The organism is Rhizobium sp. P2_G9, assembly GCF_056403475.1.
The window spans coordinates 55,926-112,007 of sequence record NZ_JBFUFK010000026.1; the positions used below are offsets into that span (position 1 = coordinate 55,926).

Annotated in this window: 56 protein-coding genes (1 of these 56 cut by a window edge); 30 read left to right on the forward strand and 26 right to left on the reverse strand. The window is 61.6% G+C overall.

The features are described from left to right. The 4 genes in view from AC1DYF_RS21345 to AC1DYF_RS21360 are tightly spaced (at most 10 nt apart) and all read left to right on the forward strand, a layout consistent with a single transcriptional unit that may run on beyond the window. On the forward strand, window positions 1–310 hold the final stretch of the coding sequence (locus tag AC1DYF_RS21345; protein WP_477878770.1) for an ABC transporter permease. Its footprint begins 728 nt before the window's first position; 310 of the gene's 1,038 nt are visible here — the last part of the coding sequence; its start codon lies beyond the left edge, outside the window; the stop codon is at window positions 308–310. A 10-nt stretch (window positions 311–320) separates the two neighbouring features. Next, a complete protein-coding gene (locus AC1DYF_RS21350; RefSeq protein ID WP_477878771.1) occupies window positions 321–1,292 on the forward strand; it encodes an ABC transporter permease in 972 nt (323 codons plus the stop codon). A gap of 1 nt (window position 1,293) precedes the next feature. Then, entirely contained in the window at window positions 1,294–2,319 is a 1,026-nt protein-coding gene (locus AC1DYF_RS21355; protein WP_477878772.1) for an ABC transporter ATP-binding protein, read from the forward strand. Continuing rightward, window positions 2,316–3,302 carry an ABC transporter ATP-binding protein gene (locus tag AC1DYF_RS21360; protein WP_477878773.1) on the forward strand — a complete coding sequence of 329 codons (987 nt, stop codon included), beginning with the start codon at window positions 2,316–2,318 and terminating at the stop codon, window positions 3,300–3,302. The genes AC1DYF_RS21355 and AC1DYF_RS21360 overlap by 4 nt, the downstream gene beginning before the upstream one ends. A gap of 6 nt (window positions 3,303–3,308) precedes the next feature. Here AC1DYF_RS21360 and AC1DYF_RS21365 read toward each other — a convergent pair whose 3' ends face one another. Both AC1DYF_RS21365 and AC1DYF_RS21370 read right to left on the reverse strand, forming a co-directional pair. Beyond that, complete coding sequence (locus tag AC1DYF_RS21365) at window positions 3,309–4,865, reverse strand: D-aminopeptidase (protein ID WP_477878774.1); 1,557 nt, start codon at window positions 4,863–4,865, stop codon at window positions 3,309–3,311. Window positions 4,866–5,070: 205 nt separating this feature from the next. Beyond that, window positions 5,071–5,781 carry a GntR family transcriptional regulator gene (locus AC1DYF_RS21370; RefSeq protein ID WP_477878775.1) on the reverse strand — a complete coding sequence of 237 codons (711 nt, stop codon included), beginning with the start codon at window positions 5,779–5,781 and terminating at the stop codon, window positions 5,071–5,073. Between the two features lie 248 nt (window positions 5,782–6,029). Between AC1DYF_RS21370 and AC1DYF_RS21375 the strand changes: the two genes are divergently transcribed. The 11 genes from AC1DYF_RS21375 to AC1DYF_RS21425 all read left to right on the forward strand — a co-directional run bounded on the left by AC1DYF_RS21375 (window position 6,030) and on the right by AC1DYF_RS21425 (window position 18,720). Beyond that, entirely contained in the window at window positions 6,030–7,118 is a 1,089-nt protein-coding gene (locus tag AC1DYF_RS21375; protein WP_477878776.1) for an ABC transporter ATP-binding protein, read from the forward strand. 32 nt (window positions 7,119–7,150) lie between these two features. Next, window positions 7,151–8,452 carry an ABC transporter substrate-binding protein gene (locus AC1DYF_RS21380; RefSeq protein WP_477878777.1) on the forward strand — a complete coding sequence of 434 codons (1,302 nt, stop codon included), beginning with the start codon at window positions 7,151–7,153 and terminating at the stop codon, window positions 8,450–8,452. Window positions 8,453–8,549: 97 nt separating this feature from the next. Next, window positions 8,550–9,461, forward strand: coding sequence for an ABC transporter permease (locus AC1DYF_RS21385; protein ID WP_477878778.1), 912 nt, complete (start codon window positions 8,550–8,552; stop codon window positions 9,459–9,461). Window position 9,462: 1 nt separating this feature from the next. After that, window positions 9,463–10,281 carry an ABC transporter permease gene (locus AC1DYF_RS21390; RefSeq protein WP_477878779.1) on the forward strand — a complete coding sequence of 273 codons (819 nt, stop codon included), beginning with the start codon at window positions 9,463–9,465 and terminating at the stop codon, window positions 10,279–10,281. Continuing rightward, window positions 10,278–11,054, forward strand: a complete 777-nt coding sequence (locus AC1DYF_RS21395) for an aspartate/glutamate racemase family protein (RefSeq protein WP_477878780.1) — start codon at window positions 10,278–10,280, stop codon at window positions 11,052–11,054. The genes AC1DYF_RS21390 and AC1DYF_RS21395 overlap by 4 nt, the downstream gene beginning before the upstream one ends. Before the next feature lie 244 nt (window positions 11,055–11,298). Continuing rightward, a complete protein-coding gene (locus AC1DYF_RS21400) occupies window positions 11,299–12,324 on the forward strand; it encodes a LacI family DNA-binding transcriptional regulator (RefSeq protein WP_477878830.1) in 1,026 nt (341 codons plus the stop codon). A gap of 41 nt (window positions 12,325–12,365) precedes the next feature. Then, entirely contained in the window at window positions 12,366–13,604 is a 1,239-nt protein-coding gene (locus tag AC1DYF_RS21405; protein WP_477878781.1) for an ABC transporter substrate-binding protein, read from the forward strand. Between the two features lie 307 nt (window positions 13,605–13,911). Next, window positions 13,912–14,844, forward strand: a complete 933-nt coding sequence (locus AC1DYF_RS21410) for a carbohydrate ABC transporter permease (RefSeq protein WP_477878782.1) — start codon at window positions 13,912–13,914, stop codon at window positions 14,842–14,844. Next, on the forward strand, window positions 14,841–15,707 hold the full coding sequence (locus AC1DYF_RS21415) for a carbohydrate ABC transporter permease (RefSeq protein ID WP_477878783.1): 867 nt from the start codon (window positions 14,841–14,843) through the stop codon (window positions 15,705–15,707). The genes AC1DYF_RS21410 and AC1DYF_RS21415 overlap by 4 nt, the downstream gene beginning before the upstream one ends. 24 nt (window positions 15,708–15,731) lie before the next feature. Beyond that, window positions 15,732–17,642: a glycoside hydrolase family 127 protein gene (locus AC1DYF_RS21420; RefSeq protein ID WP_477878784.1), complete on the forward strand. Its 1,911-nt coding sequence runs from the start codon at window positions 15,732–15,734 to the stop codon at window positions 17,640–17,642. Window position 17,643: 1 nt separating this feature from the next. Further along, window positions 17,644–18,720, forward strand: coding sequence for an ABC transporter ATP-binding protein (locus tag AC1DYF_RS21425; RefSeq protein ID WP_477878785.1), 1,077 nt, complete (start codon window positions 17,644–17,646; stop codon window positions 18,718–18,720). A gap of 131 nt (window positions 18,721–18,851) precedes the next feature. Here AC1DYF_RS21425 and AC1DYF_RS21430 read toward each other — a convergent pair whose 3' ends face one another. From AC1DYF_RS21430 to AC1DYF_RS21480, 11 genes are all read right to left on the reverse strand, one after another. Further along, window positions 18,852–19,265, reverse strand: coding sequence for a DUF1801 domain-containing protein (locus AC1DYF_RS21430; protein WP_477878786.1), 414 nt, complete (start codon window positions 19,263–19,265; stop codon window positions 18,852–18,854). 15 nt (window positions 19,266–19,280) lie between these two features. Beyond that, on the reverse strand, window positions 19,281–20,144 hold the full coding sequence (locus AC1DYF_RS21435; RefSeq protein ID WP_477878787.1) for an AraC family transcriptional regulator: 864 nt from the start codon (window positions 20,142–20,144) through the stop codon (window positions 19,281–19,283). Window positions 20,145–20,246: 102 nt separating this feature from the next. Then, complete coding sequence (locus tag AC1DYF_RS21440) at window positions 20,247–20,810, reverse strand: nucleotidyltransferase family protein (protein WP_477878788.1); 564 nt, start codon at window positions 20,808–20,810, stop codon at window positions 20,247–20,249. Window positions 20,811–20,996: 186 nt separating this feature from the next. After that, window positions 20,997–22,328: an extracellular solute-binding protein gene (locus AC1DYF_RS21445; RefSeq protein WP_477878789.1), complete on the reverse strand. Its 1,332-nt coding sequence runs from the start codon at window positions 22,326–22,328 to the stop codon at window positions 20,997–20,999. Between the two features lie 95 nt (window positions 22,329–22,423). Then, entirely contained in the window at window positions 22,424–23,269 is an 846-nt protein-coding gene (locus tag AC1DYF_RS21450) for a carbohydrate ABC transporter permease (RefSeq protein WP_477878790.1), read from the reverse strand. Continuing rightward, entirely contained in the window at window positions 23,269–24,198 is a 930-nt protein-coding gene (locus tag AC1DYF_RS21455; RefSeq protein WP_477878791.1) for a carbohydrate ABC transporter permease, read from the reverse strand. The genes AC1DYF_RS21450 and AC1DYF_RS21455 overlap by 1 nt, the downstream gene beginning before the upstream one ends. Then, entirely contained in the window at window positions 24,191–25,294 is a 1,104-nt protein-coding gene (locus AC1DYF_RS21460; RefSeq protein ID WP_477878792.1) for an ABC transporter ATP-binding protein, read from the reverse strand. The genes AC1DYF_RS21455 and AC1DYF_RS21460 overlap by 8 nt, the downstream gene beginning before the upstream one ends. A gap of 41 nt (window positions 25,295–25,335) precedes the next feature. Beyond that, window positions 25,336–26,847, reverse strand: coding sequence for an arabinosylfuranosidase ArfA (gene arfA / locus AC1DYF_RS21465; protein ID WP_477878793.1), 1,512 nt, complete (start codon window positions 26,845–26,847; stop codon window positions 25,336–25,338). A 200-nt stretch (window positions 26,848–27,047) separates the two neighbouring features. Then, complete coding sequence (locus AC1DYF_RS21470) at window positions 27,048–27,380, reverse strand: ArsR/SmtB family transcription factor (RefSeq protein WP_477878794.1); 333 nt, start codon at window positions 27,378–27,380, stop codon at window positions 27,048–27,050. A 207-nt stretch (window positions 27,381–27,587) separates the two neighbouring features. Continuing rightward, the gene (locus AC1DYF_RS21475; RefSeq protein ID WP_477878795.1) at window positions 27,588–28,880 is read right to left on the reverse strand and encodes an NAD(P)/FAD-dependent oxidoreductase; all 1,293 of its coding nucleotides are present in this window, start codon (window positions 28,878–28,880) and stop codon (window positions 27,588–27,590) included. 3 nt (window positions 28,881–28,883) lie between these two features. Further along, on the reverse strand, window positions 28,884–30,281 hold the full coding sequence (locus tag AC1DYF_RS21480; protein ID WP_477878796.1) for an aminotransferase-like domain-containing protein: 1,398 nt from the start codon (window positions 30,279–30,281) through the stop codon (window positions 28,884–28,886). A gap of 223 nt (window positions 30,282–30,504) precedes the next feature. On the opposite strand from AC1DYF_RS21480, the gene AC1DYF_RS21485 reads away from it, so the two are divergent. The 5 genes from AC1DYF_RS21485 to AC1DYF_RS21505 all read left to right on the forward strand — a co-directional run bounded on the left by AC1DYF_RS21485 (window position 30,505) and on the right by AC1DYF_RS21505 (window position 35,188). Continuing rightward, window positions 30,505–31,584 (forward strand): ABC transporter ATP-binding protein, encoded by a 1,080-nt coding sequence (locus tag AC1DYF_RS21485; protein ID WP_477878797.1) that lies wholly within the window; start codon window positions 30,505–30,507, stop codon window positions 31,582–31,584. 43 nt (window positions 31,585–31,627) lie between these two features. Continuing rightward, a complete protein-coding gene (locus tag AC1DYF_RS21490) occupies window positions 31,628–32,677 on the forward strand; it encodes an ABC transporter substrate-binding protein (RefSeq protein ID WP_477878798.1) in 1,050 nt (349 codons plus the stop codon). Between the two features lie 68 nt (window positions 32,678–32,745). After that, complete coding sequence (locus tag AC1DYF_RS21495) at window positions 32,746–34,002, forward strand: ABC transporter permease (RefSeq protein ID WP_477878799.1); 1,257 nt, start codon at window positions 32,746–32,748, stop codon at window positions 34,000–34,002. After that, window positions 34,002–34,823, forward strand: coding sequence for an ABC transporter permease (locus tag AC1DYF_RS21500; protein WP_477878800.1), 822 nt, complete (start codon window positions 34,002–34,004; stop codon window positions 34,821–34,823). Before AC1DYF_RS21495 ends, AC1DYF_RS21500 begins: the two co-directional genes overlap by 1 nt. A gap of 11 nt (window positions 34,824–34,834) precedes the next feature. After that, entirely contained in the window at window positions 34,835–35,188 is a 354-nt protein-coding gene (locus AC1DYF_RS21505) for a RidA family protein (RefSeq protein WP_477878801.1), read from the forward strand. 76 nt (window positions 35,189–35,264) lie between these two features. Here the strand turns inward: AC1DYF_RS21505 and AC1DYF_RS21510 are convergent, their stop codons facing one another. Genes AC1DYF_RS21510 through AC1DYF_RS21530 form a run of 5 tightly spaced genes read right to left on the reverse strand, consistent with a single transcriptional unit; the run spans window position 35,265 to window position 42,625 of the window. Beyond that, on the reverse strand, window positions 35,265–36,425 hold the full coding sequence (locus AC1DYF_RS21510; protein ID WP_477878802.1) for a VWA domain-containing protein: 1,161 nt from the start codon (window positions 36,423–36,425) through the stop codon (window positions 35,265–35,267). After that, complete coding sequence (locus AC1DYF_RS21515) at window positions 36,422–38,758, reverse strand: DUF5682 family protein (protein ID WP_477878803.1); 2,337 nt, start codon at window positions 38,756–38,758, stop codon at window positions 36,422–36,424. The genes AC1DYF_RS21510 and AC1DYF_RS21515 overlap by 4 nt, the downstream gene beginning before the upstream one ends. Window positions 38,759–38,761: 3 nt before the next feature. Beyond that, window positions 38,762–39,844 (reverse strand): ATP-binding protein, encoded by a 1,083-nt coding sequence (locus tag AC1DYF_RS21520; protein ID WP_477878804.1) that lies wholly within the window; start codon window positions 39,842–39,844, stop codon window positions 38,762–38,764. Next, window positions 39,837–41,249: a DUF5691 domain-containing protein gene (locus AC1DYF_RS21525; RefSeq protein ID WP_477878805.1), complete on the reverse strand. Its 1,413-nt coding sequence runs from the start codon at window positions 41,247–41,249 to the stop codon at window positions 39,837–39,839. The genes AC1DYF_RS21520 and AC1DYF_RS21525 overlap by 8 nt, the downstream gene beginning before the upstream one ends. Continuing rightward, on the reverse strand, window positions 41,246–42,625 hold the full coding sequence (locus AC1DYF_RS21530) for an SWIM zinc finger family protein (protein WP_477878806.1): 1,380 nt from the start codon (window positions 42,623–42,625) through the stop codon (window positions 41,246–41,248). The genes AC1DYF_RS21525 and AC1DYF_RS21530 overlap by 4 nt, the downstream gene beginning before the upstream one ends. 162 nt (window positions 42,626–42,787) lie before the next feature. On the opposite strand from AC1DYF_RS21530, the gene AC1DYF_RS21535 reads away from it, so the two are divergent. From AC1DYF_RS21535 to AC1DYF_RS21545, 3 genes are all read left to right on the forward strand, one after another. Further along, window positions 42,788–43,132, forward strand: coding sequence for a RidA family protein (locus AC1DYF_RS21535; RefSeq protein WP_477878807.1), 345 nt, complete (start codon window positions 42,788–42,790; stop codon window positions 43,130–43,132). A gap of 110 nt (window positions 43,133–43,242) precedes the next feature. After that, window positions 43,243–44,406 carry an MFS transporter gene (locus AC1DYF_RS21540; protein ID WP_477878808.1) on the forward strand — a complete coding sequence of 388 codons (1,164 nt, stop codon included), beginning with the start codon at window positions 43,243–43,245 and terminating at the stop codon, window positions 44,404–44,406. Between the two features lie 161 nt (window positions 44,407–44,567). Further along, entirely contained in the window at window positions 44,568–45,584 is a 1,017-nt protein-coding gene (locus AC1DYF_RS21545) for a hypothetical protein (protein ID WP_477878809.1), read from the forward strand. A 61-nt stretch (window positions 45,585–45,645) separates the two neighbouring features. On the opposite strand, the gene AC1DYF_RS21550 is transcribed toward AC1DYF_RS21545, so the two are convergent. The 3 genes from AC1DYF_RS21550 to AC1DYF_RS21560 all read right to left on the reverse strand — a co-directional run bounded on the left by AC1DYF_RS21550 (window position 45,646) and on the right by AC1DYF_RS21560 (window position 47,994). Beyond that, a complete protein-coding gene (locus tag AC1DYF_RS21550; RefSeq protein ID WP_477878810.1) occupies window positions 45,646–45,927 on the reverse strand; it encodes a hypothetical protein in 282 nt (93 codons plus the stop codon). A gap of 549 nt (window positions 45,928–46,476) precedes the next feature. Next, window positions 46,477–47,502 carry a DNA topoisomerase IB gene (locus AC1DYF_RS21555; RefSeq protein ID WP_477878811.1) on the reverse strand — a complete coding sequence of 342 codons (1,026 nt, stop codon included), beginning with the start codon at window positions 47,500–47,502 and terminating at the stop codon, window positions 46,477–46,479. Between the two features lie 9 nt (window positions 47,503–47,511). Next, the gene (locus AC1DYF_RS21560) at window positions 47,512–47,994 is read right to left on the reverse strand and encodes a pyridoxamine 5'-phosphate oxidase family protein (protein ID WP_477878812.1); all 483 of its coding nucleotides are present in this window, start codon (window positions 47,992–47,994) and stop codon (window positions 47,512–47,514) included. A gap of 308 nt (window positions 47,995–48,302) precedes the next feature. Here AC1DYF_RS21560 and AC1DYF_RS21565 point away from each other — a divergent pair, with 308 nt between their 5' ends. Next, entirely contained in the window at window positions 48,303–48,725 is a 423-nt protein-coding gene (locus AC1DYF_RS21565) for a DUF2934 domain-containing protein (protein ID WP_477878813.1), read from the forward strand. 136 nt (window positions 48,726–48,861) lie between these two features. Here the strand turns inward: AC1DYF_RS21565 and AC1DYF_RS21570 are convergent, their stop codons facing one another. Then, on the reverse strand, window positions 48,862–49,608 hold the full coding sequence (locus AC1DYF_RS21570) for a response regulator (protein WP_477878814.1): 747 nt from the start codon (window positions 49,606–49,608) through the stop codon (window positions 48,862–48,864). A gap of 198 nt (window positions 49,609–49,806) precedes the next feature. Between AC1DYF_RS21570 and AC1DYF_RS21575 the strand changes: the two genes are divergently transcribed. The 3 genes from AC1DYF_RS21575 (at window position 49,807) to AC1DYF_RS21585 (ending at window position 52,086) form a co-directional block, all read left to right on the forward strand. Beyond that, a complete protein-coding gene (locus AC1DYF_RS21575; RefSeq protein ID WP_477878815.1) occupies window positions 49,807–50,052 on the forward strand; it encodes a hypothetical protein in 246 nt (81 codons plus the stop codon). A 196-nt stretch (window positions 50,053–50,248) separates the two neighbouring features. Beyond that, the gene (locus AC1DYF_RS21580; protein ID WP_477878831.1) at window positions 50,249–51,820 is read left to right on the forward strand and encodes a sensor histidine kinase; all 1,572 of its coding nucleotides are present in this window, start codon (window positions 50,249–50,251) and stop codon (window positions 51,818–51,820) included. A gap of 14 nt (window positions 51,821–51,834) precedes the next feature. Next, window positions 51,835–52,086, forward strand: coding sequence for a hypothetical protein (locus tag AC1DYF_RS21585; protein ID WP_477878816.1), 252 nt, complete (start codon window positions 51,835–51,837; stop codon window positions 52,084–52,086). 8 nt (window positions 52,087–52,094) lie between these two features. On the opposite strand, the gene AC1DYF_RS21590 is transcribed toward AC1DYF_RS21585, so the two are convergent. Then, window positions 52,095–52,553, reverse strand: a complete 459-nt coding sequence (locus AC1DYF_RS21590) for an NUDIX hydrolase (protein WP_477878817.1) — start codon at window positions 52,551–52,553, stop codon at window positions 52,095–52,097. A 185-nt stretch (window positions 52,554–52,738) separates the two neighbouring features. Between AC1DYF_RS21590 and AC1DYF_RS21595 the strand changes: the two genes are divergently transcribed. Beyond that, the gene (locus tag AC1DYF_RS21595; RefSeq protein ID WP_477878818.1) at window positions 52,739–52,906 is read left to right on the forward strand and encodes a hypothetical protein; all 168 of its coding nucleotides are present in this window, start codon (window positions 52,739–52,741) and stop codon (window positions 52,904–52,906) included. 60 nt (window positions 52,907–52,966) lie between these two features. Continuing rightward, entirely contained in the window at window positions 52,967–53,263 is a 297-nt protein-coding gene (locus AC1DYF_RS21600) for a BON domain-containing protein (RefSeq protein ID WP_477878819.1), read from the forward strand. A 49-nt stretch (window positions 53,264–53,312) separates the two neighbouring features. Here AC1DYF_RS21600 and AC1DYF_RS21605 read toward each other — a convergent pair whose 3' ends face one another. Next, entirely contained in the window at window positions 53,313–54,239 is a 927-nt protein-coding gene (locus tag AC1DYF_RS21605; RefSeq protein ID WP_477878820.1) for a transglutaminase family protein, read from the reverse strand. 146 nt (window positions 54,240–54,385) lie between these two features. On the opposite strand from AC1DYF_RS21605, the gene AC1DYF_RS21610 reads away from it, so the two are divergent. Continuing rightward, window positions 54,386–54,589 carry a hypothetical protein gene (locus AC1DYF_RS21610; RefSeq protein ID WP_477878821.1) on the forward strand — a complete coding sequence of 68 codons (204 nt, stop codon included), beginning with the start codon at window positions 54,386–54,388 and terminating at the stop codon, window positions 54,587–54,589. Between the two features lie 42 nt (window positions 54,590–54,631). On the opposite strand, the gene AC1DYF_RS21615 is transcribed toward AC1DYF_RS21610, so the two are convergent. Next, window positions 54,632–55,042, reverse strand: coding sequence for a low affinity iron permease family protein (locus tag AC1DYF_RS21615; RefSeq protein ID WP_477878822.1), 411 nt, complete (start codon window positions 55,040–55,042; stop codon window positions 54,632–54,634). A 54-nt stretch (window positions 55,043–55,096) separates the two neighbouring features. Further along, entirely contained in the window at window positions 55,097–55,984 is an 888-nt protein-coding gene (locus AC1DYF_RS21620; protein ID WP_477878823.1) for a hypothetical protein, read from the reverse strand. Window positions 55,985–56,082 lie beyond the last annotated feature (98 nt).

Consider the following 56,082-nt stretch of genomic DNA (forward strand, 5'->3'; position numbering starts at 1 on the left):
CGGCATTCCCGAATGGCGCATCCTGTGGAACGACATCCTACCGAATGTCTCGACCATGCTGATCGTCTTCATTCCGCTGATGATGGCGCTCAATATCGTCACGGAATCGTCGCTCTCCTTCCTGTCGATCGGTGTGCAGGCGCCGGATGCCAGCTGGGGCACCATCATCCAGGATGGCCAGACGCTGCTCTACACCCGTCCGATCGTCGCTCTGGCGCCCGGCATTGCCATCGCGCTCACCGTGCTGACGCTCAATGTCGTGGGCGACAGCATCCGCGACGCGCTCGATCCGCGCACAAAGATCGTCTGAGGAGGCGGAGATGACCTACGCGATCCTCCAGCGTCTCGGGCAGATGCTGTTCGTAATGTTCGGCATTTCGGTGCTGGTATTCCTGATCTTCTTCGCCACGCCCGGCTCCGACCCGGCCGCCCGCATTGCCGGCCGCAATGCCTCGCAGGAGACGATCGCGCAGATCCGCACCGAATTCGGCTTCGACCGGCCGCTGCCGGTGCAATATGTGCTGATGATGAAACGGCTGTTCGTGACGCAGGATCTCGCATCCTACGTCAATCGCGGCATGCGCGTCGTGCCGCAGGTCGTTGAAGCGGCGCCGGTGACGCTGTCGCTGGTGTTCGGCGCCGCCGTGCTCTGGGTGGTTGGCGGCATTGTCTTCGGCGTCATCGCCGCGATGGCCCGCGACACCGTGCTCGACCGGGGCCTGATGGCGCTGGCGCTGATCGGCGTCTCGATGCCGGTCTACTGGCTGGGCGAGGTGATGAACCTGATCTCGCAGAGCCGCTTTCATGACAGCTGGGCATTTTCCTGGGTGCCGGCGCTCGGCTACAAGCCGCTGTTTTCCGATCCGGTCGGCTGGTTCCTGACCCTGATCATCCCGTGGTCGACGCTGGCCGCGCTCTATATCGGCATCTATGGCCGGGTGCTGCGCGCCAATCTGGTCGAGGCCTATCAGGAGGACTATATCCGCACCGCCCGCGCCAAGGGGCTGAGCCCGATGCGGGTGATGCTGCGGCATGCGCTCCGGACATCCTTGATCCCGTTCGTGACCATGTTCGGGCTGGATTTCGGCGCCCTGGTCGGCGGCTCGGCGCTGCTGACCGAAGTGGTGTTCGGGCTCAACGGCGTCGGCCGGCTGACCTACCAGGCGCTGCTCAATCTCGACCTGCCGATGATCATGGGCACGGTCATGTATGCCTCCTTCTTCGTCGTGCTCGCCAATGGCCTGGTCGACATCGTCTATGTGCTGATCGACCCGCGTATCAGGGAGAATTGAGATGACGCCCCCTGAAAAACCGCTGCTGCTCGATGTCAACGGCCTGAGCGTGTCTTTCGCCACCGACCACGGCGTGGTCAAGGCGGTCGATGATGTGTCCTTCAGTGTCCGCGAAGGCGAGATCCTGTCGATCGTCGGCGAATCCGGCTCGGGAAAATCCGTGACGCTGCTGTCGCTGCTGGGACTGCATGACCGCAAGACCACACGCGTCGAAGGTGCCGTCTCGTTTCGCGGCCAGCATATCATCGAAATGTCGGCCAGCCAGATGCGGCGTATCCGCGGCAAGGAAATCGGGCTGATCTCGCAGGACCCGATGACGGCGCTCACGCCCGTCTATACGATCGGCTGGCAGATCGCCGAGCAGATCCGCGCCCATGAGCCGATCTCGCAGCGCGCCGCCCGGCTCAGGGCAATCGAACTGCTGGCCGAAGTCGGTTTCTCCAATCCCGCCGAGGCAGTCGAGCGCTATCCGCACCAGCTGTCCGGCGGCATGCGTCAGCGGGCTGTCATCGCCATGGCGCTCTCCTGCCAGCCGGCGCTGCTGGTCGCCGACGAACCGACGACGGCGCTCGATGTGACGGTGCAGGCGCAGGTGCTCGACCTGTTGCTGAGGCTGCGCAAGGACCTGGGCTCGGCGATCATCCTCATCACCCACGACATGGGCGTGGTCTCGGAAGTCGCCGACAAGGTGGCGGTGATGTATGCCGGCCGCATCGTCGAGCGCGGCACCACACGGGAAATCTTCTCCAATCCCATCCATCCCTATACCTGGGGCTTGATGGCCTCGATCCCGCCGCTGACCGGCGAGCGTCCGAAGCGGCTGATTTCCATCGCCGGCATGCCGCCGACGCCGGGCAGCATTCCGGAGGGTTGCGGCTTTCAGCCTCGTTGCCGGTTCGCCCGCCCCGAATGCGCGGGCCGGCCGCCGCTGCGTCGCATCGACGATCAGGCAGCCCTTTGCATCCTCGACGGCGAGCAGCGTGATGCCCTGCGCAGCACTGTTTTGACATTGGAAGAGCCCGCATGAGCGCGACCGACAAGACCAAGCCGCTGCTTTCCGCCGAGGCGCTGACCAAGAATTTTGTCGTCGGCAAGACCATCCGGCCCGGTTCGGGACGCATTCTGCATGCCGTCGACGACATCAGCCTCGATGTCTATCCCGGCGAGACGCTGGGCCTGGTGGGCGAATCCGGCAGCGGCAAATCCACGCTCGGCCGCTGCCTGACCCGGCTTTATGACATCACTGCCGGTCAGCTGACCTTCGACGGGCAGGATATTTCCAAAGCGGAAAAGCGAGCGCTCAAGCCGGTGCGGCGCAAGATGCAGATGATCTTCCAGGATCCTTCCGCCTCGCTCAATCCGCGCCGCAAGGTGCGCGACATGCTGGGCGAGGTGCTGAAGGTGCATGATATCCGCCGGGGATCGGAGATCGACGATCGCTTGGCCGAACTGATGGAACTGGTCGGCCTGCGCCGCGAATATCTCGACCGCTATCCGCACGAATTCTCCGGCGGCCAGCGCCAGCGCATCGGCATCGCGCGGGCACTGGCAGTCGAGCCGGCGCTGATCGTCGCCGACGAGCCGGTGTCAGCTTTGGATGTGTCGGTCCAGGCGCAGATCGTCAACCTGTTCGCCGACCTGCGCCAGCGGCTCAACCTCACCTATGTGTTCATCGCCCATGATCTCGCGGTGGTGCGGCAAGTGTCGAGCCGGGTGGCCGTCATGTATCTTGGGTCGATCGTCGAAGTCGGCGAGACCGATGCGCTCTACGGCGCGCCGCGCCACCCCTATACGCAGGCGCTGCTTTCGGCCATCCCCCAGCCGCACAATCGCGGCAAGCAGGAGCGCATCCTGCTCACGGGAGAAATCCCAAGCCCGCTCAATCCGCCCAAGGGCTGCAAATTCTCGACCCGCTGCCCCTATGCCCAAGCGCTCTGCCATGAGACGCGGCCGGTGCTGACCGGCGATGCAAGTGGCCGCAACGTTGCTTGTCATTTTCCGCTGGAGTGATCGAACTCACGCCTTCACATAGCGGACACCGCGGGCCAGCCAGCAGCCAATCGTCAGTCCAGTGACCTTACCATCGCCATCGCGGTCGAAGACCATGCTCCAGTCTCCCGGCGCAGGCGCATCGAGGCCGCGCGGGCAGGGCATCAGCCAGACGTCCGGCCCGATTGCATAGAGGGACTGCATGCGCGATGTGCCAAGGAAACCCTTGCAGACAACGAACATTGCACCGCCGCTGGACGTGACCTGGAGGTCGGCATCCAGTTCTTCGCAATGAAAGCGGCCCTCGATATCCTTACGCGCCTCACCGCTGACAGGCTTCAGCCGTAGCGATAGATTCTCGTCCGCACGCTTCAGGAGGATGTCGCTGCCGTCTCGCGACAGCACCATTTCGTCGGAGCGCGCCGTTCCATCCGGCATCAGGGTCACGATTTCCCGCGAGGTCTCGAACCGCGCGGTCAAACGACCGGTGTCGAGCGGCGTCAGGCTCAATGTGAGCTTCGTTTCCGGGTCGAGATAGTGACCGGCCCAGTCTGCTTCGCCGGCAAGGCGCGCCGGAGCAGCCTTCGTTTGGCCGAGGGCGGCGAGCATGACCTGCTCCGCGGCGGCATGGGCATCGCTCTCATGGTTGAACATGACGACAACCGAAAGCCGCTCGGATGGCGCATGGAGCCGCTGCAATCGCCAACCGCGCAGCGCCCCGCCGTGACCGGTCATTTTGATGCCGCCGATGATCATATGCGCCAGGCCGAAACCATAGCTGGCGGCAGCGCCGTCCGAAAAGGTCTGCGTCTTCGAGATGCGCGCATAAGGGCTTGCCATGTCGTCACGGCCGGCGTCGATGAAAGTCTCCCAGGCGATCATGTCGTCCAGCGAGGCCCAGATGCCCGCATCGCCGGACCAGTAGAGATTGTTTATGGCCGGGCGGAAGCCAACCTGGACATTGCCCTCATAGCCGATGGCCGCTCCCTTGAACTTGCCGGTGTCAGGAAACAGCTCCGCCGTCAGCATGCCTGCCGGTCCGAACAGATGCCTGGCGAAGAGATCGCCAAGCTTTTCGCCGGTATGGGCCTCGATCAGGTCGGACAGGATACGGAAATTACCGTTCGAATAGGAATAATGCGAGCCGGGCGCAAAATGCGTCGTCCTGGTCCGCCCAAGCAGGCTCGGCCCATCTTCCGGCCGGAACGCGCCCTCCGGATCGGCGCCGCAGAGAACCGTCAGCGCCCAATAATCACGCAGGCCGGATTGGTTGTTGCAGAGATCGACGACGCGGGGCAGATCGCTCTCGAAGTTGGGCAGGTAAGCCGCGAGCGCCGCGTCCAGCAGGGAAGGATCGCCGACGCTTTCCAGGAGGGTCGCGCAGGTGAATTCCTTGCTGATCGAGCAGATCGGCATGATCGTCGAGGGTGCCATCGGCACATGACGTTCAAGATCCGCATAGCCCCAGGCATGTCTGACCTCGATCTGGCCGTCGCGGATCACGGCAACCGCGCCTCCCGGCCCTTTGTAGAGATCCGGCAGGGAGCGAATGGTGGCGTCGAGGAGCGGATGCTTGGATGACATGTGAACTCGCATTAGATGAACGTGGGGGCAATTCTAGGGGGCGTTAAGAACAGGAAGTGCGACTCAGCGAGGTCGGCCTTGCCCACATCATCCAGGATAAGCACAGACTTGTGGCATCGGAATAGTCGGAAATGCCTACGGCATTGAGTGCGCTCGATGATTGTGAGCGTCCTCGCCGAAAGGTCGCGGTCTCTGGCGAGAGGTCCTACAGGGCCAGCGCGTCGCGGAGCGTCAGGCCTTCCTGAACCCTGAGATCGAGGTCCGCCTCGATATGATGGATGTGATGCAGCATCAGGTCGCAGGCGCGATCAGCGTCATGTTTTTCAAGCGCATCCAGAACGGCGCCGTGTTCGTTGTGGCCACAACTCGAAATGCCGGAGCGGCCATAGAGGGCGATCACCAGGGATGAGCGGGCGACGAGCTCGTCCATGAACTTCTGCAGGATGGCATTGCCCGCATGGCTTGCCAGCATCAAATGGAAATCGCCGGAGGCCTTGATCTCGGCCCGCCGTGCCGTCGGGCCGCGCTCGTTCATGAAGCGCGATTCCTGCTCCAGGTGTTGGCGAAGTGCCGCAATGTCGGCCGGCGTCAGCCGCTCGGCGGCGGCGCGCACGATGCCCGGCTCGATCAGACGGCGGGAATCGAACACCTGCCTGGCCTCTTCCGGCGTCGGATTGGAGACGAAGGCGCCGCGATTGCGCTCAATCTTTACCAGGCCTTCATAAGCCAGCATCTGCAATACCGAGCGCACCACGGTGCGGCTGACATCGAACAGCGTGCCGACCTCGGCTTCCGAGAGTTTTGCCCCCGGGGCAAGCCTGCGGTCGACGATTGCGTCACGCAGTGCGTCGCGGATCGCCTGGGCGCGGTCTTCCTGGTTCTGGTCGATGTCAGCTGTTTTTTCGATGATATTCATGCGTGGATTCCCATCATCTTGTTCTATCGCGAATGCGGCCGCGTGGGAATGCCGATGATCCTAAAAATTATTGCATACGATTTGACCATAGGATCGCAGACAATCGCTTGTTTTTTACGCAAGCAGGGGAGGGCGGTTTTGCCGACATATTACTAACAGGAAAATAAGAATGTAAATCAGCGCTTTATTGCAATGCGGCGAAACTGGCACGGCGGATGCATGGCTTGTGCAGTGCATGGGAGCGCCGCATGAGCAAAGCCGCCGAAATCGACATCGTCTCCGTCTCCAAGGTCTATGGCCAGACGACGGCAGTCCATTCGATCAGCCTGAAGATTCCTGCCGGCACCTATTGCTGCCTGCTCGGGCCATCCGGCTGCGGCAAGACCTCGACGCTACGGATGATCGCCGGCCATGAGGCGATTTCGAGCGGCGATGTCAGGCTCGGCAATATCGTAGTCACCGACCTGCCGCCAGCCAAGCGCGGCACGGCGATGATGTTCCAGTCCTATGCATTGTTTCCGCATCTCGATCTCGTCGACAATGTCGCCTTCAGCCTGAAGATGAAGGGTGTCGACAAGGCCGAGCGCCACGCCAAGGCCATGGCCATGCTCAAGCTGATGCAGCTTGAACCCTATGCGACGCGGCGTCCCGCGCAATTGTCCGGCGGCCAGCAGCAGCGCGTGGCGCTTGCACGCGCGCTGATCACCGATCCCGAGGCCTTGCTGCTCGACGAGCCGCTCTCGGCGCTCGATCCGTTCCTCAAGATCAAGATGCGCGCCGAGCTCAAGAAGCTACAGACCTCGCTTGGCATTTCCTTCGTGCATGTCACCCATAGCCAGGAAGAGGCCATGGCCCTGGCCGACCTGATCGTGATCATGAACGACGGCCGGATCGAGCAGGCGGCGGCGCCGCGCACAGTTTTTGAGCAGCCGGCCACGGCCTTTGTCGCCCGCTTCATGGGGGATCACAATGTGATCTCCGGCAAGATCACCGCCACGACTGAACATGGCATCGATCTCGACGTGGTGGGCGGTGGCAAGTTCTCGGCGACGGGCCGGCAGGCCGAGATCGGCGCGCCGGCGGACATTGCCATTCGTACCGATCGTGTCCGAATTGGCGAGACCTCGATACCAGGCTTCGGCTTCACCGGCATTGTCTCCAATGTCGAATATCGCGGCTCGACAGTGAAACTTTCCCTCGCCGGCGCAGGCATCGAGGACTTCACCGTCATCCTCGGCGACAACGAATTTTTTGCCCAGCCGATCACGGTCGGCCAGGCCGTGCCCCTCTTCTGGGAGCCGCGCGACGCCATCGTGCTTGGCCGGCTCGACAGCTGATCCTTCAGAACAACATAAAAGGAGAACAGACCATGCGTGACACCAATAATGACAAGACTGCCGAAAAAGCGGGCATTTCGCGCCGCTCGCTGTTGAAAACCGGTGCCGCCGCCGTTGGCGCCGCCGCCGGCACAGGCCTCATCACCGGCTTCCCGACCATCTGGGCGAAGACCAATATCACGCTCCGTCAGTTCGGCACCGGCGTGTCGAACCTCAACGACATTGCCGAGAAGTGCAAGGCCGATACCGGCATCACGCTTGAAATGACGGCAACCGACTCCGACGCTGCCGCCCAGCGCGCCGTCACCCAGCCGAACTCCTACGACATTGCCGACATCGAATACTGGATCCTGAAGAAGGTCTATGCGGCCGGCGTCATCCAGCCGATGGAAACCAAGAAGCTGAAATATTACGATGCCGTCGTGCCGCTGTTCAAGAACGGCAAGCTCAAGCCCGACAGCGTCATCGCCCAAGGCACCGCGCCGCACACCGTCGGTTACGTCGAGTCCAAGGACGCGAAGAAATTCGCCGGCCACGAGACCGAATTCTTCACCATGATGCCGACGATCTACAACGCCGATACGCTCGGCATCCGCCCCGACCTCGTCGGTCGCGAGATCACCAGCTGGGCCGACATTCTCGACCCGAAATTCAAGGGCAAGACGGCGATCCTCAACATTCCGTCGATCGGCATCATGGATGCGGCGATGATCATGGAAGCCGCCGGCAACATCAAATATGCCGACAAGGGCAACATGACCAAGGCAGAGATCGACAAGACGATCGACTTCCTGATCAAGACCAAGGGCGACGGCCAGTTCCGCGCCTTCTGGAAGTCGTTCGACGAGTCTGTCAACCTCATGGCCTCCGGCGAAGTCGTCATCCAGTCCATGTGGTCGCCGGCCGTCGCCGCTGTCCGCTCCAAGGGCATCGCCTGCAAGTTCCAGCCGCTCAAGGAAGGCTATCGTTCGTGGGGCGGCGGCCTTGGACTTGCCTCGCATCTCTCCGGTGCGCAGCTCGATGCTGCCTATGAATATATCAATTGGTACACGTCCGGCTGGGTCGGCGGCTATCTCAACCGGCAGGGTTACTATTCGGCCTGCATGGACACCGCCAAGAAGTATATGTCCGAGGACGAATGGGGCTACTGGATCGATGGCAAGGCCGCCAAAGGCGACATCAAGGGCCCGGACGGCAAGGTCATGGAAAAGGCCGGCGCCCTGCGCGACGGCGGCTCCTTCTATGAGCGCATGGGTCACGTCGCCTGCTGGAACTCGGTGATGGACGAGGACCGCTACATGGTCAAGCGCTGGAACGAATTCATCGCCGCCTGATCGCGGAGCCCGGATCCGGCCAGCCCCTTGGCCGGTTCGAAGCGCTTTCTCCCCACCCGGGTGGGGAGAAAGTCGTCATGAAGCCGAGGACAACGCCATGGCCGCCGTCGCCGACACCACGGTCGCAGAGACCCGCCCAAGGACCCGCAAACCCGGCAGCACTCTTGCTGCTGTCGCCGCCTATCTGCAGGCGCTGCCGCTCTTGCTCATCCTCGGCTTCTTCCTGCTGATCCCGGTGCTGATGATCGTCGTCGTCAGCTTCTGGGATTACGACTTCGCTGCCATGTATCCGGCCTTCCTCACCTCCAATTACACCGACACGCTCGGATCATGGGTGACCTGGAAGACCTATCTCAACACGCTGAAATTCGCCGTCATCGTCTGGGCGATCACCCTGTTCATCGGCTTCTGGGTTGCCTACTTTCTCGCATTCCACATACGGACGACGGCAATGCAGATGGTGTTGTTCCTCGTCTGCACCGTGCCTTTCCTGACCTCGAACATCATCCGCATGATCTCCTGGATCCCGGTGCTCGGCCGCAACGGCCTGGTCAATTCGGCACTGGTCAAGCTCGGCATTGTGCCGCAGCCGATCGAATGGCTGCTCTATTCGGAATTCGCCGTCGTGCTCGCCATGGTGCATCTCAATACGCTGTTCATGGTCACGCCGATCTTCAACACGCTGATGCGCATCGACAAATCGCTGGTCGAGGCGGCCCGCGACGCCGGCGCGTCGAGCTGGCAGATCCTCACCAATGTCATTATCCCGCTTGCCAAGCCCGGCATGGCGATCGGCACGATCTTCGTCGTGACATTGGTGATGGCAGACTTCTCCACCGTGCAGGTGATGTCCGGGGGCCAGAGTGCGTCGGTGGCACTGATGATGAAGAACCAGATGTCGCTGCTGCAATACCCGGCAGCAGCAGCGAATGCCGTGGTTCTCCTGGTGCTCGTGCTCCTGATGGTCGCGGGGATCCTGCGCATCGTCGACATCCGCAAGGAGCTCTGACATGCACCGTGAGAAACGCTCCCGTGAATTTTACATCCTGGCCGTCTTTTTCGCGCTCTTCGTGCTCTTCCTCTACGGCCCTTTGTCGGCGATCCTGATCCTGTCTTTCCAAGGGCTGGATGGCGGGCTGACCTTCCCGCTCAACGGCGTGTCGCTGCACTGGTTCGCCAACCTGTTCGAAAAGCAGGCGGTGGGCGATTTCGGGGGCTCGTTCGAGCGGTCGCTGATCCTCGGCCTGATGGTCATGGTGGTCAATGTCGTGGTGTCGCTACTGGCCGGTCTCGCCTTTCGGCGCAGGTTCCTCGGTGCGACGCCGCTGTTCTATCTCGCCATTGCCAGCCTCGTCGTGCCGTCGATCATCATTTCGCTCGGCATCGGCGTTCTCTTCCAGCAATTGGGCATCGAGCCCTCGTGGTATACGTCGGCCTTCGGCGCGCATCTCACCTGGACACTGCCGTTCGGCGTGCTGATCATGTTTGCGGTGTTCAACCGGTTCTCGCCGGCCTATGAGGAAGCGGCGCGCGACCTCGGCGCGACGTCCTGGCAGACGTTCCGATATGTGCTTCTGCCGATGATCGCGCCGAGCCTGGTCGGTGTCGGCCTGTTCGGCTTCACGCTCTCCTATGACGAGTTCGCCCGCACGCTGATGACATCGGGGACCTATAATACGCTGCCGCTCGAAATCTACGGCATGACCACCAATGTCACGACGCCGGTGCTCTATGCGCTCGGCACTGTGACGACGGTTTTCTCCTTCCTCGTTATCGGCGGCACGTTGGGCACCATCGTCTACCTCAATCGGGCGCGGGCGCGCGGATGAGCGAAGTCAGGCGAACGAAACTGCTGGTCGTCAATCCCAATACGACCGCAAGCATGACCGCGACGATTGCCGACGCTGCCGAACGGGTCAAAGGGCCGCTGACGGATGTGACCGTCGTCACCTCGTCCATGGGACCGGTGTCCATCGAGGGTTATTATGACGAGGCTTTCGCGGTGCCGGGCCTGCTGATCGAACTGGCAAAGGGCGAACGGGCGGGAGCGGATGCTGCGATCATCGCCTGCTTCGACGATACGGGCCTCGATGCGGCGCGGGCGCTGGTCGATATGCCGGTGATCGGGATCTGCGAGGCGGCAATTGCCGCAACAGCGTTCATTGCCCAGCGTTTCACAGTGGTGACGACGATGGAGCGCTCGCGCCAGCCACTCGAACATCTCGTGCAACGCTATGGCATGGCGCATCGCTGCAATGTGCGGGCGGCCGATATTCCGGTCCTGTCGCTCGAAGACCCCCGTTCGAACGCCAAGCCGCGCCTGCGCGAGGAGATCGCTTCTGCACTGAAACAGGATCGTGCCGAAGCGATCGTACTTGGCTGCGCCGGCATGGCGGATCTCGTCGAGGATTTGCGGGCAGAGTTCGGCGTGCCGGTCATCGATGGCGTTGCAGCCGCGGTCAAGCAGGCCGAGATGCTGGTGGCGCTCGGGCTGAAGACATCCAAGCGCGGCGCCTATGCGAGGCCGATCGACAAGCCCTATCTTGGGCTGCTGGAAGACTTCGCACCCGACAGGATGGCTGGTCGCTCTCACGGGTTATGATCCAGCTGCCAGGCGCGCCTCGGTCGTTCGCTTCAGGCGGGACCGGTGATCGCATCGTCGTGCGATATTCGCAACGCGCATAAAGCAAAATCTCGATTTCGTTTTCCGCTGACCGGATTGGCAGACAACTGGCGCTGAGCCTTCGGGCGCCGGCACGTTGGTGCGTCCAAACGTGAGAAAACCTTTTCTCACTTGACATCCATCGTGAGAAAAGGTTTTCTCTCGCCAATCGAGGAGAAAAGAGCTGAAGGTCGAGGGAGGAAAAAGAGGGCGTACCACGATCCACGATGTCGCTCGCGTGGCCGGCGTAAGCATTTCGACGGCATCGAAGGCATTGAACGATACGGGGCGTATGTCGGTGGAGACCCGGGCGCGGGTCAAGCGGCTGGCGATCGAGATCGGGTTCCGGCCGAATGCCCTGGCGCGCGGGCTGCTCAGCAAACGTAGTTTTACCATCGGTTTGCTGACCAACGACACCTATGGCCGTTTTACCCTGCCTGTGATGGCGGGGATTTCGGAGGCCTTGGTGGATCATGGCGTCTCGGTTTTCCTCTGCGCCATCGAGGATGATCCGACGCTCGCCCAGATCCATGTCGATGCGATGCTGGAGAAGCAGGTCGATGGCATCATTGCGACGGGAAAGCGTCTCGATCGGCGCCTGCCTGTGGACCTGTCGCACCTGCCGGTGCCGGTGGTCTACGCCTTTACCGAAGGCACGCCCGGCAGCGTCACTTTCCGCTCGGACGATGCGCAGGGTGCGCGGCTGGCGGTGGAATGGCTTGGGAAGATCGGGCGTTTGAGGTTGGCCCATATCACCGGGCCGAAGGATTTCTTTTCGGTCCGCGAGCGGGCGCATGCCTTTCATGCCGTCGCGGGCGAAGACGAGCCGGTGCTGTACGGCCCCTGGTCTGAGACCTGGGGGCATCAGGCGGTTGCGGAGCTCTGGGGTCGTGAGGATGCCGAGCGGCCGGACGGGATTTTCTGCGGCAACGATCAGATTGCCCGCGGTGTGATCGATGCGTTGCGCGAGCGTGGCATCAAGGTGCCGGAGGACGTCTCGGTTGTCGGTTTCGACAATTGGGAGATTGTTGCGGCCCAGACGCGGCCGCCGTTGACGACGGTGGACATGGGGCTGCGCGAACTCGGGCGGCAGGCGGGCGTCACCGTGCTGGCGCTCGCTGAAGGAAAGCCCGTCGAGCCGGGCGTGAGGAAATTGCCGTGCCGGCTGGTGGTACGGCAGTCATGTGGGGGTGAAAACCCCGGACAATGAGGATCGGCGCGGAGGAAAAGCGCCATTTTGGGAGGAATGACATGCTGAAAAGATTGCTGGCCGCCACGGCCATCGCGACACTTGCCTTTGCCTCGGCGGCGTCCGCCGGCGAAAAGATCGAGATGTGGGTCCGTTCCGGTATCGGCGACTCCTTCAAGAAGGTGGTCGAGGCCTATAATAAGAGCCACGAGAACCAGGTGGAAGCCACCGAAGTGCCGTTCTCGGAGCTGGTGCAGAAATACGCGACCGCGATCGCCGGCGGCCAGGCCCCCGACGCGCTCTCCATGGACCTGATCTACACGCCGGCTTTTGCCTCGGCAGGCCAACTCGAGGACCTGACGGATTGGGCCAAGAGCTTGCCCTATTTCAGTTCTTTGTCGCCGTCGCATGTCAAGCTCGGCACCTATGACGGCAAGATCTATGGCCTGCCGCTTTCGGTCGAGACCTCGGTCTTCGCCTGGAACAAGGACCTCTACAAGAAGGCTGGCCTTGACCCGGAAAAAGCGCCAAAGACCTGGGACGAGATCGAAGCCAATGCCGAAAAGATCCGCAAGCTGGGTGACGACACCTATGGCTTCTACTTCTCCGGCGGCGGCTGCGGCGGCTGCATGATCTTCACCTTCACCCCGCTCACCTGGGGCGCCGGCGCCGATATCCTGTCGGCCGACAGCAAGAAGGCGACGCTCGACACGCCGCAAATGCGCAAGGCGGTCAGCATCTATCGCGACATGGTCAAGAAGGACCTGGTGCCGCCGGGTGCCGCAAGTGATACGGGTGCCAACTTCCTCTCCTTCACCAATGGCAAGATCGGCCAGCAGAGCCTCGGTGCCTTCGCCATCGGCACGCTCGTCACGCAATATCCGAATATCCATTTCGGCGTGACGCTGATCCCGGGCGTCGACGGCAATCCCTCGTCCTTCGCCGGCGGCGACAATTTCGTCGTCACCAAGGGCACGAAGAAGATCGCCGCGGTCAAGGAATTCCTCGAATATATCTATTCGATGGACGGCCAGAAGGTGATGGCGAAATATGGCAGCCTGCCGACCCGCGGCGATATCGCCCAGGACGTGCTCAAAGGCCTCGATCCGCGCCTGCAGGTGGGTATCGATGCGATCAAGGTCGCCAAGACCCCCTATACGCTGCAGTTCAATGACCTGATCAACAGCGCCAACGGCCCTTGGGCGTCGTTCACCAATGCGGCCATCTTCGGCAACGATGTCGATGGGGCCTTCTCCACTGCGCAGTCGGAAATGCAGTCGATCATCGACAATGCGCAGTGAGTATTAAGACATCTGATTTCGAGGCCCGGCGGTGCTTGGGCCTCGAAATTGACAGTAGGGCAATCGCTTGCGGCAAGGCCCTCTCTGGCCTGCCGGCCATCTCCCCCACAAGGGGGGAGAAGACTTGTGGCACGCTCTCTGCCTCAATCGAGGTATGAGGGTGCGGCAGGTCAAATCCCTCCCCTTGTGGGGAGGGGTCTTCGTGCCACACGCGGTAGCCCAGGATTTGACGGCGAGCCTTGGCCGGGAGGCTCTGGAGGCGGTGCCTCCACCTCCCGGCCTTTTTTCTGAACTTTGGAGTGCATCCATGGCCGTCATCGGTCAACAACAGGTCATCGCCCAACCGGTCGTCCGGGTAAGGCGCCGGCGGCGGACGTCGAACTGGCGGGGCATGCTCTATGTCGCCCCGGCCATGGCGCTGGTGATCCTGTTCTTCGTCGTCCCGGTGATTTTCACCGGCTGGATGAGCCTGCATAAATGGCCGCTCATGGGCACGCCCGCCTGGTCCGGCCTCAAGAACTACACCCGCATGCTGACGGATGCGCGGTTTCTCACCTCGCTCAAATTCACCGCTTACTACACGGTGATCGTCACCATCGCGATTTTCGCCGTTGCCTTTCCGTTGGCAATCTTCGTCGAGAAGCAGCGCAAACTGGTGAGTGCCTATCGCACCATCATCTTCCTGCCGGTCGTGGTTGGGCTGGCGACGGCATCGTTGCTCTGGGTCTGGCTCGTCAATGTCGATGCCGGCTTCTTCGGTCCGGCACTGCGCGACATGGGCGTGGTCGATAAGAGCCCGAACCTGCTCGCCTCGTTTGGCACCGCCTTCTACACGATCATCGTCATGGTCGTCTGGAAGATCGCCGGCTTCACCATGATCATCCTGCTCACCGGCCTGCAGGCCATTCCATCCGAGCTGACGGAGGCGGCACGCATCGACGGTGCCGGGCGCTGGCAGCGCTTCCGTTACCTGACGCTGCCGCTCATGCGGCGAACGATCGCGCTGGCGCTGATCATCTCGATCACCGGCTCGATCCTTGCCTTCGACCAATTCTACATCATGACATCAGGCGGACCGCAGAACCAGATGATATCAGTGGTTTACTACATCTTCATCCAGTCCTTCATCTCGTTCAATCTCGGCTATGGCGCGGCTCTGTCGATCGCGCTGCTGATCATCCTCGTCATCATCAGCATTGCCCAGCTCTGGCTGTTGCGCATCGGGGAGGACAAGCCATGAGCACGACACGGCAAATCGCCCGGGCGCGAAAGGCGTTCTGGGATGGCGTCACCTATCACGGCATCGGCCTGATCGTCGTCATCTTCTTCTTTGCGCCGTTTGCGATCACGTTTCTCTCATCCTTCAAGCATGGCTCAGAGGCGATGCTGCCGCCCTTGCCGCCATGGCCGACAGGCGGCTTCAGCATCGACACCTATCAGGTGCTCGACACGTTCGGCGCCGGCGTCTGGACGCATACGCTCAATTCTTTCACCGTCTCCATTGCCACGGCGGTGCTGACGGTGGCTGTCAGCCTGCTCGCCGGCTACGGCTTCTCACGCTATCGCTTTCCGCTGAAGAACGTGATGTTCGTGCTGATCATCGCCACGCTGATGATCCCGTTCCAGTCGATCCTGACGCCGCTGTTCATCATCCTGGCGCGGATGGGGCTCAACAATTCGCTGTTCGGGCTGACGCTCGTCTATGTGACGCTGCAATTGCCGTTCTCGGTGTTCATGATGCGCAATGCCTTCGACGCTGTGCCGAAGGAGATAGAGGAGGCCGCGCGCATCGATGGCGCCCGCGATCTGAGGCTGCTCGTGCGCGTGCTCTTCCCGCTCGTGCTGCCGGGCGTGGCGACGGTGGCGATCTTCGCCTTCCTCAATGCCTGGAACGAATTCCTGGCGGCGCTGATACTGCTCTCCTCGGCCGACAAATTCACGCTGCCCGTGCTGATGATGGGCGTGCGCGCTGGCCGTCTCGGGGCCATCAATTGGGGCGCGGTACAGGCCGGAGTGGTGGTGATGACCATACCCTGCCTGATCGTCTTCCTGCTTCTGCAACGCTATTACATGCGCGGGCTGATGGCCGGCGCGGTGAAATAATCCCCCTTCAGAATGGATAGAGACATGACCAAGAGGAAAGACCGCCAGTTCCGTCCCTTGCCCGTACCGGGCGTTACGCTTGGCGGCCTGTTCGGCGAGCGCCAGGACGCCATCTGCAACTCGACCGCCGAGACGCTGCTTGATCGCTGCGTTGAAGCTGGCATGCTGCGCGCCATCGATGTCAGTCAGCCGAGCCCGGGCATCGTCATCCCGATCAGCCCCTGGGGCGGCTCGACCCAGATGTTCTGGGACAGCGACCTCGGCAAGTCGATCGAGACGGTTGCCTATTCGCTTTATCGCCGGGCCAATCCGGAGCTCGAAGCGCGCGTCGATGCGATCATCGACATGTATGAGAAGCTGCAGGACAAGGACGGCTATATCAATGCCTGGTTCCAGCGCGTCCAGCCCGACCGCCGCTGGACCAATCTGCGCGACCACCATGAACTCTATTGCGCCGGCCATCTGATCGAGGGCGCGGTTGCTTATTACCAGGCGACCGGCAAGAAGAAGCTGCTCGACATCATGTGCCGCTTTGCCGACTATATGATCAAGATGTTCGGCCATGGTCCGGGGCAGATGCCGGGCTATTGCGGCCACGAAGAGGTCGAACTGGCGCTGGTCAAGCTTGCCCGCGTGACCGGCGAGCAGAAATATCTCGACCTGTCGAAATTCTTCATCGACGAGCGCGGCACCGAACCGCATTTCTTCACCGAGGAAGCGATCCGCGACGGCCGCGACCCGGCTGATTTCCACCAGAAGACCTATCAATATGGCCAGGCGCATGAGCCGGTGCGTGACCAGCGCAAGGTCGTCGGCCACGCCGTGCGCGCCATGTATCTCTATTCGGGCATGGCCGACATCGCCACGGAATACAATGACGACAGCCTGACTTCGGCGCTCGAAGGGCTCTGGGACGACCTGATCACCAAGCAGATGTATGTCACCGGCGGCATTGGGCCGGCGGCGTCCAACGAAGGTTTCACCGATTATTACGACCTGCCCAACGAAAGCGCCTATGCCGAGACCTGCGCCTCGGTCGGCCTGGTGTTCTGGGCCAACCGCATGCTCGGCCGCGGCCCGGACCGCCGCTATGCCGATATCATGGAACAGGCGCTCTATAATGGCGCGATGAGCGGCCTGTCGCTCGACGGCAAGACCTTCTTCTACGAAAATCCGCTCGAAAGCGCCGGCAAGCATCATCGCTGGGTCTGGCACAATTGCCCCTGCTGCCCGCCCAATATCGCCAGGCTGCTGACCTCGATCGGCTCCTACATGTATGCGGTTGCCGACGATGAGATCGCCGTGCACCTCTATGGTGAGAGCTCGGCAAAATTCGAATGCGCAGGCACCAATGTCGAGCTCAAGCAGCAGACCAACTATCCCTGGCAGAGCGCGGTGCATTTCGACGTTTCGACCGACAAGACCGCGCGCTTCGCGATTTCGCTGCGCGTCCCGGAATGGGCGCATGGCGCGTCGCTTGCGGTCAATGGCGAGAGCCTCGACCTCGCTTCGCTCACCGTCGACGGCTATGCCCGCATCGAGCGCGAGTGGAAGAGTGGCGACGCCGTGGATCTGAACATCCCGCTGGAAGCCCGTGCGCTCTGGGCCAATCCCCTGGTCCGGCAGGACGCCGGCCGCAAGGCGCTGATGCGCGGCCCTCTTGTCTATTGCGTCGAGGCGACCGACAATGGCGCAGGGCTGAACGGCATCGAACTCGGCGCGCTCGGGCCGGCGAAGGAAAGCACCATCGCCGCGCTCAACGGTGCGGTGGCGCTCGACCTGCCGGTCAAGCGGGCGAGGGCGGATTGGGGCAGCGACCTCTACCGCACGGCGCCGCCCGAGGCACAGGATGCGACGGCGCGGTTCGTGCCCTATCATCTCTGGGACAATCGCGCGCCCGGCGAGATGCTGGTCTGGATCAGGAGCGGGAAATAGCATGGCCGGTACCGGCGTCGTATTGAGCGGCATCCGCAAGACGTTCGGCGGATTGCAGGTCATCCATGGCATCGATCTGCGCATCGACGAAGGCTCCTTCGTCGTCTTCGTCGGCCCGTCGGGCTGCGGCAAGTCGACATTGCTCAGGATGATCGCGGGCCTCGAAGAGGTCACCGATGGCGAGATCCAGATCAAGGGCAGGGACGTCACCGATCTCGACCCTTCCGACCGCGGCATTGCCATGGTGTTTCAGTCCTATGCGCTCTACCCGCATATGAGCGTGCGCGAAAACCTTGCTTTCGGGCTGAAGATGGCGAACACGCCGGTGTCAGAGATCGACACGCGGGTGAAAGCGGCCGCGGCGATCCTCAAGATCGAGCATCTGATGGACCGCCGGCCCGGCCAGCTCTCGGGCGGCCAGCGCCAGCGTGTCGCCATCGGTCGCGCCATTGTCCGCAAGCCGGATGTCTTCCTGTTTGACGAGCCACTGTCGAACCTCGATGCCGAGCTGCGCGTCTCGATGCGGATCGAGATCGCGCGGCTGCATCGCGAACTCGGCAACACGATGATCTACGTCACCCACGACCAGACCGAAGCGATGACGCTGGCCGACAAGATCGTCGTGCTGCGTGACGGCCGCAAAGAGCAGGAGGGGAAACCGCGCGAGCTTTATGAAAATCCCGCCAACATCTTCGTCGCCGGCTTCATCGGCTCACCGCGGATGAACCTGCTCGACGCGACCTGGGCCGGGAACGGCACGATTAAAGTCGCTGGCAACGAGATCGGCGCGGCAGTCGCCGGCCATGGTCTGACGAACGGCCAGAAGATCACCTTCGGAGTGCGGCCGGAGCATTTGCGTGTCTCCGAGCATCACGAGGGCGCGCTCAGTGCGACGGTCGATTTCGCCGAATATCTCGGTGGGACGCAGTTCCTGTATTGCCAGCTCGAAGATGGTCAGCCGCTAACGGTCGAATATCGTGGCTCCGCTGATATCGAGGCTGGGAGCAAGCTGTCGTTTACGAGTGATCCCGGGCACCAGCGGCTGTTCAATGCCGAGGGGCTGCGGCTTTACGATTGATAGGTGGGCTCTGCCAATTCTGTTTTGGCAAGACATCAGGGGGTGGCCGCACCTCTTCAATCTTTTTGTGGTGCGGTCATCCATGCCTGCGCCACGATCCCGTCCGGATATGTCTCGAACAATCCTTATGTTCAACCGCGATGCGGGCGCAGATGATAGGTCAACGCCATCGACAACATGAATTCGAGCGCTGCTTTGTCGACCTCGCTGTCGACCGGCAGCAGCACAGCGCGTGTTCCTTCAAATCGAAAATCATTCCCGAACCGCTTGCGGAATTCATCCACCAGCGTCGTGCGGCAGATGAAATACACCGCCGCATGATCTGGCGATTGTCGCGGCCAACCGAGCCGGATGGTGCTGCCGCTGCCGGTCGCTTCCGTCAGATAGGCCGGCTCTCCCCATCTCAGCGCTTCGGAGATCGCGCCGATGCGCCGATCGTCGCTGGCAATGCCGAAAATCAGCGCGCGAATTTCAGCGAGCCGATGCCGCACCTCTGGCGGAAAGGCGTCGAATGCGGCTTGCACATTCTCCGGCATCGGCTGCATCTCACGCCTCTCTAATCAAATGGTCTCGAGTGGCAGGAAGATATCGGTGCGCAGATCCGGCGGCGCGGTGTCGGCCGGGCTGTTGAGATATTCTTCCAGCATCGGTCCATTGGCGGCCTCATGGCCTGACGCCGGCAACCAGACGCCCATCAGCCAGCGATAGGCATCGCGCATATCGGCATAGGGGCCTCTGTAGGAGAGCTTGGCGAAGGCACCTCCTTTGGTATCGACCGGCTCCAGCCCCGACGGCAGGACAATGCCGTCGGCCACTGCGATGCAGGCCGCCGAGCGCAGATCGTCGACGTCGATGGCGTCGGGATCATCATAGTAAACACCGATCATCTGCGACTGGAGCGTGACCAACCCGGCCGGAACAGCGGTGGCGAAGAGCCGTTCGAAGGCGCGGCTGATCGCCATGTAGCTGCCGCGGTGCGGCACCGAGGCGCAATGCATCGCCGGCAGCGTCACGATCTCGACCGGAAAGCCGGTGGCGTCGCTCGTTCGGTTGGCGGCCTTGAACAGCGCATGGCTGCCGCCCTCGCGATAGGCGCCCGGGGTCATGCCATAGGATTGCTTGAAGGCCCGCCCGAAAGCCTCCGCCGTCGTGTAACCGGCGCGTCGGGCGATCTCGCCGATATGAGTATCGGAATTGGCGAGCCGGTCGGCAGCACGGCTGAGCCTCAGCCGGCGGACAGTTGCGGCAACGGTCTCGCCCTGCATGGCCGTATAGACCCGATGCCAGTGCCAGCGCGACATGGCCGCGACATCGGCCAACAGGTCGAGATTGAGCTCGTCCTCGATATGGTCGTGGAGATAGTCCACCACGCGACCGATGCGGGCGGCATAGCTGTGCCTGATGTCGTTCGTCTTCATGAGCATTTGTCGTCTCCCTTTCGATGAAAGGCAACATGGCATGGAGGCGGCTGACAGATATTGCTGAGTTTGAGGTCGCTCAAAACCTGCTGGGATCGATGTGCTGCATTACGATGAGGCGATCTCCAGCCACGGCCAGCGAGAAACATATTCCTGGCACTTGCGGATGAATCTGTCCGGCTGGGCATTGAGCGGGTTCATTCTGAGAATGCCGTCCCACATGTCGTCAAGTGTGTCGGGGGCGTAGAGACAGCCGCTTTCGACTTTCAAACCGATGCGGGTGCATGAGATCAGATAGCGATCGATGCCATCTTCCACGTCAACCAGCCTTGGGCAGGGTCTGCCAAAAGTCTCCGAATACCAAAGATGGACACGTGCCTGGTTCTTGATATCCAGATTTCCGGCAACATCGTCGAAAGCATCCCTCACTCTGCGGATGACCGCGTCTTCGGCTTCCCATGAAAGGTCACTGTCGTCGAAGTAAAATACATCGTAGTCCTTGATGCCGTGCCGAGGGTCATTGCCGCTCTTCAAATTCCACAACGTTTGAAAGAGGCACCCCGCCGTCAACGCACACTGGGGAAGGCGTAGGCTTGGAAGCACGCTCAGGAGCCTGTCGTTGATGGGGTTTTCCCTGACACAAGACACAAATTGCTTTGCCGTGATAGACACCGCTCTCTTCTGCGCAATTCGATTCCGTCGCCGGATCATCGCATGGCAAGTGCAAAACACAAGCCGAGAGCGCTGCCCCTCAAAGCAGATGATGGGACGGCGCGGGTCTGATGGAGGTTCTCCCAAAACACAATACCCCGCGACCGTTTCCAGCCGCAGGGCACTGGGGAGAGCTCTTGATCCGGTTTACAGGTTGCTCAGCAACTCGTTGACGCGGGTTTCCATATCGGCAAGCGCGGCACCGACATCCTTCTGGCCGGTTTCGGCGGCGTTCATTTCTTCGCCGACGATGTCCTGGATGGCGAACCGGCGCAGGACGGCGGACGGCAGCGGGCGGCCGAGAGCGGCAAGCGGCAGCAGCGTATTGCGATGCGGCAGGGCCTTGAACTTGTCGGAGTTGAGCACAGCCTTGTAAGCCGGCAGATGGCCGGTGCGCGACCAATCGAAGTCGTTGTCGGCGAAGAATTTCAGGTACTTGCCGATCGCGGCGATCTGTTCCGGCGTGCGGTCCTTTTGCGACACCGCCCAGGTGTGGCCATCGGCATATTGTGCCTTTTGGCCCGGGAAGAGCTGCGGGAACGGATAGACGGCATAACCGCCGGCATTCAGCGCCGTGCCCGGCTTTTCCGAGGCTGCATTGTAATCGCCGATCACCCAGGTGCCGTTCAGATGAACGCCGCCTTCACCAGCCAGGAAGGCATTGATGCCTGTGCCATAGTCGAGATTGGGGGTGATATCGCCGTTCGTATAGAGCGTGCGGAACATTTCGACGACCTTCTTGGCCTCCGGCGCGTTCAGCTTGACATGCTTGGGATCGGCGAAGAAATCGGAATTCTGCTGGAAGAGATAGCTGTAGAGGTTCCAGGCCAGGTTTGCGGTTTCGTTGGCTGTCGGCTGGATGAAATAGGGCTTGCCGGTCTTCTCCTTGAACTGCTTGGCCTGGGCCAGCAGTTCATCGACGCTCGTCGGCAGCTTTGGCGTACCATCCGCATTGACGAGATCGGCCTTCTTGAACAGGCCCATATTGATGTGGAACAAGAGGCTCCAGGTGTCGATCGGCAGGCCGTAAATCTTGCCGTCTTCCTTGGTAACGCCGTTCTTGGCGGCATCGGTGAAGCTGTCCGGCGTGACGCCGACCGACTTCAGGACATCGTCGAGCGGCATCAGCAGGCCTTTCGACTGATAATCCGACAGCACGGATTCATGGATGGTGACGATGTCGGGCGCGTCGCCGGAGGCGAATTGCGCGGTCAACTGGTCATAGCCCGGCCATTCGACCGTCGTCACCGACACATGCACATCCGGATTGTCGGCGTTGAACTTGTTGATCAGCGACGTCATGATGCCGCATTCGCCGACGGCCTTGCTGACATCGGTGTTCTTGCCCCATTCGGCATCGCAGGCGCCGAAGAAGCGCTGCACGGTCAATTCGACCGGCGCCGCGAGGGCTGAGGTGGCGCTCAGGAGCGCTGCAGCGGAAACGGCCGCCCTCACCAGGTTTGCTATCTTAAATGCCATATGCTTTCCTCCTTGAAGCGCCCTCCGGCGCGTTTAGATATTCCCCTCGGGTCACCTTCCCGTGCTCCTCGACACGGTCTGAAGGCGGCCAAGTCCTACTTCACCGCAGCCCCCGAGACGGCCGTGACGATGTATTTCTGGAAAAACAGGTAGACGATCAGGATTGGTGCGCCGGCAAACACGGCCTGGGACATCAGGAAACCGACGCCCTCCGACTGCGCGAAATTGCTCTGCGTCGAGGCGATACCCACGGTCAGCGTGAACATCTCCTTCTTGGTGGCTGAGATCAGCGGCCAGAAATAGTCGTTCCACGCGCCGAGGAAGGTGAAGATGCCCAGCGTCGCCTGCGCCGGCACGGTGAGCGGCAAGAGCACCTTCCAGAAGATACGGAACCGGCTTGCATTGTCGAGCATGGCCGCCTCGTCGAGTTCGCGTGGGATGGCGCGGAAATATTGCGTCATCAGGAAGACGCCGAAGGCGTTCGACAGGCCTGGCAGGATCAGGCCCTGGTAGGTGTTGTGGAACTTCAGCCAGCTGAAGATCTGGTGGCGGGAGACCAGCACGGCCTGTTCCGGCACGGCGAGCCCGAGCAGCACGATGATGAACAGGATGTCGCGCCCAGGAAAATTCAGCCGGGCGAAGCCGTAGCCGGCCAACGACGAGAGAACGAGGGTGAAGAGCGTCAGTCCGCCGGCGACGATGATGCTGTTGAGCACCCAGCGGAAGACCGAGGACGTCAGGACCGTGTTGATGTAATTGACGACCGTATAGGGCGCGCGGAACACCGAGGTTGGATCGACCATCAGTTCGTGGTTATCCTTGAACGACAGCGCCACGACGAACAGCACCGGCGCCACCATGAGAATGGCGAGCAGGACCACGAGGCCGAAGATCACGCGGTCGCCGAAGGCCCGACCCTTGATGGAAACGGATGCGCTCATCACTGTTCTCCCTTGCGGCGATTGACGAAATACTGCGCCATGGCGGCAATCAGGATCAGGATGAACAGGATTTCCGAGGCGGCGGCACCAAGGCCGAGATCCCAGCGGCGGAAGGCCGTGTCATAGATATAGAGCACGATCGGCTTGGTCAGGTTGTTGGGTCCGCCGCGCGTCATCAGCCAAGGCTGGCCGAACAACTGGAACTGCAGCACGATCTGGATGATGATCACCAGCACGAAGGTGCGCTTGATCGAGGGCAGGGTGATCGAGCGCAGCGTCTGCCAGCGATTGGCATTGTCGAGTGCTGCGGCCTCGTAGATATCCTGCGGAATCTGTTGCAGCGCCGAGAGAAACAGCATCATCGGCAGGCCGATGCACCACCAGATGGTCGCGATGGCAATGCCGATCATTGCCAGGTTGGGATCGGAAATGAAGGCTGGCGCCTTGGCGCCGAAGGCGCTGTAGAGGATCGCGAGCAGACCGAAATCGGGAATATAGACGATGCGCCAGATCAGCGTGACGATGGTGACGGAGAGAACCGAGGACGAAAAGAAGATGGTGCGCATCACAGCCGCGGAACGTGTCCGCTGATTGAGCGCCAGCGCCAGGAACAGGCCGATCACCGCCAGCAGCGGCACGGTCAACAGCACGAAATAGAAGGTGTTCCAGATCGATTGCAGGAAGACCCTGTCATTGAAAAGGCGGATATAGTTGCCGAAACCGACGAACTTGCCGGTGGCGAAGGTGTCGGCCTTATGGAAGCTCAGCCAGATTCCCCAGAACAGCGGAAAGACCAGCAGCGTCGCGAAGAAGAACAGATAGGGTGCGACGAAGGCAAAATGCTTCCAGTCGGCGGCATTGATATCGGCGCTCGGTGCGCGCGCGACGGTGGCCGACGGGCTCCCGGAAAGTGCGATCTCGTTAGCCATCGCCAAGCTCCCGTCCATGCCAGGCAAGGCCGGCGGCGTTGAAGAGATGTGCCTTGGCGCCGTCGAATGTCAGCGCGATCGCATCCCCGACCTTCAGGCGGCTGTTGCCGGTGTCATTGGCGACCACGACCTGCCCGTCCTTCAACCGCGTATAGACCAGCGTGCGTTCGCCGAGCCGCTCGAGCACGTCGATCACGCCATCGGCATGGCCCTGACCCGCTGGAGCGACCAGGATCGCTTCGGAACGAATGCCAAGCGTATAATCACCCGCCGGCAGCGTGCCCCAGCCGATGGCGGTCTGGATCGTCGTGGCGTCGCCCAGCGTCGCAACGGCATCCTTGCCGGCGTCGCCGGAGAGTTTCGCGGTGATGAAATTCATTTGCGGCGAGCCGACGAAGCCTGCGACAAAGCGCGTCGCCGGCCGCTCGTAAATTTCCATCGGTGAGCCGATCTGCTCGATCTTCTTGTTGTTCATCACCACGATGCGGTCGGCGAGCGTCATCGCCTCGATCTGGTCGTGGGTGACGAAGATCATCGTCGACTTCAGCCGCTGGTGCAGTTGCGCCAGCTCGATGCGGGTGCGGGTTCTGAGTGCGGCGTCGAGATTGGAGAGCGGCTCGTCGAACAGGAAGGCTTTCGGCTCCTTGACGATGGCGCGGCCGATGGCGACGCGCTGGCGCTGGCCGCCCGACAGCTGGCCGGGCTTGCGCTCGAGCAGGTGCTCGATTTCCAGCATGCGGCTTGCCTCGGCGATGCGGCCGTCGATGACGGATCTCTCCGTGGCGATGTTCTGCAGGCCGAAACCGAGATTGTCGCGCACGGTCATATGCGGATAGAGCGCATAGGACTGGAAGACCATGGCGATGTCGCGCTTGCCTGGCGGCAGATGGTCGATGCGCGAACCGTTTATGCGGATCTCGCCGCTGTCGACCGGTTCCAGGCCCGCGATCATCCTCAGCAGTGTCGATTTCCCGCAGCCCGACGGGCCGAGGAAGACGATGAATTCATGAGCCCTGATCGAGAGTGACAAGTCCTCGAGCACCGTCAGCGCCCCGAACTGCTTCTTCACATGGCTGATATCGATTTCGGCCGTCACGTCTTCATTCCTCCCCGGCTTCGTCCTTGCACTGTCCGCGTTCAAACTTTGAGGCGGACCATCTGGTAGGAATAAGGCGGCAGCGACAGGCTGAGCCTGCCGTCCTTCACCGCAGCGCCGGAGCCGGGTTTCGGCACCACATTGTTGGGATTCTCGGCCGAGTTGGTGGCGCGCAGATCCGTATGCGTCATCACCTGGTGATCGGCGATGCTGGCGCCGCCGAACCCTTCGAGCGCGAGATCGACATCGATCGCTTCGCTCGCATGCCGGTTGACGGCGAAGAAGGTGACATGGCCGGTCGCCTCGTCATAGGTGCCGGCAACATCGACATAGGCGACATCGCCCGCCACGTCGGACTTGTAGGTCGGGCTTTCGACGCGCAGGTCGAGCGCCTTGCCGCGGCCGTAGAGCGAGGCGAACAGGAACGGATAAAAGGTCGTCTGCCGCCAGGCCGGGCCATCCGGCACGGTCATGATCGGCGCGATGACATTGACCAGCTGCGCCAGGCAGGCGATCTTCACCACATTGGCGCGGCGGATGAAGGTATTGAGGATCAGGCCGACCTGCAGCACGTCCTCGAAATTGTAGATGTCTTCGAGAAGCGGCGGCGCCGACGGCCAGCCGTCATTGCCTTCAAGGATTTTGCGGTCCTGCTCTTTGGAATGGTACCAGACATTCCATTCGTCAAAGGAAATGTAGACCTGCTTGGTCGAGCGCTTCTTGGCCTTGATGTAGTCGATCACGCCGGCGACCGACATGATATAGTCGTCGAGCTTCTCGCTCACCGCCAGATAATTGGCGGTGTCGTGCGCCTCGTTTTCGAAATACATGTGCAGCGAGATATAATCGACCTCGTTATAGGTATGGTCGAGCACGGTCGCTTCCCATTCGGGATAGGTCGGCATCTTGGCGTTGGACGAGCCGCAGACCACGAGTTCCAGCGATTTGTCGAAGGCGCGTAGCGCCTTGGCGGTTTCGTGCGCAAGCCGGCCATATTCGTCGGCGGTCTTGTGGCCGATCTGCCAGGGGCCGTCCATCTCGTTGCCAAGGCACCAGAGCTTGACGTCGAAGGGCTCCCTGCGGCCGTTCTTGATGCGCAGGTCGCTCCAGCGGCTGCCGCCGGGATGGTTGACATATTCGAGGAAGTTGCGGGCCTCGTCGAGGCCGCGCGAGCCGAGATTGAAGGCGAGCATCATGTCGGTATTGGCGGAGGTGCACCAGTCGGCGAATTCGTGGATGCCGACCTGGTTGCTGTCGGATGTGTGCCAGGCGAGGTCGAGGCGGGTGGGGCGCTGTTCCTTGGGGCCGATGCCGTCTTCCCAATTGTAGGCGGAGACGAAGTTGCCGCCGGGATAACGGACGATTGGAACGTTGAGCTCCTTGACGAGATCGATCACGTCCTGCCGCATGCCGTTCTCGTYGGCGCTGGCATGGCCCGGCTCGTAGATGCCGGTATAGACCGCGCGACCGAGATGCTCGATAAAGGATCCGTAGAGCCTTGGGTCGATATTCGAGACAACATAGCGCGCATGCGCCGTCACGGCTGCCTTCATGCATTCCTCCCGTTAATATCAGAAATGATGATTTAAATCATCTTTCCCGGTATTAATGGCGATCGGCGCTGGCTTCGTCAAGCACGAATAGCCAAAAGTATGATAATTAAATGCGAAAACGTTGGAAATCTGCGAAACTCATTGAAATCGTTGGAATATTTTTTTTCATCTCATTTTCTGATATCAGCCGGTTCTGATTCTCAGCACGATATCCTGATCGTAATTGCGAAGCCGCCGCCGAAAATGTTGATGCCTCCGGGATGCTTCGCATCGTCCTTGACGCGGATGCGCACGCGGATCGAATGGCGCGATTTGAGATCGAGTTCCTCGATCTCATTGGTGCGCGCCTTGCGATATTCGCTCTTGAAGACGACCAGCACTTCTTCCGCCGTGGGATAGCAGACCTTCTGGCTGCCCTTCATCGCCTTCCGCGTCTCGGTCCTGATCAGTCCGGCTTCCTCCAGCATCTGCAAATTGGTCGAGACGGTCGACTGCGGCAGCGACAGTTCCGCGGCGATGTCGTTGACATTCATCGGCCCCCTTGCCATGCAGGAGTTTCAACATCGACACGCGGACGGAGGAGGCCAATCTCTTGAGGACAGCCATGCCTTCCTCAGGTTCTATCACCAGAAAATTGCGATTCACCAGGGCGAGGTTTCTTTGAATTCGTATCCGAATTCAATCTCTATATCGAAATATCTGATTTATTCAATGTCGAAAGAAGTATTCCTGGCAATCGCCTAAAACCGACCGGGAGCGAAGGGCGAGAGGTTGATTGCCGGCTCCTGGTTTGAAATCAGCTGGGAAACCAAAAATCCCGTCAGCGCCGAAAGCGTCAGGCCGAGATGGCCGTGGCCGAATGCGTAGGTCATGCGCGGTGTGTGCGGGGATTTTCCGATCACGGGCAGCGAATCCGGCATCGAGGGGCGAAAGCCGAGCCATTCGTCCGTGGCCTCTACAGCCACAGGAAGCAATTTCTTCACGCCGTCCCGGATCACGTCCGTCCGCTTCGGATTCAACGGGGCCGACAGGCCGCCGAGCTCCACCGTGCCGGCGGCACGCAGCCCGTCGGCCATCGGTACCATGTAGAATCCATGTTCGGGATAGCAGACGGGGCGGCCGAGCAGATGGCCGGATCGGGGAAACAGCACGTGATAGCCGCGCTCGGTGTCGAGAAGCACGTCGTCGCCCGCCATGCGCACCAGTTTTCGCGAATGTGCCCCAGCGGCCACGACGACGTGATCGGCGTGCAAAGTTTCGCCATCGGCTTTCAGGCTGATGCCGTCTTGCCGTGTTTCAATGGCCGTGACATCGGCGCTCACGAAGGTTGCGCCAGCCTGCGAAAGCGTTTTGGCGAGGGCGAAGGCGAGCTGCTTTGGGCTGGAGATGGTGTAGGCGTCGCTAAACAACACGCCCTTGTGGTAGAGCGGTGCGAGGTTCGGTTCGATCTCTCTGATTGCCCCCGCATCAAGCCGATCGAAAACGACGCCCTTGCGCTCGCGCAGCCGGTTTTCCGCTTCGGCTGCCTGGAACTGCGCTTCGGTTTTGTAGAGATAGAGGCAGCCATTGTGCTGTTGCAGATGCGTGGCACCCGCTTGCTTCATCAGCGGCTGCCAGGCGGCATCGGCATGCGACAGCAGCGTTGAGAGCACGCCGGCGATCCGCTCGACCTCCGCCTTGCTGCTCGCCGCAAGGAAGGCCCTGAGCCAGGGCGCCAGATGCGGCAGGTAGCGCCAGACGATGGCGAGCGGGCCAAGCGGATTGAGGAGCATTCCGGGCACCCGCCTGGCGACGCCCGGACTGGCGACGGGAACCACGCCATGCGGCGCGAAGGTGCAGGCATTGCCATAGGAGCAGGCCTGCCGGTAGGAGGCATTTCCCACGGGCGGCTCGCGATCGATGATGGTCACGCTGTGTCCGGCTCTCCGCAGCCAGAGTGCGGAGCAGAGCCCGACAAATCCGGCGCCGACGACGAGGACGGTCCGGCGCTCGCTTGCGGGCAGTTGCGGGAGATCCGGCAGCGGGCTTGTCATCGGCTAGACCAGTCCCGTCAAGGCGCGCGGACGATCGTTGAGCGTGGCGACGATGATGCGCAGGGCTCTTGCGAGTTCATCGCGCGATGAGGCGCAGCCGACATTGACGCGCACGGCGTGCTCCACCGGCTGGCGATCACAGGCAAAGGCCGTGGCGGGCATGACGGCGACGCCATGGGCCTTGAGATTGGCGGTGAAATCCGCGCATCGCCAGGGGGCGGGGAGTTTCAGCCACAGGAACATGCAGCGCGGGTCCGCCGAGAAGGAATGACCGGCAAGGATGGTCGCCACGATGGCATGCCGAGCGCGCAGTTCGGCGAGCTGCGCCTTGAGGATGGCTTCCGCGGTCCCGTCCTCCAGCCAGCGCGTTGCCAGGAGAAGCGGGATCGGCGAGGGCATCCAGGCTGTCGTGCGCACGGCTTCCGCCGACAGGATCGCCCGGCCGGGAGGGCAGGTGAGATAGCCGACCCGGAGACCGGGCGCGAGCGCTTTGGAGAGCGCCGATATGTGGTAGGTGCGTGACGGCGCCAATGTGATCAGCGGGCTGCCGCGCGTCCCCAGCATCGGCCCGTAAACATCGTCTTCGATGATGATGAGATCGTGGCGTTCGGCCACTTCCACCAGGTCTCGCCTGCGGGCTTCGCTCATCGTCACTACGGTCGGATTGTGCATCGAGGGCACGGTGAAGACGGCCCGGACCTTTTCGCGGCCGCAAACTTGGTCGAGTTCGATGGCGGACATGCCCTCGGCATCGCTGCCGATGCCGATGATGCGAAACCGGAACATCTGCGCCAGCGCGATCAGGCCATAGTAAGTGAGCCGGTCGCAGACGATCGTATCGCCCGGCTCGATGAAGCTGCAGATGACAGCGAGCAGCGCATGCTGGGCGCCACTGGTGACCACGATATCGTCCTCGGACGGATCAAAGCCGTTGAGCGAAATCCATTTGCGTGCCGCCAGGCGCGCCCAGGCCGGCCCTTCCGGCGGCTGATATTCCTGCATCTGCCGAAACCGTGGATCGGCCGAAAGCGCCGGCAGGGATTGCGCCAGCCGCTGCTGGAAGTCGTCGACGGCGGGACGGTTGACCGTCAGGTCGATCACGCCTGCCGGCGTCAAGGCGCGGTCGACGCGCGGCATGGCGCCTTCGCCGGTGACGATCGTTCCCCGCCGCGTGCTGCCGGTCACCAGATTGAGGTTCTGCAGCTCGCGATAGGCGCGCGTGATGGTCGAGACATTGAGATTGCGCTCCTTCGCCAGGTCGCGCTGCGGCGGCAGCTGGCTGCCCGGCGGCAATGCGCCGGAGCGGATCTTCGCCTCCAATTCCTCCGCCAGTTCAAGATAAGCCGGAATGCGGGTTCCTTGTCCCCTATTTGTGTGGTTCGTGTTAGTTTCTTCAGGCATACAATTCCCACAAACAGCTTTCGTGTAGCCAGGTGGAGCGCTCCACGAAATCCCCCAATGTCAGTTGTTCGTCGTGCTTAACATGGATTTCCACATTTTTCGAGCAGTTTGAAACATCTCATACAAAATTTTTTGTATGGCTTGACAAAATAGAAATGACCGAGACAATATCAGGCAGCATCGAGACAAAGAGGCAGGGACCCGGCGATGCAAGGAGGATTTCATGAGCGATCGCTTTATCGCCTTCGAGGGCGTGCGCAAATCCTATGACGGCGAAAACTTCGTCGTCAGGGGGCTGGATCTCGATGTCGCCAAGGGCGAGTTTCTGACGCTGCTCGGTCCATCCGGATCGGGCAAGACCACCACGCTGATGATGCTGGCGGGGTTTGAGACGCCGACCGACGGCACGATCATGCTCGATCGCAACCGGATCGACAGTGTCCCGCCGCATCGCCGCAATATCGGCGTGGTGTTCCAGAACTATGCGCTGTTTCCGCATATGACCGTCGGCGAGAATGTCGCTTTTCCGCTGAAAATGCGCCGCCTTGGCAAGGCCGAGATCGACAAGCGCGTCCGCCGGGCGTTGGACATGGTTCGGATGGGCAATTTCGAGGCCCGCCGGCCAAACCAGTTGTCGGGAGGACAGCAGCAGCGCATCGCCCTTGCCCGCGCTCTGGTGTTCGAGCCGCAGCTCGTGCTGATGGACGAGCCGCTCGGCGCCCTTGATAAGCAGTTGCGCGAGCACATGCAGATCGAGATCAAGCATCTGCATGCCCGTCTTGGCATCAATGTCGTCTATGTCACGCATGACCAGAGCGAGGCGCTGACCATGTCGGATCGCGTCGGCGTGTTCAACGACGGCATCCTGCAGCAGATCGCGGCTCCCGATGCGCTCTACGAAATGCCGGCCAATCCGTTCGTCGCCACCTTCATCGGCGAAAACAATGCCATTGCCGGCGAGGTCGTGGCGCTGGAGTCCGGGCATTGCCGGATCCGCACAAGTGACGGATCGATCATCGTGGCCGGCGCGGGCGAGGGGCTGAAGGAGGGTGCGCGGGCCACGCTTGTGCTGCGTCCGGAGCGCATCCTGCTGTCGCCACCGCAGGACGTTGCCAACCGGTTTACCGCCACGCTCAAGGAAATCATCTACCACGGCGATCACGTCAGGATGCGGCTCGCCGCCTGCGGCAGCGACGATGTCGTCGTCAAGATCGCTGCATCCCAGGGCGTTGCCGTCAATGCCGGGGCCAATGTCACGATCGGCTGGAGCCCAGAGCACTGCCGGGCGCTCGCGCCCTCCTGAACCAGATCCATTTCCAGAGACGCAACAAAGAAGGGGAACCACCATGATGCGTTTTTCTACGATGCTTCTTTCCTCCGCCCTCGCGCTTGCAGTGACCGGAACTGCATTTGCCGGGGATACGCTGACGGTCACCTCCTGGGGTGGCGCCTATACCAAGAGCCAGGAGGAAGCTTTTTTCAAGCCGTTCATGGCCAAGACCGGCACCAAGATCCTTCAGGATGAATGGGATGGTTCAACGGCAAAACTGAAAGGCATGGTCGACACCAAGCAGGTGACATGGGATGTCGTCGACGTCGAACCGAGCCATGCATTGCAGGGCTGCGACGAAGGTTGGCTCGAGACGATCGACTATTCGAAACTCGGCGGCAAGGGTGCCTTCGTCGACGGCGCGGCCATGGATTGTGCCGTGGCGACGATCGTCTTCGGCACGGTCTATGCCTATGACGCCGACAAGTTTCCGAACGGCGGACCGAAGACCATGGCCGACCTGTTCGACACGAAAAAATTGCCCGGGCCGCGCGCGCTGCGCAAGTCGCCGAAGACGACGCTGGAATTTGCCCTGATCGCCGACGGCGTCAAGCCGGCCGATGTCTACAAGGTGCTCGGTACGCCGGAAGGCGTCGACCGTGCCTTCAAGAAGCTCGACACGATCAAGAAAGACGTGAAGGTCTGGTGGACGGCAGGCGCCCAGCCGCCGCAACTGCTCGCCGATGGCGAAGTGGTGATGACCACGGCCTGGAATGGCCGCATCTACGATGCCGTCAAGAACAACGGCAAGCATTTCAAGATCGTATGGGACGGCCAGGGCATGGACTTCAACCTCTGGGCCGAACCCAAGGGATCGAAGAACAAGGATCTGGCCGACAAGTTCATCGCCTTCACCGTCGATCCCGATGTGATGTCGCAGCAGTCGAAATACATTTCCTACGGTCCGACGCTCAAGGCCGCGATTGCCAAGGTGCCGAAGGACATCCTGGCCGACCTGCCGACCTCGCCGGAAAACAGCAAGAATGCCTTCGTCGTTTCCTCGGAATTCTGGGCCGACCATGACGAGGAACTGACCGAACGCTTCAACAAGTGGCTGGCACAATAAGCTCCCAAGGGTGGACGGGGTTATCCCTGGCTCCGTCCGCCTCTTTTACCAGGCAGGAAGGCTTGGCGATGGTAAGCGCGACAATGAATGAAAATCATGAGGCGGCGGTGGCTGGTCTGGCGAGGGCGAAACGCCTGAGCCGGACCAGGAACAAGGCACGCCTCAAGGCATTGCTGCTCGTGGCGCCATTGCTCACCTTCCTGCTCCTGGTCTTTGTCCTACCCATCGGCCTGTTGCTGACGCGCGCCGTCGACAACAGGGATGTGTCCTCGGCTCTGCCCAGTACGGTTGCGGCACTGGCGCTCTGGGACGGAAAGTCGAGCCCTGACGAAGCCCTGTTCGCCGCCTTCGCCACCGACCTGAAGCAAACGCCGCGCGACCAGTTCGCGGAGGTCGCCAAACGCCTGAATTATTATCAGACCGGCATGCGATCGATGCTGTTGAAGACGGCGCGGACGGTCCGCAGTGCTCAGGCGCCTTACAAGGTTGCCTTTGTCGGGGTCGATCCGGGCTGGGCGACGCCGCACTACTGGACGATCATCCGCAATGCATCACCGAAGCTGACGGATTATTACCTCCTCGCTTCGATCGATCTCGAACGCGACGCGGCGGGTGCGATCCGGCATGTGTCGCCTGACAATGCGGTGCATGTCGACGTGCTGATCCGAACTTTCGTGGTCAGTGCGTCTGTGACGATCGTCTGCCTGCTGCTGGGCTATCCGCTGGCGGCGCTGATCGCGCGTGCCAAGGGGGCGGTCGCCAATACATTGCTTATCCTCGTGCTGCTGCCGTTCTGGACCTCGCTGCTCGTCCGCACCAGCGCCTGGGTCGTGCTCTTGCAAAGTCGCGGCGTCGTCAATTCGGCGCTCATCTGGCTTGGGCTGGTCGATCCGGCTCATCCGCTCGACCTGATCTACAACCGCATCGGCGTGTTGATCGCCATGACTCATATCCTGCTACCATTCATGGTGCTGCCGATCTACAGCGTAATGAAGGGCATTCCGCCGGTCTATCTGCGAGCCGCGTCGTCGCTTGGGGCGCCCCCCGTCTCGGCTTTTTTCAAGGTTTACCTGCCGATGAGCATGCCGGGCGTCAGCGCCGGCGGTCTGCTCGTCTTCATCCTGGCACTTGGCTACTATGTCACGCCGGCGCTCGTCGGCGGCCCCGGCGACCAGATGATCAGCTATTTCATCGCCTATTATTCCAACCAGGTGACCAATTGGGGCATGGCCGCGGCCTTGAGCGCTATCCTGCTGGTGGCGGTGCTCATTCTCTATGCCGTCTACAACCGCATTGTCGGCATCGACCGGCTGAGGATCGGATGATGACAGAGTTTTTCTCCTTCGCCCGTGTCTTCAATATCCTGCTCTGGGTCGCCGGCGGCTTGGTGATCGTGTTCCTGATCGCACCGATCGCCGCGATCGTGCCGCTGTCGTTCAACGCAGAGCCGTTCTTCACCTATCCGATGCCGGGCTTCTCGCTTCGCTGGTATGAGGAGTTCTTCAATTCCAACGTCTGGCAATTGGCGCTGCGTAACAGCGTCATCGTGGCGGTCTGCGCCACGCTTCTGTCGACAACTCTCGGCACGCTGGCCGCGATCGGCCTCAGCCGCCCGGCTTGTCCTGCAAGGGCGACGCTGACCGCCATCCTGATTTCGCCGATGATCGTGCCGGTCATCGTCTCCGCCGTCGGCATCTACTATGCCTTCGCCGCCGTCGGCCTGCTCAACAGCCTCACCGGCCTGGTGCTGGCGCATACCGCAATCGGCGCGCCCTTCGTCGTCATCACGGTGACGGCGACGCTTGCGAGCTTCGACTATAACCTGATGCGGGCGGCGTCGAGCCTAGGCGCGACGCCGGTCGAGGCGACCTTCCGCGTCATGCTGCCAATCATCGCGCCCGGCGTGGCATCGGGTGCGCTGTTTGCCTTCGTCACCTCTTTCGACGAAGTGGTGATTGCATTGTTCATTTCCGGGTCCGAGGAACGGACATTGCCGCGGCAGATGTGGAGCGGCGTACGCGAGACATTGAGCCCGACGATCGCCGCGGTCGCGACGCTGCTCATCGTGTTCTCGACGCTGTTTCTTGCGACGATCCAATGGCTGCAGCGTCGCGCCGAGCGGCAAAGGGTTTCGCTAAAGGATTAGAGGGGGAAATCATGGAGATCGCACGCTACCAGACCGGCAAACGCATGAGCCAGGCTGTCGTCTATGGCGGCTTCATTTTCCTTGCGGGACAGGTCGCGGGCGATGCCCGCGGCGCCTCCGTCCGCGAACAGACAGCTGACATCCTCGGGCGGATCGCCTTGCTGCTCGATACATATGGCAGTGCGTCGAAAAACGTCCTCAGCGCCACGATCTGGCTTGCCGACATGTCGACATTCGAGGAGATGAATAGCGTCTGGGAGGCCTGGTTGCCGGAGGGCCAGGCGCCCGCCCGGGCGACTGTCGAGGCGAAACTCGCCGGTGATGGTTATACCGTGGAGATTGGGATCATCGCCGCTTGTTCTTGACGATGCCTGCATGCCGATGGGCTGTCGCCCTTTGAAGGCCGCTGTCGATCCGGAGCAGGAACTCGGGTTCAAGAGTTCAAGTGGCGATACCCCGCACCAACTCTATCCCATTCGCACTCGCCCATTGTGCCACGTCCTGCTTCGTCAGCGCCGTGGCCATCAGGTCGGGAAACTGGTCCGGCGTACAGGCGAAGACGGGGCAGTCCATGGCGGCGATGGCGCCGGCATGGCGCTGGTCGTAGCTCGGCCGGCCGTCGTCGGAGAGAGCCAGCAGCACGATGACATTGACGCCGGATTGTTTCAGCGCTGCCACACGCGCCAGCATGGCCGGCGCGTCGCCGCCTTCGAAAAGGTCGGTGATCAGCACCAGATGCGTCTTGGCGGGATGCTCGATCTTGGTCTCGCAATAGGCCAGCGCTGCGTTGATATCCGTGCCGCCGCCCAACTGGATGCCGAACAGGACTTTCACCGGGTCGGCCAGGTCCTCGGTCAGGTCGATGATCGTCGTGTCGAAGCAGACGAGCTTGGTCGACAGAACCGGCAGCGACGCCATGACGGCGGCGAAGATCGAGGCATAGACGACCGATGGGGCCATGGAGCCGGACTGGTCGACGCAGAGCATGACATGGTCGAGATCGGCGCGGGTGCGGGTCTTGCGGGAAAAGCCGATCAGCGTTTCCGGCACGATGGTGTTGAGGTCCTGCTGGTAGTGGCGCAGATTGGCGCGGATCGTGCGCGGCCAGTCGATGTCGGAATGCCGCGGCCGGCGGGTGCGCTGTGAGCGGTTGAGCGCACCGGTCAGCTTTTCCACCGTCTTCGATTGCAGCCGCTTCATCAGGTCTTCGACGACCTTGTTGACCACCATGCGGGCTGTTTCCATGGTCTTTTCGGGAATGGCGTTGCGCAGCGCGATCAGGTCGGCGACCAGATGCACGTCGGCTTCCAGCGTCGAGAGGAATTCCGGCTCCAGCATCAGCGCCTTGAGGTTCAGGCGCTCGAAGGCATCCTTCTGGATCACCTGGACGACCGGCGAGGGGAAGAATTCGCGGATATCGCCCAGCCAGCGCGATACTTTTGGCGCCGATGCGCCAAGCCCGCCGCGGCCCTTCTTGGCGCCTTGGCCTTCATAAAGTGCAGAGAGCGCGCGGCTGAGCCGCTGGTCGCGGTCATCCATGCCACTCATGTCATCGTCGCCGAGCGCCAGTTTCCAGCGGCGGATGCGTTCCGGATCGGTCATGCGTTCATCCCGAGAATTTGCTTCAGCAACGGCAGCGCTCGCTCGAAGGCTGGATTATCGCCTGCCGGAAGTTCGGCCGCCACCTGTTCGCGCCGTCCCCCCGCAATGCGTTCCATGACACGTCTGCGGTTGACGGCATCGAAGCCGGAGAGCGCGCGGCGCAGGAGCGGCAGGCTTTCGACGAAGGTGTCGCCGTCGAGTCCGCAGAGCCATTCATCGATCAGGAACAGCAGCGCCTGATCCTGGATCAGCACTTCGGCCGAGCCAGTAAGGAAGGCTTCGACGAAGGCCCCGGCGCGGGCTGGCGTCTCGCCGATGATATGGCGGGAGAAAGCAGCAGCGACGCGAGGTTCGTCCCAGAGCGCCAGGTCGTGCAGCCGGCGCAGGCTGAGCCCGGCGACCGGGGCGGCGATATGTTCGTCATCGACCATCAGGGGGAGTTGCCGGCGCCAGTCTTCGAGCAGGGCGGTGTCGCCGAACAGGCCGAGTGCTTCGTCATAGGCGCGCATGGCGGTGACGCGCTGGGCTGTGGCGGCATCGTCGAGCTGGTGTGAGCCGATGCGGGCACCGGCATTGATTTCGGCGCTGAGCGCCACGACCAGCGCCTTGAGTTCTTCTTCCGGCAGTTTGCGCGCCGTGCCGTAGCGGACGATGCGGACGAGCGGCGGCACCGCGACCATCAGGTCAGTGATGTCGCTGGTCTGGACGGCGGCGGTCTGCAGCAGTTCGATGCAGGTGCTTGCCGCCTCCGGCAGGTCGGCAACCAGGGCACCGCGCACCAGTTCGGAGAGTTTTGCGATGCCATCGGCCTTGCGGGCGCGTTCGATCGTAGCAACGGCAGCTGCTTGTTCGATCGTGAGTCCCCAGACCAGCGCCTCCGCGAGGCTGACCGCCATGTCGGGCGACCAGGCCAGCCGCCAGATTTCGCGGAATGTGCCACGACCGGCCTCGGCGTCGATCAATCGGCCCCAGCCGATATCGATCAAGTTCAGCCGATGTAGGAAGGTTGATTTGGCGAGACCCGCTTCGCTGCGCAGGTCGAGCTTGGCTTCGCTGACCACCTCCTCGGGCTTCAGCCGGGTCTTGCGGCACCAGAGGTCAAAATCCTTGGCGAGCGGCATTTGCGGAACGGCGTCGTCGATCTCGCCGATGCGGCTGCCGATATAGAGCTTGCGCTCGATCAGCGCCAACTGGGCGTGGTCGCCGTGGCAGAGGGCGGAAAGCGAGGCGTCGCGCATCTCGATCAATCCCGGCACGCTCAGCCCGCGGATCGAGGCGAGACCAAGGGAAAGCCGGGCGGCTTCTATGGCCGACGCGGTTGACGCCGAGTGGCCTTCCTCGCGCAACAGTGCAGCGGTCTGCGCCTGCCAGAGTGCGGCGAAGGCTTCGGGACCGTCATGGCGGGCGTCGGAATAGAGGCCCCAGAGGTGCCGGTACCAGCCAGGCGAGATGACGCCGGCGCCATAGCCGGAGGCATAGCTCAGCCGGCCGTCGCTCCAAGGCGCCCAGGTCGCCTCGACCTTGATCTTAGGCAGGTCCTTGATGATGGCGCGATCGTCGGCGGCAGTGGTTTCGGCCCGCAGTCCGCCTACATGCCAGGCGCCGACCACCACAGCGACCTCGCCTTCGTGCTGTTTTAACGCATCACGAATATGCCCGCGCATAAACGCTTCGCGGCGGGCCTCGCGCAATTGCTCGCGGTCGCCGATGCCGCCTGCCTCGTATTGGTGGCTACGCGCTTCGATCATCGCATGCTCGATTGCGCCAAAAACGTCGAGCGGCGACTGATTGCCGCCATGATGTTCGATCAGGCCGTTCCAGAAGGCTTCGCCGTCACCATAGCCTGCCGCCTCGGCAAGCAGATCGAGCGGATCGAGACGGGCCGCCGGCGCAGTGGATAGCGGCTCCTCAACAGTCTCGGTGGCCTCGGCTTCCGTACCATCGGCCTCCTGTGCTTCCGCTGCCTTCTTGGCGAGCGCGGCAATCATTTCCTCGCGTTCCGCCTTGGTCAGCGCAAGCGATATGGCGGCCGGCCAGTCGATGAAGCGCACCGGGCGGCCGCGCTCAAGTGCCCAGCGCATGGCGACCCATTCCGGCGAGAATTCTGCAAATGGCGCGAAGACGGCGTTCGACGCTTCGTCGGCGGCGTAGAACAGCATGGCAAGCGGTGGTTTCATGCCGGGAAGAGCGGCATATTGGATCAGCGCATCGCCTTCGGGCGAGCCTTCGATCAGGACACAAGATGGATCGAGAGCGTCGAGCGCGCCTTTCAGCAGCGCTGCCGAGCCTGGTCCATGATGCCGGATGCCGAAAAGATGCGCCTTGCGCTTCATCGGTCAGATGACCTCGCGGATGGCGCTATAGAGATCGCTCCAGCCGTCGCGGGTGCGCACCACGGTTTCGAGATATTCGGAGAGCGCCACGCTGTCCTGCACCGGGTCCTTGACCACGGCGCCGACAATGTTGGCGGCGAGCGCATCGGCATCGATGCGGCCATCGCCGAAATGCGCGGCCTCGGCCCACGCGGAGACGCCTACCGAAATTGCTTCGGCCGTCGACAGCGTGCCGGTCGATGTCTTGAGCTTGGTCTTGCCGTTCAGTGTCTTGCCTTCGCGGATCTCGCGGAACAGGGTGACGACGCGCGCCAGTTCCTTGTCGGCGGGCTGGATCGGCGGCAGACTGAGATTGGTGCCGATTTCGCCGACGCGTTTGACGACGATCTGGGTTTCCTCTTCGAGCGAGGACGGCGACGGCAGGACGACGACATTGAAGCGGCGCTTCAGCGCGGAGGAGAGTTCGTTGACGCCCTTGTCGCGATTGTTGGCAGTGGCAATGACGTTGAAGCCGCGCTGGGCGTCGATGGCGGTGTCGAGCTCCGGCACCGGCAGCGTCTTTTCCGAGAGCACGGTGATCAGCGTGTCCTGCACGTCCGAGCCCATGCGGGTCAGTTCTTCGAGCCTGAGCAGCGTGCCTTCTTCCATGGCACGAACCAAGGGCGTCTTGACCAGCGCCTCCTTCGACGGGCCCTTGGCGAGCAGCAGCGCATAGTTCCAGCCATAGCGGATCTGGTTTTCGTCGGTGCCGGCGGTGCACTGGATGATGCGCTGCGACGAGCCGGAAATAGCGGCTGCCAGGTGTTCGGAGACCCAGGATTTCGCCGTACCGGGCAGGCCGAGCAGCAGTAGCGCGCGGTCGGTCGCGAGGGTGGCCACGGCCGTCTCGATCAGCCGGCGATTGCCGACATATTTGGCTGAGATCGGCGTTCCATCCGATGCCTTGCCGCCGAGCAGATAGGTTACGACCGCCTGCGGCGAGAGCTTCCAGTTTGCCGGCCGGGCGCGGTCGTCGCCTTTGGCCAGCGCGGCAAGCTCTTCGGCAAAGATCTGTTCTGCGGCGCGGCGGAGTTGGGCTTCAGGCATTTTGGGCCTCCAGACTGTCCATGAGATCGATAAAGAGAATGGCATTGCCGGCGCGGCTGGTATCGAAGGCGGCGAGATCGGCGCGCAAGCGGTCGTGGCTTGCCGGCGGACAAAGGACGGCGACGCTTTCAATGAGGTCGGAACTGGCCTTGCCCGGCTCGCTTCGCAGCGCCTTCCACGGCCTCGATTCAAGAATGTCGGCGAACAGCGTCGGCGAGGCGGGTGCCTCGAGCAGGTCGGCGAGCTTGGGCAAGGTCCAGATCGGCGTGTCGGCGGACCAGCGGCGCGGCTGCACCACGAGGTCGGCCCAACGCCGCCGCCAGTCGGCATCGATCACGTCGAGATCGCTGACATTGGCCTGGGCGATGGCCTCCCAGGCATTCGAGAGCCGGTTCGCAATCGTCTCGACCAGGTCGAGCCGACGGTCGCGGGTTGCCATGATCAAGAAAGCGAGCAGAAGGTTGCCATCCTTATCGACGCCGGCGATCATGTCGTTGACGGAAAGCGACAGCGCGGCGGCGAGCTTTTCGATGCCGACGGGGCTGAAGGCCTCGTTGATCCATGCTGCGATGCCAAATTGCTGCTTGATTGTCGCAGGCAGTTCGAGGCCGAGCGTCGTGCGCTTGAAAATCAATCCGCTTTTGTTGACCTTGATGCGCTCCAGTGCTGCGCGCAGTGTGGGGTCGTCGCCTTCAAAGCCGGGCAGGCGGGAAAGAAGCCGCTGCGCCAGTTCGCGGACGCGGGGAGCACGATCTTTTGCCAGGCCAGCAAGAAAACTGGCGTCGGATGGGGAAAGTTGATCCCGGAACACGCCGAGGATTCTGACCCTATTGTCGGCGTTTTCCGACGCCCAGGACGCCTCGACCAGCGCGCGTGCGCCATCCGGGTCGGTGGCGCGGCGCTCGGCTATGTAGTGGGCCTTAACCGCAGGCGTCGCCAGCATCCAGGTTTCGTCGGTCAGCTTGTCGGGGGCGAAATAGTTCTGCTTTTCTGCGACTGGCGTCTCGCGCTCGGCAAAGGCCAGCGCCTCGGCGCCCAGTTGTTCGGCACGCGGTTTGACGAAGGTTTCGAGTTTCGGCAGATCGAACGGATGCGGGCGCAGCGATCGTTCGACAAAGGTGCGGGCCAGCGCATTGGCGAGGTGTTCGGATGCCTGGCTCTTGCCGCCGAGAAGCCGCAATAGAAGCTTTCGTGCAGGATCGCCGATGATCCGGCGGCCGTCCTCGACACGCTCCTCGACGATGAACTGTGCCGGACGCGCTGGTCGGTCGAAGCGCACGGCCTGGCCGGCGAGGCTCAGCGCCTGTAGCGGCGAGGTGGCGCCGATACGATCGAGCGGCAGGCCGTCACGAGCGCCGGAGATCAGGCGTGGCAGGATCGATGTGCGGATATCCTGCAATGTCATGCCGTCCACCTGCCGAGCGGGGTTTCGCCCCAGCACAAGGTGAGGCTGGAGCCATCCCAGATGCCGGCACCGTCGAGCCTGTCGAATTGCAGGAGCGGCCAGGCGGCGGTGGATTGATCATCGTCGAGCGGCAGGCTGATCGCCTCGTCGTGCAGCCAGAGCCTTTCACCCGACCGCCGGACTTTCGCGCCTTTGAACATCAGGGGAAAGTCGCCAAGCCAGGGTTTTTCCGCCATCGCGGTTTCATAGTGTTCGTAGGCCGTGGCCACGTCCTGATCAGGAAGGGCAAGGGCATTGCCGGATGGTTCCGAACCGGTGATCTGCCGGGCGATGATGGCACGGAGCGGCACGGGCGAGGGGTAGAAGACCAGCTCTGCCTCGAATCTATCGCCGATGCTGAAGCCGCCCGATGCCGCGCCGGTCGAGACGGGCACGAATTCGATCAGCACGGCATTGCGCCCGCTTCCCGAAAGCCAGGTCTCGATGCGCCTGAGCCTGTCCGGCTGGACCTCGTTGCGGGTCGCCCAGACCTGCCACGGGCCGGTGATGCGCGGGGCCGAAGTGTCTTCGAGCAGGGCGTCGCGGGCAAGGCTCCAGCCGATCACCTGCCGGACATCGCTTTTCAGCGCCTCGGGCAATTGCTCCTGCCGGCGATAGGCTTCGGCGATCAGATGCAGCAGGCCGAGTTCCTGCACGGCCATCTGCGGTCGCGCCGGTTCCGGCAGCCTCAACAAACGGGCGGGCAGTGTATCGACCCTGAGCGCCAGGCCGGAGGCCTTGGCATCGAACAGGCGCTGCGCCATCACCCGGCAGGCGGTCAGTGATTTGGTGGCAAAGGCAGCCAGGCCGGCATCGATCTGGTCGGAAAGCCAGATGTCGAGTTCATCGAGACCGTTGGCGACAGATGCCTCGCGCTCGGCACGATTGCGTTCGCGGGCGGCTGCGGCGCGGGCTTCCGCCTTCGGGTCGGCGGCGTCTTCCACTTCGGTCGTCGAGGCGATGGAGGCTTTCGGCCTGTCCTCGCCGGCGAGCGCGCCGGCGCTCGGGCCGCGGCGGCGCGACAGCCAATCCCTGACCCAGTCGGGCGGCGTGCCCGGCGTGAACGGCACCTTGCCTTCGGCGCGCATCCACATCAGCGCCAGCGAGTGCTTGCAGGGAAATTTCCGGCTGGGGCAGCTGCATTTATAGCCGGCGTCGAGTTCGGTAACGGAAATGCGGTAGGGCGTGGCGCCGGAACCCTGGCATTCGCCCCAGATGAGGCCGGCACCGTCCTCGGCGAGTGTGGGCCAGCTTGCCGGCTTCAGAAGCTTGCGGGCCGCGTCGAGTGAGCCTTGGTCGGGGGCAAGCGCTTCGATCTTGTCCAGACTTAAGCCCACACGCAACCTCCGATTCGACGCCATCTCACGTTGGTGAGCTTTCATGGCATGCTCGTGATGGCAGGGCAATCGCCTTAACGGATTTCAATTCGGCGTCAGCACTGTACCCGTGCCGACACTCCTGCTAACCACGGCCGCGCCAATTCAGGAAGGAAGAGCAATATGATCCAACGTTATCAGAAGGGCTCGCGGATGAGCCAGGCCGTGGTGCATGCCGGCACGGTTTATATTGCCGGCAAGGTCGCCCGCAACAGCAATGGCTCGCTCCAGGCACAGACCCAGGATGTGCTCGAGCAGATCGAGGCGGTGCTCGCCGAGGTCGGCAGCGGCAAATCGAAGCTGCTGTCGATCAATATCTACCTGCCCAATATCGCCGATTTCGACGCGATGAACAGCGTCTATGACGCCTGGGTCGACAAGGACAATCCGCCGGTGCGCGCCTGCATCGAAGCTCGGCTCGCCAATCCCGATCTCCGGATTGAGATCACTGCCATCGCTGCGGCTTGATGCGTTCGGTGGCCGTATGTCATCGAGATGTCACCGGCCGCCGCTTGTACTATACGAGTGAATAATTTACTGCCTTTCCTGTCATCGTTTCCGAGCGACGGGAGAGGGCAGTGAGCGCAGCACGGGCGAAGGCGGAATTCGATGCCGATTGGGCGGCGATCGCCGTCGTCATTTTCGGCGCGACCGCGTTCAGCCTGTCGCAGGGCGTCACTTATCCGCTGATTTCATTAATTCTCACCGCGCGCGGCGTTTCGCCCAGTGTCATCGGCTTGACCGGTGCCTGCTTTGCAGCAGGGCTTGCCGCCGCCACGCTGCTGGTGGGGCCGCTGACGGCCGTGCTTCGGGGCCATCGGCTGATCGTTGCCGCATTGATCGGCGCCTCGGTCAGCTTGGCGATCTTTGCGAGTTTCGATCAGCTCTGGATATGGTTCATTGCCCGTTTCCTGCATGGCTGCTGCTCGAGCATCATCTTCATGATGAGCGAGGCCTGGCTTAACACCGCATGCCCCGACCGGATTCGCGGGCGTGTCTCGGGCCTTTACGGCATGGGCATATGCGGTGGGTTTGCCGCCGGGCCGATGGCGATCCCGCTGTTCGGCACCGAAGACGGTTTCGCCTTCGCGCTGCTCGCCGTCTATATCGCCTTCGTCGCCTTTGCCACGGTGATCATCTGCCGGCGGACACAGACGGAACCTGAATCGACGACATCATCGATGTTCCTGCGTTTCCTGCTGAGGGCGCCGATGCTGGTCGCCATGGTCGCCGCTTTCGGCTTCGCCGATATCGCGGCGATTTCGGGCATGCCGATCTATTTTACCCGGCTCGGCTACTCGGAATCGTTTGCGGCAATCAGCATCACCATGCTGGCGCTGCCGACGGCCCTGTCGCAGCCGGTGGTCGGCTGGATCCTCGACACATTTTCGCGCGGCACGGTGGCGCTGGTCGCGGCGGCGATAACCGCGATCTGTTTCATGATCCTGCCGCTGCTGACCTCCGAAGTGGCGATCATCATTGACTTCGCCATTATCGGCACGGCAAGCGTTGGGCTCTATACGGCCGCACTGACGCTTCTGGGTGAACGCTACAGCGGCAGCACTCTGGTCGCCGGCAGTGCAGCCTTCGCGCTTGCCTATGCGTCCGGCAGTGGCATAGGCTCATCTTCCTTCGGCATGGCGATGCAGGCCTTCAGCCCTGCGGCGGGGCCGATCATGGTTGGCGCCGTGATGTTTGTCTTCGCCATTGCTTTTGCGATAGGCAGCCTCAAACGATCATGAAAACGCCGCTTTGCTTTGCCATGGGCGAGTTCATGCGGGAAATTGCGGTAGCAACGGTTCGGTAACCATTTGTTTCGACAATGGGGCAAGGACCGTGCAAGCGGCGATCTTTAGGACCGATGGTTGGCAGTCCGGCCGGGCTGCGACATCGGCGAGATGGGATGACGATGCCTTTGGATTTGAGCACCGATTCGGCGATGCGCCCGACGCGCGTGATGCGCACATTGGGCGCCCTTGCGCTCATGACGCTTGCGGCCAGCTGCAGCACGATGAGCCTCAGCGACATTGCGCCATCGACGGATATCAGTCCCCGGCTGGCCCGTGAGATCAAGGCCAAGGGTTTTAGCGACGACGAGCCGGTTCTGGTGCGCATCTTCAAGCAGGAAAGCGAGCTTGAAATCTGGAAGAAGAGGCCTTCGGGCCAATATGCCCTGTTCAAGACCTATCCGATCTGCCGCTGGTCGGGAAAGCTCGGGCCGAAGCGCAAGATCGGCGATCGCCAGGCGCCCGAAGGTTTCTATTCGGTGTCGATGGGCCAGCTCAACCCGCATTCCAATTATTACCTGTCGTTCAATCTCGGCTATCCGAACCGGCTGGAAAGCGCGCTCGGCTACAAGGGCGAGGCGCTGATGGTGCATGGCGCCTGCTCGTCCTCGGGCTGCTTTGCCATGTCGGACCAGGGGGTGGCGGAGATCTATGCGATCACGCTCAAGTCGCTGCAGAGCGGCCAGCAGGCCTTCCAGGTCCAGGCCTATCCGTTCCGCATGACGGCGGCCAATATGGCGGCACATGGCGGCGATCCGAACATGTCGTTCTGGCGTGACCTCAAGGTCGGCTATGACAGTTTCGAGCGCAGCCGACAGGAGCCGAAGGTCTCCATGTGTGGCGGCAGATATGTGTTCAACAAGATGTTCCCCGGCGGCGAGCCGACCGATCCGCTTGTGGGCTGCCCGGGCGACCCAGGCAAGGACGACCGGGTGGCCGATGCCAGCCTGACCGTTTCGACGGCGCCGGAAATGCATGCCTATACCTATCTCGACGGCGGCATGAATCCGAGCTTCCGCGCCATGCTGAAGGAATATGGCCCGAAACAGATGGCGAGAAAGGTATCGGTGATCAAATATCCGATCAGCCGGCCGGATGCAGCGCTCGCCGATCCCTATAAAGCCTCGGATTGATTGAAAAAATATCCCCGCCGCGGCTGCGGCAGGGATATTTTCAATCTGCTGACAGCGGCAACTACTGCTGCGTGCCGTTATAATTGGTGCCATCGGTGTCGTCGCAGCCGGACTGGGCGTTGGCCGAATTGTTGTTGCACTTGATCGAGCCCGTCGTGTTCGGGTCGGTCGGCAGGACATCGGAGTCGTTGCCGTTCATGGCTTTACCCGGATTCATGCCATGTTGGCCGCTGCCATTGTTATTACCGCCGTTGCCGCTGTCAGCGGCGAAAGCGACGCTGGCGCCGGAAATACAGGCGGCTGCGAAAGCCGCGGCCAGTGTGGTTTTGAGAATGCTTCGCATGGTGTTTATCCTTATACTTGGTAGAGAGTGATAGACATTCACATTGGTATAATCCGCCAGAGCTTGAATAGTTTCTTGTTTTTTATTAATATCTAACGTTGAATATCCAGCGTGTTGGCGAACGACGCTGGTATCTGGAGATGTCTACTGGAGCCCGTTAAGGGAAATATAATTCGTAATTAACCGATATATTTTCTTATCTCTCCCAATTCTTTGACGACAAGCGCCTGGCTGCGCTCCGCCGCCCCACGATCTAAGCTGCGGAGCAGGGAACATGGATGGATCGTGACCAGGACAGTATAGGCTCCTGCCTTAAGGAGCCGGCCGCGATCGCGCGTGACCTTGGCTTGGCTGCCGAGCAGCGAATAGAGGGCAGTCGCGCCCAGAGCCATGACCAGTTTCGGCTGGACCCTGTTCCGGATGACGGTCTTGATAGGCCATGACGGTTTCCTCCTCGAATTTCGGAACGTCATGTCTGGGTAACCGCTCGTGTCGTGTTATGTTCCGCTAAAATACGACGTTGGGAATAGGATCTCTGCTTTCTTTCAGTCACCGCGCCGAGGAGCGGAGCAAGGTCAGCAGCGCATTCTCGTCTGCCCTGAGCCCATTGAGCCGCCGCGGACGGCGACGTTTCCAGCGCTTGAACCAGGGGAGCGGATCGTTTTTTGCTTCGGCGAGCGCCAGTACCGCGGGATGAATATAGCTCTTGCGGCAAATCGCCGGGGTGTTGTGCAGTTCGACCGAAGGGGCTTGGCAGAGCGATTTCATCGTCGGGATTTGGCCATTCTCAAGGATTTGGATCGCCCGGTCGAATGCTGCGAGCGAGCCGCCCCAGGTGCGGAACGTCTTGGCCGAAATGGCGAGGCCTGCCGTGGCGGCGAGATAGGCATTGAGCTTGCCGGAGTCGATCGCGTGCGCCACGCCTTCTTCGTCCTTCCAGGCAAACAGCCGTCGCCCCGGCAGGTCGGCGATCTGCTCCAGCATGGTCTGCAGGCGCGGATGCTTCAGCGTCCGCTGTACCTTCTTGCCGCCTTTGGCGACGAAGCGGAGCTCGATCCGGTCCGGCATGATCTTGAGATGCCGTTTCAGAAGCGTCGTGGCGCCGAACGTGTTGTTGTCGCGGGCATAGACGATATTGCCGACCCGCAAATGCGCGAGATCAAGCAGCATGGCGATCGCGGCAAGAATGCCCTTTTCATTTTCGATGCCTGATCCGAGATCGCGACCGATGCGATTGCGCAGCCGGGGAAGCGCCTCGCCGAAGGCGATGAGCTGGTCGAACTTACGATCGCTGCGCAGCGATTGCCAGTCCGGATGGTAGCGGTATTGCTTGCGTTCGCGGGCGTCGAAGCCGGTGGCCTGCAGATGGCCGCGCGGATCGAGGCAGATCCAGACGTCGCGATAGGCCGGCGGGATGCCGAGGGTTTTTATACGCGCGAGTGTGTCGTCGCTGTTGACGAGGCCTCCGCCGGGCATCCGGTAGCAGAAACCGTCACCGTGCTTCTCGCGCCGGATGCCGGGTTCGGTGTCGCTGACATAGATCAGGCCAAGCGACTGCAGCAACTGTCCGTCCATGGCGGTTCTTTACATGCTGACCTTGACGTTGTCGCCCATGTCGGGCCGGTGATCGGTGACGGCTGCCATCAGCATCTTGACATAGCTGATGATACTGCCCGGGCTGTCCCAGTATTCCGCATATTTCGGTGTGACCTTGAGCACCCGGATATCGGGATCGTCGGCATTTTCCCACCAGGCCCTGGCGGGCGTGGTCCAAAGCTCGCGGATCAGTTCGCGATCATTGGAAATTTCGGCGGTGCCGGTGACCGAGACATATTTCTGGCCGCGTGAATCGGCGAAGGCGAGCCCGACATTCGGCCAGCGGGCGATGTCGTCGTCCTTGGCGCCGTTGATGTCGGTGAGGAAGTAGACGGCGTTGACGATGGGTTCAGGATGGGCGGCCATCGGCCGGGCGCGGATGTCGTCGCCGGAGCGGCTGGAGAGCATGCAGAAACCGATTTTCTGCATCAGCTCCCAAGTCTCTTCGATGGCGTCTTGTTCGTCAATCATCGAAATCTCCCGGCAGAATGGCATGACCGCGACCTAACGTCCCGCCCGCTGCAAGGTTCCGTGCGGCGTGTCTGAAAGCGGGAACGAATCCGGCTCAGGACCGTTCTGCAATTCGAGTTGCGGGCCGTGCCAAACGGACGCGACGGTGCGAAGAATGCAGGGATTTTTCCGTTTTCTCCCTGCAGCCAACGAAAAGGCAGTCGAGCTTCTCACCCGTCCGGTCCGTTTCTCGCTTAATTCGCGGGTGAGAATCACTAAATTCGCGTATGCTCAATTGTGTTGCTACCGGGAAGACAGGGGAAGCGAACATGTTGGAAGACAAGGAAGAGCGTATCCGTGCCGAAGCCTATCGCCGTTGGGAACAGGAAGGTCGGCCGGAAGGACAGCACGACCGCCATTGGCAGGAAGCCGCTGCAACGGTAAATGGCAGCGGAACTGCCAGGCCAGTCGACAGCGAGGGCACAACGCAGGCGCTGAAAGTGCTCAAACCCCGAGCCGCCAAGCCAAAGGCCGAAAAGCCGGCTGCCAAGCCGAAAGCCGAAAAACCTGCCAAGGCCGCCGTCGTGGCGGCAGCCAAGCCTGCCAAGGCTGCAGTGGAACCTGCGAAGCCTGCAAAGGCCGCCGCTGAAAAGGCGCCGAAGGTTGCTGCTGCAAAGGTGAGCACGCCGGCAGCGATCGCCACCGAGACTCCCAAGCGATCGAGATCCAAGAAAGCCGCCGCCGCAGAATAAGCGGTGGTCGAATCGTGATACGTGCTGCTCGGGCGGCCTGGCCGCGCGATGGATGGCTGCTGTCGCGATCTCTGTTACACGACCGACGCGGAGTCCCGCATTCGCAATACATGCTTCGGTCAATCTGGCTTAGGCTTTAGTTGAGCCGGTCCCGGTCCCCGATACCAGTTGTTTCCAAGAGACCGATCAGCCAGTGCTCCATCGACACGCCGGCAGGGCAGGTGGCAATCTCGCGGATGGCGCGTTCGAGCGTTCGCTCCACCAGGCGCTCGGCGGTTTCCGAATTGGCAGTGATCTCGCGTGCCCGGCGCTGCAACGCGGGTAGCATGGTGGCAATGCCGGGCGCATCCACGGACAGTTCCTTGACGCGCCGCCTGGCAAGCCGGGGCGCATCGGGAAAAAGCGCGCGCTTGATCACCTGCCAATCCGCCGGCTTGCGAACCCGGCCGATCTGACGGAATTTTTCGGGAATGATGACGCTGTCGTAGCCGGTGTAAAAGATGAACGGGATGTTGCGCTCGTTCAGCTTCTCCGCCAGGTCGAAAGCGACGCGGCCACGGATATTGAGGTCGAGAATGGCGGCGCCGATGGGCTCGTTGCCACTCAACGCTTCTATGGCTCCGGCGATCGAATTATAGGGGCCGAGGACGCCGATACCCTCCTTGCGGGGGCCATGAGCAAGGTCTTCGCCGATCAGGAATTCGTCCTCGACGATCATGAGCTTCGCGCCGGTGCGGAAAAGCTGCATGGCGTCCTGCCCATGTTTCGCATCGGAAATCGTCTCGGTCTCAAGGTGTCCCGCCGCGGCAATCCGATCATCCCTGTCGGCTGGCGGCCAAGGCCAATTCACGCCTGCTTCAGTGGCGGAAATGAGCTTCAACATTGCACTCCTCCGCTTGAGTTCACGGGAACTATCTACGCCCAATATGGGGATTTTTTTCCCGTTTTACCAGCGAACAATAGCGGGCTGTCCATTTACGAAAGATGAATATACGCGTTTTGCGAGCCCGATGAAGAGGAACGGTTACCCACCCTTTTGGGTTTCCAAGAAAAGAAACGTCGAAAGGAGCGAACCATGAGAATGAAATTCGCGATCGTTTCCGCCATTCTTCTTTGCTTCGCGGCGCCGGCGGGCGCAGATACCTGCAGCGCCCCTCTGTCGCCAAAGGCGAAGGGCGCCGAACTCAGCAGGAAGCTGGATAAATGCAATGGCGTACTGAAGCCGGGACAGACGGCAGATCAGGACATCGTCAAACCGGCGCCAACGGTCGGGGATCCGATGTCCATCCATCCGAAGGATCTGTCAAAGGACGGCGTTGCCAAATAGGTAGAGGGCAAGGGCAACCGACAAACGTCAGCCGGACTTCATAGGTGAATGTTGAAACTGCGTAAAACCCGAGTTTTCGATGGATTTCGAAACCGGGAAATGGAATGGTGCGATCTACGCGCCATCGGTTGCCGAGATCGCGCTTGGGCCAATGCATTTGCCCTCTTGAGGGCAGGACGGCGTGGAGTTCTGATTGGTGGAGACCCTGCACGCACGCATAGCGAGGCCAGGTACCGCTGTCGCCCTGACGACCATCATTATCGCCGCGGCGCTCGCGCTGGCAGGCCTCCTCGTCTGGCAGAATTATCGCCTTGCCCTGACAACCGGTGAGACCAAGGCGCAGTCGGCCGCCGATGTCGTTGCTGCACATATGGAGTGGATGGTTGAAGCGAGCGATCAGGCACTGCGACGCATCGATGCAGCGATCGGCGACGGTCCGATCGGTACGACCCGGGACGCGGTCGAGGATATTTCCGGAGCCGTCGGCGACTTGCCGGAAGGTTTCCAATATTCCGTCTACGACGCGGCGGGTGTGCTGAGGTTGTCCAGCGTATCGAAAGCCGGCAGTATCCGGATCGATGACCGCGATTATTTCAACCAGCTGAAGGCGGGAATCCCGGTGGTCATTTCTTCGCGGTTGATGGAGCCGCTGACCGACCGTCCGGTATTCGTCATTGCCCGCAACATCGTTCGCAAGGGCCAGTTCCGCGGCGTCGCATCCATTGCCATTCCAGTCCAGAAGATAGACGACTTCTGGAACGCGATCGGGCTTGGTGCGCATTCGATCGTAACGGTGCTGCGTGCGGATGGCTGGGTCGTCGCCCGGCATCCGGATGTCCCAAAGCCGCTGAACATCTCTAATTCCAATGTTTTCAAAATGCTGCCGAAATCGCCGCAAGGCACCTATTTCAGCCCGGTCTCGCCGGTTGACGGCGCGACGCGCATCGTCGGTTATCACAAGATCGAGCACTGGCCGCTGATTGCGATTGCGGGCATCGACATCGACGAAGTGCTCGCCATGTTTTGGCATTCACTCGAATTGCAGCTGGCTTTCGCTCTGCCCGTCCTTGCATTGCTGGTGGGCTTCGCAATCTGGATCGCGTGGCTGCTCCGGGCCTTTGCCGTCCGCAATCTGGAACTCGAAAAGGCGGTCGAGCGCAATCATGTTCTTTTCCGTGAGATTCATCACCGGGTGAAAAACAATCTCCAGGCGGTGTCCTCGCTGATCCGGCTGCAGCCTCTGCCGGACGAGGTGCGCAGCGACATGGCGCGGCGGATTTCCGCCATGGTGGCGGTGCACGAGCATATCTACCAATCGGACCAGTTCGAGCGCGTCTCTCTGGCGCCCTATGTCGAGCGGCTGGTCGGGGAGATCGCCCGCAGCTATCCGCAGGAGATCGAGATCGATTCCAGTCTTGTCGCCCTGACTGTGGACCGCGACCTGATGCTGCCGATCGGAATGATCATCAACGAGGTCGTGTCGAATGCGTTCAAATATGCGTTCCATGACCAGGCCGTCGGGCGTCTCAGCGTCAGCCTTCTGGAGGGCGGCGGAGAGGCAACGCTGAAAATCGCCGACAATGGCCCCGGCCTGTCCGGCGACGGCAAGAAGGGTATGGGCAGCCGGCTGATCGCCGGCTTTGTCGGCCAGATCGGCGGCCGCTACCAGATCGAAAGCAGCGGTGATGGCGTGACGTTCATTCTGGTCTTTCCTCTCCGGCAGGGAGAGGAGAGGGGACATGAAGCGGCGCTGGACACGGCACAATAGAGGAGGATAAATCTATGACGATGGAAGAACTGGAAGGCCGGCTCAGCGCCCAGCGTGAAATCCTGATCGCTTTCCTGGCGGCCTATCTCGGCGGTGATCACGACAATCTGACCGCGAGATTGCGCGACGAATCGGTGTTCATGGACGGCGAGGAGGATCCGGGTGCCGTGCCGTCAGAGGCCTTTGCCTTCGAGGCGGCGCGCTCGGACGAGATACGGTCGATCCTCAAGGCAGCGCAGGCGCGCGTCGCGGCCGAAGCGCGGTAGAATGTGGCTTAGGTTTCGTGCAGCGTCGCGCTGACGGTACGAACGAGATCCGCGAGCTCCCGGTCACTCAGCAATGTTGCTGCCTCAGCGGCGGATACCCAGCGTCGTTTGCGGCAGTTGGCTTCCTTCCAGCGCGACTTGACCTTCTTGACTTCGAGCGGGAAGACATGCGTCGTGACGGGAATATCCATTTCCGCCAATTGCTTGATGTAAGAAAAACTGCCGATCGGTTGCTCGCCGATCCTGCCACGCACGCCGGCTTCCTCGCGGGCCTCGATTGCCGCGGCGACACAGTCAGCCTTGCCCTTCATCGGCCAGCCCTTGGGGACGATGAGGCGGCGCGTGCGGCGCGAGGTGATGACCAGATAGTCGATGTCGCCATCGTCGCGACGACGGTAGGGAAGTGCTGCGACCTGCTGCAACGTCCCCTTCTTCCTGGCTTGCTCGATCAGTTTATTCTTCTTCATTGTTCTCCTGCTCGTGCACGGATGCGATATGCTATTTTGCATTGTAGTATATCAAGCTTTTCTTAAACTTTCTTTTTGCGACTTTGAACAGATTTTTGCGTTATGGGCGGCGTGCGACGTGACAGCGCTCTTGTCGGAACCATGGCCGTGGCCGTGGGTTATCTCCGACAGCAACGGAGAGAACCATGCTTCACGCACAGATCATACCCGTCGAGCAAGAACCAACGCCGCTACCGATTGTTCCGCCGGATCCGCCCGTCAAGGAGCCGGAACCGGATCGGCTGCCGGACGAAGAGCCACTTCCCAATCCGGACGAAACCCGCAAGCCGCCCGTCATCAACCTCTATCACTAAGCCGATGCAAGCAGCGCCCGAAAGGACGTCTAGGGATCGGCAGATCATTGGAGAAAGACAATGGTGTTCAAGCCGCAGGCATTCAATGGCCGGAACGTCAACCCGGTTGATCTCGAAGCCAATCCGATCATGGCCATGGAAACGCGCGTTGCCGATGCATTGGCCCGCGCCGCCGATATCGACGCCGCTGAGGTCGTCGTCATAGCGGTCGGCACGACGATCGTGCTGAAGGGCACCGTCACCTATCCAGAAGAGATCGAGATTGCCGAGGATATCGCCTCGCGCGTGACGGGCGTCGCCTCGGTCGATAACCGCCTGTCCGCCGTGATCAGCAACGACAACGCCCGCACCCTCTGACGCGCTTCCGGCGGCTCAAGGCACCCTTTGCCAGCTGTCTTCTACACCGTCAGGCGTATCGCGCAGCCGGCCCGTTTCCGCTTGGAACCTGGATGCGCTGATCGGCGGCGTCCTCGGCCGTCACATCGACGCGGACGATCATTTCCCTGAAATCCTCCGGGCGGCCGCTGTAGCTGCCGGAGAGCGGCATGGCCTGGGCCGGGTCCCGCGCCACCGCGACGCGGATAAGGTCGCGGTTGCCGACAATGCCGTTGGTCGGGTCGAATTCCACCCATCCGGCGCCCGGCAGGTAGATCTGGCACCAGGCATGCGTCGAACCGCCGCCGCGTGTGGCAGTACTGCGTTGGGGCACATAGACATAGCCGGAGACGAAACGGGCGGCGAGACCCAGCGAACGAGCCGCCTCCATCATCAGCAGCGCGAAATCGCGGCATGTGCCCTTGCGCAATTGCAGCGTCATCAGCGGCGGCTGCGTACCCTGTTCGATGCGGCGTCCGTAGACGAAGCTCTCGTGGATCGCATAGCACATGGTCATCAGCAGCCGGCCGGTATCGGTCGATCCGCCCGGCTTCAGGAATTGCCGCGCCCAGCGCCCGATCTCGTCGGCCGCATCGGGATAGTGGCAGCGGATGGTCGGCTTGAGGTCGCTCATCTCCTCGCTGTCATAGGCGAAAGGATAGGTCATCGCCTTTTCGTCGATGCGGAAGGCGATCGGTTCGGCGATATGGTCAAGTCGGATATGCGTATCGAAACGCAGGAGCTTCGAAGCGCCGGAAATGTCGATGATGGCCACGCAATTGCCGAAGACGTCATGGATCCAGCGGACGTTTGCCGGTTCGGGATCGGCGGTCAGCGTGGCTTCCAGCAGCCGCTGGTCATAGCTGTCGCGCGGCCGGAACATCAGCCGATGCTCACCGAAAGCCACGGGCTTTGAATAGTGGTATTCGGTGATATGGCGCACCGAAAAGATCGGCATTGGCGTTCCTGCCCGCGGAGTTTCGAATTCGATTAACCTATCGGCGTCCGGACCGGAAGCGAAAAATCATCAGGCACGCTTGCCGCGTCCGACAGGAACAAAGCTGCCGGGGGTTTCGTTTCTGCGACAGCCATAAGGAGGTAGCCATGCAGGTTATAGCGACGCAGATAAGGGAAGAAGGCGGCGAGAGCCCCACCTTCCGGGTGGAGTTTACCGGCGATCATGGCGAGGTCATTTCGGTTTTCATGCGCCGGGACGAGGAACTCAGCCGCGACAATGCGATTGCCCGCGCCCGCGAATTGCTCAGCCAGGTCGCCGGCAGCGAAATTCACAGCAGTTCCGTGCTTTGATTGATTGGCCGGAGAGCGTGACAGCCGCTCCATGTCKGCCCGTCAGAAAAGCGAGGGGCGTTTGTCGCGATTGAGACCGCGGACCTCATCGTCCGTTTCAGTTGCCTGCTCAGCAATCAGCATGCGGATATGCCGAAGCTCGGACGCAGACAGTTTTCCTTCTGCCTGCGTGCGTGAAGCCGCCTCGAATTCGGCGGCAAACTCGTCGAGCCGCGCTCTGAGCGCGCGTATATCTTTCCCGTGAATGTAAGCCAAGACCAACACCAATGATAAGGTTATCGTAGCAATCGCCGCATTGATCAGCAGGTTTGCCATGACTGGAATTTGAGCGATGGGCAAAAGCACCATGCAGGCAAAGAGAAAAGCCATTGTCGTGACGAGCGTCAATGGCTTTTCCGACTTATCTGCAACTTTTTTTGCCGTTGCCCGCAAGTAATGGCGCATCTTATCCATGCCTTGGATCGGATGTCACTTCGATGCCGCATAATGCCAGAGTATTGTCAACGGTCAAGCGGTGCGCAATACTTCCTCCTCCTCGTCGCGCTGACGCCCGCCATAGGCGCCGGCCGCTGCGGCGATGAAAGCACCGATGAACAGCGACAGTGCGCCGAGCAAGGCAGTGGCGGCTGCCGTCTTCCTGGCTTTGTCGGCGGCCTCTTTCGCCGCGAGCCTGGCGTCGTCGACCTGCTTCAGCACGGCATCAACTCGTGCCTTGGCATCGGCCTGGCTGAGACCCGTCCGGGCCGCCACAAGCTTGTCGACATAAGCGCGGTCGGCATCCGGCATCTTGCCCTGAATTGCGGCATTCGCAAGAATACGCGACAGCTGCGCGGCAGCCGTGCCGTTGTCGGCGGCTGTCGCAGTGCCCGGATCGTTCGGCCGGAGCAGTGCGTCGGTGAAGTAACCGGTGGTGAAGTTGCTATCGGATTTGCTGGCGGCCGTCGCTGCCGTTGTCGCCGTGGCTCCGGCAAGCGTCGCCGTGGCCTGCGCGCCGGTCCCGAGGACGGATGAGAGCGTCGAACCCAGCAAAGCAGCCACGAACAGCGTCGAGAGCGCCCAGGCGAGAAAGCCGTGTGCGGTGTCCCGGAAGCCGACTTCATGGGTATGGATGCCGGTCCATTTGGTCCGGAGCCGGCCGGTCAGATAACCGCCGACGCCGGCCGACAGCCATTGCACGACGACAAGCCAGACGGCTGCAGACACACCGAGCGTCGCCGCCGACGCACTTCCGCCCCAAGGCGACACCATGGTGAAGCCGAAGCCGGTGCCGACCAGCAGAAGCAACAGCGAGAGCGCCGCCGCGATGACGGCGCCCGCCAAGATCGGACCCCAGCTGACCGCAGATGCGGAGGATTCAAGCGGGGCATCCACGATCACAGATTCAGGAATGGCCATCTGACCTCCTTAGCGCCAGAGCAGCAGGATCAGGATGATGACCGGAATCGGAATGCCGAGAAGCCAAAGCAGAATGCCACGACCCATAGTAACCTCCT

Bases quoted from the DNA above. Each gene is read 5' to 3' on its own strand.
- AC1DYF_RS21350 (WP_477878771.1), top strand. From the start codon at position 321: ATGACCTACGCGATCCTCCAGCGTCTCGGGCAGATGCTGTTCGTAATG.
- AC1DYF_RS21355 (WP_477878772.1), top strand. From the start codon at position 1,294: ATGACGCCCCCTGAAAAACCGCTGCTGCTCGATGTCAACGGCCTGAGC.
- AC1DYF_RS21360 (WP_477878773.1), top strand. From the start codon at position 2,316: ATGAGCGCGACCGACAAGACCAAGCCGCTGCTTTCCGCCGAGGCGCTG.
- AC1DYF_RS21365 (WP_477878774.1), bottom strand. From the start codon at position 4,865: ATGTCATCCAAGCATCCGCTCCTCGACGCCACCATTCGCTCCCTGCCG.
- AC1DYF_RS21370 (WP_477878775.1), bottom strand. From the start codon at position 5,781: ATGAATATCATCGAAAAAACAGCTGACATCGACCAGAACCAGGAAGAC.
- AC1DYF_RS21375 (WP_477878776.1), top strand. From the start codon at position 6,030: ATGAGCAAAGCCGCCGAAATCGACATCGTCTCCGTCTCCAAGGTCTAT.
- AC1DYF_RS21380 (WP_477878777.1), top strand. From the start codon at position 7,151: ATGCGTGACACCAATAATGACAAGACTGCCGAAAAAGCGGGCATTTCG.
- AC1DYF_RS21385 (WP_477878778.1), top strand. From the start codon at position 8,550: ATGGCCGCCGTCGCCGACACCACGGTCGCAGAGACCCGCCCAAGGACC.
- AC1DYF_RS21390 (WP_477878779.1), top strand. From the start codon at position 9,463: ATGCACCGTGAGAAACGCTCCCGTGAATTTTACATCCTGGCCGTCTTT.
- AC1DYF_RS21395 (WP_477878780.1), top strand. From the start codon at position 10,278: ATGAGCGAAGTCAGGCGAACGAAACTGCTGGTCGTCAATCCCAATACG.
- AC1DYF_RS21405 (WP_477878781.1), top strand. From the start codon at position 12,366: ATGCTGAAAAGATTGCTGGCCGCCACGGCCATCGCGACACTTGCCTTT.
- AC1DYF_RS21410 (WP_477878782.1), top strand. From the start codon at position 13,912: ATGGCCGTCATCGGTCAACAACAGGTCATCGCCCAACCGGTCGTCCGG.
- AC1DYF_RS21415 (WP_477878783.1), top strand. From the start codon at position 14,841: ATGAGCACGACACGGCAAATCGCCCGGGCGCGAAAGGCGTTCTGGGAT.
- AC1DYF_RS21420 (WP_477878784.1), top strand. From the start codon at position 15,732: ATGACCAAGAGGAAAGACCGCCAGTTCCGTCCCTTGCCCGTACCGGGC.
- AC1DYF_RS21425 (WP_477878785.1), top strand. From the start codon at position 17,644: ATGGCCGGTACCGGCGTCGTATTGAGCGGCATCCGCAAGACGTTCGGC.
- AC1DYF_RS21430 (WP_477878786.1), bottom strand. From the start codon at position 19,265: ATGCAGCCGATGCCGGAGAATGTGCAAGCCGCATTCGACGCCTTTCCG.
- AC1DYF_RS21435 (WP_477878787.1), bottom strand. From the start codon at position 20,144: ATGCTCATGAAGACGAACGACATCAGGCACAGCTATGCCGCCCGCATC.
- AC1DYF_RS21445 (WP_477878789.1), bottom strand. From the start codon at position 22,328: ATGGCATTTAAGATAGCAAACCTGGTGAGGGCGGCCGTTTCCGCTGCA.
- AC1DYF_RS21450 (WP_477878790.1), bottom strand. From the start codon at position 23,269: ATGAGCGCATCCGTTTCCATCAAGGGTCGGGCCTTCGGCGACCGCGTG.
- AC1DYF_RS21455 (WP_477878791.1), bottom strand. From the start codon at position 24,198: ATGGCTAACGAGATCGCACTTTCCGGGAGCCCGTCGGCCACCGTCGCG.
- AC1DYF_RS21470 (WP_477878794.1), bottom strand. From the start codon at position 27,380: ATGAATGTCAACGACATCGCCGCGGAACTGTCGCTGCCGCAGTCGACC.
- AC1DYF_RS21475 (WP_477878795.1), bottom strand. From the start codon at position 28,880: ATGACAAGCCCGCTGCCGGATCTCCCGCAACTGCCCGCAAGCGAGCGC.
- AC1DYF_RS21480 (WP_477878796.1), bottom strand. From the start codon at position 30,281: ATGCCTGAAGAAACTAACACGAACCACACAAATAGGGGACAAGGAACC.
- AC1DYF_RS21485 (WP_477878797.1), top strand. From the start codon at position 30,505: ATGAGCGATCGCTTTATCGCCTTCGAGGGCGTGCGCAAATCCTATGAC.
- AC1DYF_RS21490 (WP_477878798.1), top strand. From the start codon at position 31,628: ATGATGCGTTTTTCTACGATGCTTCTTTCCTCCGCCCTCGCGCTTGCA.
- AC1DYF_RS21495 (WP_477878799.1), top strand. From the start codon at position 32,746: ATGGTAAGCGCGACAATGAATGAAAATCATGAGGCGGCGGTGGCTGGT.
- AC1DYF_RS21500 (WP_477878800.1), top strand. From the start codon at position 34,002: ATGACAGAGTTTTTCTCCTTCGCCCGTGTCTTCAATATCCTGCTCTGG.
- AC1DYF_RS21505 (WP_477878801.1), top strand. From the start codon at position 34,835: ATGGAGATCGCACGCTACCAGACCGGCAAACGCATGAGCCAGGCTGTC.
- AC1DYF_RS21510 (WP_477878802.1), bottom strand. From the start codon at position 36,425: ATGACCGATCCGGAACGCATCCGCCGCTGGAAACTGGCGCTCGGCGAC.
- AC1DYF_RS21515 (WP_477878803.1), bottom strand. From the start codon at position 38,758: ATGAAGCGCAAGGCGCATCTTTTCGGCATCCGGCATCATGGACCAGGC.
- AC1DYF_RS21520 (WP_477878804.1), bottom strand. From the start codon at position 39,844: ATGCCTGAAGCCCAACTCCGCCGCGCCGCAGAACAGATCTTTGCCGAA.
- AC1DYF_RS21525 (WP_477878805.1), bottom strand. From the start codon at position 41,249: ATGACATTGCAGGATATCCGCACATCGATCCTGCCACGCCTGATCTCC.
- AC1DYF_RS21535 (WP_477878807.1), top strand. From the start codon at position 42,788: ATGATCCAACGTTATCAGAAGGGCTCGCGGATGAGCCAGGCCGTGGTG.
- AC1DYF_RS21545 (WP_477878809.1), top strand. From the start codon at position 44,568: ATGACGATGCCTTTGGATTTGAGCACCGATTCGGCGATGCGCCCGACG.
- AC1DYF_RS21550 (WP_477878810.1), bottom strand. From the start codon at position 45,927: ATGCGAAGCATTCTCAAAACCACACTGGCCGCGGCTTTCGCAGCCGCC.
- AC1DYF_RS21555 (WP_477878811.1), bottom strand. From the start codon at position 47,502: ATGGACGGACAGTTGCTGCAGTCGCTTGGCCTGATCTATGTCAGCGAC.
- AC1DYF_RS21560 (WP_477878812.1), bottom strand. From the start codon at position 47,994: ATGATTGACGAACAAGACGCCATCGAAGAGACTTGGGAGCTGATGCAG.
- AC1DYF_RS21565 (WP_477878813.1), top strand. From the start codon at position 48,303: ATGTTGGAAGACAAGGAAGAGCGTATCCGTGCCGAAGCCTATCGCCGT.
- AC1DYF_RS21570 (WP_477878814.1), bottom strand. From the start codon at position 49,608: ATGTTGAAGCTCATTTCCGCCACTGAAGCAGGCGTGAATTGGCCTTGG.
- AC1DYF_RS21575 (WP_477878815.1), top strand. From the start codon at position 49,807: ATGAAATTCGCGATCGTTTCCGCCATTCTTCTTTGCTTCGCGGCGCCG.
- AC1DYF_RS21585 (WP_477878816.1), top strand. From the start codon at position 51,835: ATGACGATGGAAGAACTGGAAGGCCGGCTCAGCGCCCAGCGTGAAATC.
- AC1DYF_RS21590 (WP_477878817.1), bottom strand. From the start codon at position 52,553: ATGAAGAAGAATAAACTGATCGAGCAAGCCAGGAAGAAGGGGACGTTG.
- AC1DYF_RS21595 (WP_477878818.1), top strand. From the start codon at position 52,739: ATGCTTCACGCACAGATCATACCCGTCGAGCAAGAACCAACGCCGCTA.
- AC1DYF_RS21600 (WP_477878819.1), top strand. From the start codon at position 52,967: ATGGTGTTCAAGCCGCAGGCATTCAATGGCCGGAACGTCAACCCGGTT.
- AC1DYF_RS21605 (WP_477878820.1), bottom strand. From the start codon at position 54,239: ATGCCGATCTTTTCGGTGCGCCATATCACCGAATACCACTATTCAAAG.
- AC1DYF_RS21610 (WP_477878821.1), top strand. From the start codon at position 54,386: ATGCAGGTTATAGCGACGCAGATAAGGGAAGAAGGCGGCGAGAGCCCC.
- AC1DYF_RS21615 (WP_477878822.1), bottom strand. From the start codon at position 55,042: ATGGATAAGATGCGCCATTACTTGCGGGCAACGGCAAAAAAAGTTGCA.
- AC1DYF_RS21620 (WP_477878823.1), bottom strand. From the start codon at position 55,984: ATGGCCATTCCTGAATCTGTGATCGTGGATGCCCCGCTTGAATCCTCC.